Here is a 57,671-nt window from a genome sequence, read left to right as displayed (position 1 = left end):
GGCGGCGGCCGGCGCGACGGTCGCGGAGGCGGTGTCCACCTTCGTGATGTCGGCGCGGGTGGCCTTGGAGACGGAGGTCGTGGCGCCGGCCTTGGTCTCGGCGACGATCAGGTCGCCACCGAGGACGGGAAGGCCCGCGAAGGTGCGCTCGTAGCGCGTGTGGGTCGTGCCGTCGCGGTCCTGCACGACGTCACGGACGACCAGCTTCTCCTGGGCGCCGAGACCGAGCTGCTTCGCCGTGGCGGCGGTGTCCGCCTGGGCGGCGCGGATCAGCGCGGCGCGCTGGGCCGGGGAGAGGTCGGCCGGCAGCTTGCCGGGGTTGGCCTTGGACGCGGCCTGCGCCTGGGGGGCGGCGCCGAACTGGTCGGCGGCGGCGGTGCCGGTCTGGACGCCGACGGCGATCATGGCGGCGGCAGCGATCAGTGCGCCGGTCGCGGTGGCACGGCGGCTGGGCGTGGATCTCACGCAGACTCCTTTTGCGAGGGGGGTACCGGGGGGCTGGGTGAGGCCGCCCGGGCAGAGCAAACAGAGCTGTGGAGCACGTACGGGTGAAGCGGTGAACGTTGTTGCGAAGAGCCGGGGGAGAGATTGGCAGTTGGGAGCCTCGCCTGTCAGGACCGCGTCAACAAGTTGGCCGGAAATCGTTCGTTGCCCGTGCGTCGCTGTTCGTTAAGCGGACGTTTCGGCAATGGCAACGGAGCCGGTGTCGCACCCCGCTGCCGGTGTCACAGCATGGGAGCTCCGGGTGACGTCACGCCGTGCCCTACAAGGGCGTCCGTCCGCACCCTTCCACTCCTTGAGACGCCGGGTGTTCGCCGGGCGGGACCGCCCGCGGTCGGCGGAAGGCCGTGCCCCGGCGACGGACGGGCCTTCCGGAGGGGCGGGCCGGCGCGAGGAGAGGGCCTCCGCCCTCTCCTCCATCTCGACCGGATCACGGCGCTCGGGGTCCGGGTGAGGGGCAGGGGCGGCGGTCGCCGCCCCCGCGGCTCAGCCGACCAGGCTGTCCCGCCAGGCCCGGTGCAGACCGGCGTACCGGCCCTCGCCGCCGACCAGTTCGGCGGGCGAGCCGTCCTCCACCACGCGGCCCGCCTCCATCACCAGCACCCGGTCCGCCACCTCGACGGTGGACAGCCGGTGCGCGATCACCACCGCCGTACGGCCCGCGAGCACCGTGTCCATCGCCCGTTGCACCGCCCGCTCGCCCGGCACGTCCAGCGAGCTGGTCGCCTCGTCCAGGATCAGCACCGCGGGATCGGCCAGCAACGCGCGCGCGAAGGCGACCAGCTGGCGCTGACCGGCCGAGATGCGGCCGCCGCGCTTGCGGACGTCGGTGTCGTAGCCGTCCGGCAGTCCCGCGATGAAGTCGTGCGCGCCGATCGCCTTCGCCGCCTCCTCGATCTCCGCGCGGCTCGCCTCCGGCCGCCCGATCGCGATGTTCTCCGCGACCGTCCCCGAGAACAGGAACGCCTCCTGCGTCACCATCACCACGCCCCGGCGCAGTTCCGGCGTGGCGAGCTCGCGCAGATCGACCCCGTCGAGCAGGACCCGGCCCTCGGTCGGGTCGTAGAACCGGGCCAGCAGCTTCGCGAGCGTCGACTTGCCCGCGCCCGTCGCCCCGACGACGGCGACCGTCTGGCCGGCCGGGATCGTCAGGTCGAGGCGCGGCAGCACCTCGCCGCCCGTCCGGTACGCGAACCGGACCCCGTCGAACACCACCGCGCGCCCCGGCGCGCCGGTCCGCGCGGGCAGCTCCCGCGGCGCCACCGCCTCGGGGACGCCCGGCTCCTGGGCCAGCAGGCCCGCGATCTTGGTGAGTGAGGCGGCCGCCGACTCGTAGGAGTTGAGGAACATGCCCAGCCGGTCGATCGGGTCGTACAGCCGCCGCACGTACAGCACCGCCGCCGCGAGCACACCGAGCTCCAGGGAGCCGTCCGCGACCCGCCACGCGCCCCACAGGCACATGCCGGCCACCGCGGTGTTGGCGACCAGCCGCGAGCCGACCACGTAACGGGCCATCTCCAGGAGCGCGTCCCCGTTGCTGCGCGCGTGGCGCTTGTTGAGCACGGCGAACTCGGCGTCGTTGGCCTCCTCCCGGCGGAAGGCCCGCACCGGGCGGATGCCGTTCATCGTCTCCGCGAACTTCACAATCACCCTGGCGATCGCCGTGGAGCGCGCCGCGAAGACCACGGCCGAACGGCGCCGGTAGAGCCGTACGAGCAGGTACAGCGGCCCGAAGGAGGCCACCGCGACCGCGCCGACGCCCAGGTCGAGCCAGAGCAGCATCGCCGAGATCGACACGAACGAGAGCACGACGACGACCAGCTCCTGGAGCCCCTCGTTGAGCAGCTCCCGCAGTGACTCCACGTCGGTGGTGGACCGGGAGATCAGCCGGCCGGAGGTGTAGCGCTCGTGGAAGTCGACGCTGAGGACCTGCGCGTGCCGGAAGATCCGCCCGCGCAGGTCGAGCAGCACCGCCTGGTTGACCCGGGCCGCGACCCGGATGAAGGCGTACTGCAGCAGCCCGCCGCCCGCCGCGCACGCCAGGTACCCGAGCGCCACCGCGACGAGCGGCCCGTGGTCGCCGTCCCGGAAGGCCGGCACCCCCCGGTCGATCGCGTACGCCACGAGCAGCGGTCCCGCCTGCAGCGCCGCCTGCTGGACGAGCAGCAGCACCGCGGCCACCACGACCCGCGCCCGGTGCGCTGCGAGCAGCGACCGCAGCAGGCGGCCGGTGGCCCCCGGCGGGGCGGGCAGGTCGTCCTGGTCGAAGGGATCGGTGCCGGGCGCCGGGGCGGCCGGGGCGGTGGGCTCCGGCTCGTCCGCCGTCCGGTCGGCCGGCCGGGTCTGCGTCCCCGCGTCGCTCATCGCTCCTCGTTCCTCTCGCCGGACATCAGCCAGGCGTACTCCGCGCTGCTGCCCAGCAGTTCGTGATGGGTCCCCACCGCCGTCACCCGGCCGCCGGACAGCAGGGCGACACGGTCGGCGAGCAGCACGGTCGACGGGCGGTGCGCCACCACCAGGGCCGTCGTGTCGCGCAGCACCTCACGGAGGGCCGCCTCGACCCGGGCCTCGGTGTGCACGTCGAGCGCCGACAGCGGGTCGTCGAGGACCAGGAAGCGCGGGTTGCCGACGACCGCGCGGGCCAGGGCGAGCCGCTGCCGCTGCCCGCCCGACAGGCTCAGGCCCTGCTCGCCGACCTCGGTCGCGGCGCCGTCCGGGAGACGGTCGACGAAGCCGTCGGCCTGGGCGACGGCGAGCGCGCGCCGAAGCTCCGGACCGGCCGCGTCCGGACCCGCCCCCATCAGCACGTTCTCGCCGACGCTCGCCGAGAACAGGGTCGGTTCCTCGAACGCCATCGACACCAGGGTCCGCAGCCGCTCCCGCCCCATGAGCGCGATGTCCTCGCCGTCGAGCAGGATCCGCCCGCCGGTCGCCTCGTGCAGTCGCGGGACGAGCGCGGTGAGCGTGGTCTTGCCGGAACCGGTCGCACCGACCAGTGCCATGGTCTCGCCGGGCCGGATGTGCAGGTCGACGCCGTCGAGCACGGGCGGGGCGTCCGCGGGGGCGTCCGGGTAGCGGAAGGTGACGTTCTCGAACCGCACCCCGTCCGCGACCCGGTCCGCGCGGGGCTCGTCCCCGGTGTCCGCCGACGTCTCCTCGGCCGCGTCCATGACCTCGAAGTACCGCTCCGTCGCCGTCGCCGCCTCCTGGCTCATCGCCAGCAGGAAGCCGATCGACTCCACCGGCCAGCGCAGCGCGAGCGCCGTCGACAGGAACGCCACCAGCGTGCCCGCCGACAGGTCCCCGTCCGCGACCTGCACCGTGCCGATCACCAGTGCGGCGCCCACGGCCACCTCCGGCAGCAGCGTGATGAGCGCCCAGATCCCGGCCAGCAGCCGGGCCTTGCCCAGCTCCGTGCCGCGCAGCCGCTCCGCCAGGATCCGGAACGCCTCCGCCTGGCTGCGGTGCCGGCCGAAGCCCTTGACGATGCGGATGCCGAGCACGCTCTCCTCGACGACCGTCGTCAGATCGCCCACCTGGTCCTGCGCCCGCCGCGCCACGACCGCGTACCGCCGCTCGAAGACCGAACAGAGGACCACCATCGGCGCCACCGGCGTCAGCAGCACCAGGCCGAGCGACCAGTCCTGGGCGAGCAGCACCACGTAACCGGCCAGGATCGTCACGCCGTTGACCAGCAGGAAGGTCAGCGGGAACGCCAGGAACATCCGGACCATCATCAGGTCCGTGGTGCCGCGCGACAGGAGCTGGCCGGACGCCCACCGGTCGTGGAAGGCGATCGGCAGCCGCTGCAGCCGCCGGTACAGGGCGCCGCGCATGGCCGCCTCGACCCCGGCCAGCGGGCGGGCCACCAGCCAGCGCCGGAGGCCGAAGAGCAGCGCCTCCGCGATGCCCAGCAGCAGCAGGTACAGCGCGCCCAGCCAGACCCCGGTGGTGTCGCCGTCCGTGACCGGCCCGTCGACCAGCCACTTCAGGACGAGCGGGATGACCAGCGACAGACAGGACGCGACGGTCGCGACGACGGCCGCGGTGAAGAGGCGTACGCGCACGGGCCGGACGTACGGCCACAGGCGCAGCAGCGCGCGCACGGCCGAGCGTGCGTGCGGGTCCTTGGGGGGTGTGTGTTCTGAAGGCATCAGGTCCGAGCCTAGGGTTCACCCCTGACATCGCTCACGTGGTTTTCCGGCCCACGGGCCGCCGCGCCGCCCTCCGGCCGCCCGTCGCGTAGGATCACCCGCCATCGATCCTGGGGCGGGAATGAGGAACACCACGGTGGGGACCACGCACGACCACACGACCGGGCGCCGGCGCGCCGCGGCGGCCCTGGTACCGCTGCTGCTCACGGCGCTGGCGGCCTGCCAGTCCGGAGGCGGCGGCACCACCGGCGCCACTCCGTCGCCGACCGTGACACCCGTCTTCGACGTACGCCTCGACGACCAGCTCCAGGCGGCCACCAAGGCCACCACGGCGGCCGGCAACGCGGCCTTCACCTCGACGCTCCGCTACGGCTCCGCCCACGGCACCGCCGTGGACCGCGCGACCGGCACGCAGGACTACACCGCGGACGCCGCCCGCGCCGAGCGCGAGCTGAGCGTCCCGCGCCGCTTCCCCGCGGAAGCCGCGGAGGACCTGGGCGCCCGGCCCGGCGCGGCGCCCGTGTCCGAGACGTACGTGATCAAGGGCGGCCAGGTCGACTACCGGACCCGGCAGGGCGGTTGGCTGCGCTACTCCTCGCAGGCGTCCATGGACGTCGTCGACCTCTACGGCGGCATCCTCGACCGGGCCGGCGAGACCGCGCCGTACGGCGGGACCCTCGCCGAGGTGGTACGGACCGCCGACGCGACGCAGCAGCCCGTCAAGGGAGCGGACGGCAGCCGTACGTACGAGCTGACCGTGGCGCCCCAGACCGCCGCGCCGGCGCTGCCGTACTTCCTCCGGGACCCGCTGACGTACGCCAGGGGCGGCGAGCGGGTCGCGCTGACCGTGGTGCTAGACGCGCGGGGCCGGCTCCTGCGCGCGAGCGCCGACTACACGCCCGTCCTGAAGGTCATGCACGCGGAGGGCGTCCTCGAGGGCGTGACCTCCCTCAAGGCGGAGTACTCCCTCAGCGGCCTCGGCAGCACCCGGCTGCCCGGCCCGGAGGCCGGTCGGGAGACGAGGACCGAGGACGCCGAGAAGGCCCTCACCCCGCTGACCGAGGTCCGGCCCGGCTCCTGCGGCTCGACCGACACCGGCCTCGGCGGCAGCCTCGACCTGGTCCGGGTGGTCCCCTGCGGGAAGACCGCGGACCTGCGGGTCTTCGGACAGGTGACGGTGAAGGAGACCGTCCAGGGCAACCCGGACGGCGTCGCCAACCGTAAGGCCGGCGAGCGCTGCGGCACGAAGTTCCGCTCGGCGCCGGCCGCCTGGGTCGCCGACGCCCGTCCGCACGGCACGTACTACTCGTACGGCGCGGGCAGCTCCAGCTCCCCGTACACCGGCCCGGACGCCGACGTCGAGGGCGCCTTCACCTGCTACGTGCTCACCTCCTAGCGGGCGCTCGTCAGCCCCCCACCCTCAGCAGCACCACCGAGCGACCCGCCACCGTGATCGTCCCGCCGCCCCGGTGCACCGTGCCCGGGGCGGCCGACTGCTCCTCCAGGGCGGTGTCCAGGAGGAGTTCGTACGACTCCGCCCAGGGCGGGCCCGGGAGCCGGTAGTCCACCGGACGGTGACCGGCGTGCAGGACGGCGAGGAAGCTGTCGTCGGTGACCTGCTCGCCGCGGGCGTCACGGCCCGGTATGTCGCGGCCCGACAGGTAGAGGCCGAGCGTGGCGGCGGGGGCGTACCAGTCGCCCTCGGTCATCTCGGCGCCCTCGGCGGTGAACCAGGCCAGGTCGCGCAGCCCGTCGGCCTGTGCCCGGCCCGAGAAGAAGGCGCGGCGGCGCAGCACCGGGTGCCGGTGGCGCAGCTCCAGGAGGCGGCGGGTGAGGGCGAGCAGCTGGGCGCGGCCGGGGTCCTCGGGGAGCGTCCAGTCCAGCCAGCCGATCTCGTTGTCCTGGCAGTAGGCGTTGTTGTTGCCGCCCTGGGTGCGGCCCATCTCGTCGCCCGCGACCAGCATGGGCACGCCGGTCGACAGCAGCAGCGTGGTCATCAGATTGCGCAGCTGGCGGCGGCGCAGCGTGTTGACGGCCGGGTCCTCGGTCTCGCCCTCGGCGCCGCAGTTCCAGGAGCGGTTGTCGTGGGTGCCGTCCCGGTTGCCCTCGCCGTTGGCCTCGTTGTGCTTGCGCTCGTACGTGACGAGGTCGCGCAGGGTGAAGCCGTCGTGGGCGGTGACGAAGTTGACGGAGGCGTACGGGCGCCGGCCGCCCCACGCGTACAGGTCGCTGGAGCCGGACAGCCGGTAGCCGAGGTCCCGCACGTCGGGCAGGGCGCCGCGCCAGAAGTCCCGCACGGCGTCGCGGTAGCGGTCGTTCCACTCCGTCCACAGCGGCGGGAAGGAGCCCACCTGGTAGCCGCCGTTGCCGACGTCCCACGGCTCGGCGATGAGCTTGACCCGGCGCAGCACCGGGTCCTGGGCGATGACGGCGAGGAACGGGGAGAGCATGTCGACGTCGTGGAAGGAACGGGCCAGGGCCGCCGCCAGGTCGAAGCGGAAACCGTCCACGCCCATCTCCGTCACCCAGTAGCGCAGCGAGTCGGTGATGAGCCGGAGCACCTGGGGCTGCACCACGTGCAGGGTGTTGCCGCAGCCGGTGTAGTCGGCGTAGCGGCGGGCGTCGGACTGCAGCCGGTAGTAGCCGCGGTTGTCGATGCCCTTCAGGGACAGGGTGGGACCGAGCTCGCCCGCCTCCGCCGTGTGGTTGTAGACCACGTCGAGGATGACCTCGATGCCGGCCGCGTGCAGCGCCCGCACCATCCGCTTGAACTCGCCGACCTGCTGCCCGGCGGTGCCGGACGACGAGTACCCGGCGTGCGGGGCGAAGTAGCCGACCGAGTTGTACCCCCAGTAGTTGCCGAGGCCCCGCCGCAGCAGATGGTCCTCGTGCGCGAACTGGTGCACCGGCAGCAGCTCGACCGCGGTCACCCCGAGCTCCGTGAGGTGCTCGATGGCGGCCGGGTGGGCGAGCCCCGCGTAGGTGCCGCGCAGATGCTCCGGAATGCCGGGGTGGAGCCGCGTGAAGCCCTTCACGTGCAGCTCGTAGATGACCGAGTCGGGCCACGGCGTCTTGGGGCGGCGGTCGTCGGACCAGTCGTCGTCGTCCTGGACGACCACCCCCTTGGGCACGTGCGGGGCGGAGTCCCGCTCGTCGCGCACGGTGTCGGCGACGTGCTGCTGCGGCCAGTCCCGCACGTGCCCGTACACCTCGGGCGGCAGCGAGAACTCCCCGTCGACGGCCCGTGCGTACGGGTCGAGGAGTAGCTTCGCCGGATTCCAGCGGGCCCCGGTCCACGGGTCCCACCGGCCGTGCACCCGGTAGCCGTAGCGCTGCCCGGGGCCGACGCCCGGCACGAAGCCGTGCCAGATCTCGTGCGTGAGCTCGGTCAGCTCCAGGCGGGTCTCGGTGCCGTCGGGGTCGAACAGGCACAGTTCCACCGCCTCCGCCCCGCCCGCCCACAGCGCGAAGTTGGTGCCCGCGACCCCGTCGGGCCCGACCCGGCACCGGGCGCCGAGCGGCGTGGGCGCACCCGGCCACACCACCCGGCCCGGCCGCCCCTCCGGGGCGCGGGCATGCTGACGTACCGCCTCCTGCTCGGCTGCGCTCGACACCGTCCCGGCCTCCCGCGGCTCTCCTACGCGAGGAGGGCCGCGGCGTCCCGGCCGCGGCACCCCGCACGTGGTCCTCCCACCTGTTCTGCCCGCACGGCCGTGCTCCCAACATGCCGGGCGCGCACGTTTCCCCTGGAGGGTGGCCGTCGTTGGGCTGAGCGTGACTCTTGTACTGAAGCGGGCGGGGTACGCGTTCGCCGTCGCGGCCCTCCTCGCGGGCCTCGCGGGCTGCACCGGACCGGACGGCGGCGGGGGAGTCGATCTCACGCTCCCGGGCAAGGCGCGGGCGCCCGGGGACGTGATCCGGGTGAGCCCGGAGGACGGCAGCCGCGGGGTGTCGGCCGACGGCCCCCTGGAGATCGAGGTGGACAGCGGGCGCCTGGAGCGGGTGAGCGTCGTCCAGGTGGAGGACGCGCAGCGGACCCAGGTGGCGGGGGAGATCTCGACGGACGGGCTGCGCTGGCGGCCCCTGGCCGGCACCCGGCTCGCGCTGGCCGCCAAGTACAGCGTGGACGCCGTCGCGCTCGACGCGCACGGGCGGCGCTCGGCCCGGCACACCACCTTCACGACCGTCGTCCCCGAGCACCGTTTCATCGGCTACTTCAAACCGGAGAACCGCTCCACGGTCGGCACCGGCATGATCGTCTCCTTCTCCTTCAACCGGGAGATCGAGAACCGGGCGGAGGTCGAGCGGGCCGTCCGGATCACCTCGGACCCGCCGGTGGAGGTCGTCGGCCACTGGTTCGGCAAGGACCGCCTCGACTTCCGCCCGGCCGCGTACTGGAAGCCGGGCACCAAGGTCACCGTCGAGCTCGCGCTGCGCGACGTCGAGGGCGCCCCGGGCGTGTACGGCATCCAGCGCAAGACGGTCGGCTTCACGGTGGGCCGCTCGCAGGTCTCGCTCGTCGACGCCGAGAAGCACACCATGGAGATCCGCCGGGACGGCGGGGTGCTCACCACCCTGCCGGTGACGGCCGGGGCGCCGAAGACCACCACGTACAACGGCAAGATGGTGGTCACCGAGCTGTACGACGTGACGCGGATGGACGGACGGACCGTCGGCTTCGGCGGCGAGTACGACATCAAGGACGTGCCGCACGCGATGCGGCTCACCGACTCCGGGACCTTCCTGCACGGCAACTACTGGGCGGCGGAGTCGACGTTCGGCTCGGCCAACGTCAGCCACGGCTGTGTCGGGCTCCGTGACGTGAAGGGCGGCGGCTCGGACACCCCGGCCGGCTGGTTCTTCGACCGGACCCTGATCGGGGACGTCGTGGAGGTCGTGAACTCGCGCGACAAGCAGGTCGACCCGGACAACGGGCTGGGCGGCTGGAACCTGGAATGGAGCCGTTGGAAGGCCGGTTCCGCGCTGCGCTGAGCCCCACGGCGGGCCCGGGGCGCCTCCCCGCCCTCCCTATCACGCCAACTGGGACTGAACGGTGACATTCACGAGGAACTTTCGTGTCCTGGGGTGTGATTATCTAACGCCGTGTGCGCGGGAGTATGCGCACGGGGGTGGGGCCCAGGCAGTGCCGGGTCGCGTGAGGGGAGAACACCATAGTGAACGGGCAGCCGATATCCGGGACGACCACCGGACGACGCCGCCGTGGCGCCCGCCTCGGGGCGCTGGCGACGGGGACGCTGCTCCTCGTCCTGACCGCGTGCGGGGGTGGTGGCACCGGCGGCGACGCCAAGGGGGGCCAGGACTCCGGCGGCGCGGGCGGCAAGCAGGAGATCGCGGCCTCCCAGGCCGTGGTGACGGTCGCTCCGAAGGACGGCGCCGACTCGGTCGCCACCAGCGGCGCGCTGAAGGTGACCGCGGAGCAGGGCAAGCTCACCACGGTGACGGTCGCCGACACCGAGGGCAACGCGGTCGAGGGCAAGCTGTCCGCCGACGGCAGCAGCTGGGAGCCGCTCGGCCACCTGGCCGCGAGCACCCAGTACAAGGTGCACGCGATCGCGAAGGACACCGAGGGCCGTGAGTCGGCGAAGGACACCACCTTCTCCACCCTCACCCCGAAGAACACCTTCGTCGGCCACTACAAGCCGGAGAACGGCGAGACCGTCGGCGTCGGCATGCCGGTCTCCATCAACTTCACCCGCGGCATCACCGACCCGGAGGCCGTCGAGCGCGCCATCAAGGTGACGGCGGAGCCGGCCGTGGAGATCGAGGGCCACTGGTTCGGCAACGACCGGCTCGACTTCCGTCCGGAGGACTACTGGGCCGCGGGCACCAAGGTGACCGTGAAGCTCAACCTGGACGGCGTCGAGGGCCGCCCGGGCGTGTACGGCAAGCAGAAGAAGACCTTCTCCTTCACCATCGGGCGCCGCCAGGTCTCCACGGTGGACGCCTCCGCCCACACGATGAAGATCGAGCGTGACGGCGCGGTCGTCAAGACCCTGCCGATCACCGCGGGCGCGCCGTCCACGACCACGTACAACGGTCAGATGGTCATCAGCGAGAAGTACAAGGTGACCCGCATGAACGGTGCCACCGTGGGCTTCGGCGGCGAGTACGACATCAAGGACGTGCCGCACGCCATGCGTCTGTCGAACTCCGGCACCTTCGTGCACGGCAACTACTGGGCCTCGTCCTCGACGTTCGGCTCCTCCAACGTCAGCCACGGCTGCGTCGGTCTGCGCGACTCGCGCGGCGCCGGGGACAGCTCGACGCCGGCGGCCTGGTTCTACGACCACTCGCTGATCGGTGACGTCGTGGTCGTGAAGAACTCGAAGGACAAGCAGATCCAGCCGGACAACGGCCTCAACGGCTGGAACATGTCCTGGTCGGAGTGGAAGGCCTGACACGCCTTCGGACGTGACGCCCCGCGGGGTGTCGCTCTCCTCGACGCGGGCCCCGGTGCTGTGACCAACGGCACCGGGGCCCGCGTCGTTAACGGCGGCTAACCTTCGGACCATGACTGTGAACCTCGAAGTCGCCGAAGGCGTCGGCACGATCCGCCTCGACCGCCCCCCGATGAACGCCCTGGACATCGCCACCCAGGACCGGCTCCGCGAGCTGGCCCAGGAGGCGACCGACCGCGACGACGTGCGGGCCGTGATCCTCTACGGCGGCGAGAAGGTGTTCGCGGCCGGCGCGGACATCAAGGAGATGCAGGTCATGGACCACGCGGCCATGATCAAGCGGTCCCGAGGGCTCCAGGACGCCTTCACCGCGGTCGCCCGCATCCCGAAGCCGGTCGTCGCGGCCGTCACCGGCTACGCCCTCGGCGGCGGCTGCGAGCTCGCGCTGTGCGCCGACTACCGGATCGCCGCGGACAACGCCAAGCTGGGCCAGCCCGAGATCCTGCTCGGCCTCATCCCGGGCGCCGGCGGCACCCAGCGCCTGGCCCGTCTCGTCGGCCCCTCCAAGGCCAAGGACCTCATCTTCACCGGCCGCATGGTGAAGGCGGACGAGGCCCTCACGCTCGGCCTGGTCGACCGGGTCGTCCCGGCCGCCGAGGTCTACGAGCAGGCCCACGCCTGGGCCGCCAAGCTCGCCCAGGGCCCGGCCATCGCGCTGCGCGCGGCCAAGGAGTCGATCGACCAGGGCCTGGAGGCGGACATCGACACGGGCCTCGCCATCGAGCGCAACTGGTTCGCCGGTCTGTTCGCCACCGAGGACCGCGAGCGCGGCATGCGCAGCTTCGTGGAGGAGGGTCCGGGGAAGGCCAAGTTCGTCTGAGATCCCCGCATTTCTGACGAACGGCGCCTGCCTTCGGCACATGCCGGAGGCAGCTCCGTGGAATTGTCGATTCCGGGGGATCGAATCCCCCGGAACGCCCACGCGCCCCGCTCCGTCCGGCCATGATGGGGGCATGGCGGGCCTGGAAGGTATGGATCAACCGCGGCAGCGCGGCGGTGCGACCGCCGCACGGTGGGTGCCGGCCGCCGAGGACGAACAGGCCGCGGAAGCACTGCAGTTGTACGGGAACCCGGCCGAGGAGGACGCCCGGCTGCCGTCCCGGCCCGAGTCCGCCGCGGTGGCCCGCCGGCTCACCCAGTGGGTCGTCCTGCGCCACTGGGGGCTCACCCCCCAGATCGCCGAGCACGCGGTGCTGCTCGTCTCCGAGCTCGTCGGCAACGCCGTCCGCCACACGGGCGCGCGCGTCTTCGCCCTCCGCATGCTCCGCCGTCGCGGCTGGATCCGCATCGAGGTCCGCGATCCCTCGCGCGGGCTGCCCTGCCTGATGCCGGTCGGGGAGCTCGACACGAGCGGGCGCGGCCTCTTCCTCGTCGACAAGCTCTCCGACCGCTGGGGCGTCGACCTGGCCCCCCGCGGCAAGACGACCTGGTTCGAGATGCGGGTCGGCGACCGCTGAGCCGGGTGGTCCCTCCGGATGCACGAAAGCCCCCGTTCGCCCTGGTGGGGCGCTGGGGGGCTTCCGTGTGGTGCGCCGTGGAATAGGGGGGGTGTATCCACGGCCGCTAGGACGACCTGGCCCGGGTCAATGGGGGTCGTGTCTCCGACTATGGCAGACAGGTGGCCTCAGCGCCAAAAGCCCCTACTGGGGCAGAACCGGACAAACGCTGACAGTTTACCGATGAATCGTTGGTGACCTAGAGCACCCACCTTATAAAGCATGAATAAGTATGGCGTTCATCGGGTGTTTCCCTGTGTCGTCCGCATGGTGGACGGTCTGGCGCGACCCGCAAACGTCCTGAATCGGCCCAATCGTTATCTTTCCGGCTTACCCGCCTTTAAATGGTCCCGTGATGCCGACCGACCGCCGCGGTGCCCTCCGGGCCGGCGCGGCCACCGCCCTCGCGGGGGCCCTCACCACCGCCTGCGGCACGGAGCCCTGCCCCGCGCCCCGACCCCAGGGCCCCGCCCCCGCCGCCCCCGTCGCCGCCCCCGCGCCCCGCCACTGGCCCGGCCTCCCCACCGAGATCACCCACGGCCCCCGCGACCGCCCGAGGGTCGCCCTCACCTTCCACGGCCAGGGCGATCCCGCGATCGCCCGCGCCCTCCTCGACCAGGCCGAACGGCACGGCGCCCGGGTCACCGTCCTCGTCGTCGGCGACTGGCTCGACCAGCACCCGGAACTGGCCCGCCGCGTCCTCGACGGCGGCCACGACCTCGGCAACCACACCCAGCGCCACACCGACGTCAACGCCATGAGCGAGGCCGAGGCCTACGCCGAGATCGAGGGCTGCGCCCGCCGGCTGCGCCGCCTCACCGGCTCCATCGGCACCTGGTTCCGGCCCTCCCGCACCCAGCACGCCGCCGAGAGCGTCCGCCGCGCCGCCCACCGCGCCGGATACCCGCACGTGCTCTCGTACGACGTCGACTCCCTCGACTTCACCTCGCCCGGCCCCGCCGCCGTCGCCGCCCACGTCACCGGGAGCATCCGCAACGGCTCGGTCGTCAGCCTCCACTTCGGCTACCCGGACACCGTCGCCGCCCTGCCCCTCCTCCTCGCCGACCTCGACCGCCGCGGCCTCTCCGCGGTGACCACCACGGAGCTGCTGACCTGATGCCGACCTTCGCCCCCCGCCCGAAGACACTGGCCGCCGCCACCCTGCTGCTCGCCCTCGGGCTCGCCGGCTGCGACAGCCCCGGCCCCGCCGACACCGGCGGCGGCACCAAGAAGGCCGCCGCGCTCCCCGCCGTGCCGAAGGCCGCCGCCCCCGCCGGGCTGCCCGGCATGCCGCCGCTGCTCCGGTCCGACGACGTCTACGCCGCCGACCGGCCGAACCGGCTCTCCCCCGTGGTCAAGGACTTCCCCTCCCGGGTCTACGTCCCCAACACCAACTCCAACACGGTCACCGTCATCGACCCCGCCACCTACAAGGTCGTCGAGACCATCCCCGTCGGCGCCCAGCCGCAGCACGTCGTCCCCTCCTGGGACCTCAAGACCCTCTGGGTCAACAACGACCGCGGCCACACGCTCACCCCCATCGACCCGGCCACCGGCGTCGCCGGCAAGCCGGTCGCGGTCCACGACCCGTACAACCTCTACTTCACCCCGAACGGCAAGTACGCGATCGTCATGGCCTCGCTCGACCGCGAGCTCGTCTTCCGCGACCCCCACACCATGGAGCGGAAGAAGACCGTCCCGGTCAGCTGCTACGGCGTCAACCACGCCGACTTCTCCGCCGACGGGCGCTACTTCGTCGTCTCCTGCGAGTTCTCCGGCGAGCTGCTCAAGGTCGACACCGAGAAGATGGAGGTCATCGGCCAGCAGAAGCTGCCCTTCCAGGGCGCCATGCCGCAGGACGTGAAGATCTCGCCGGACGGCACGACCTTCTACATCGCCGACATGATGGCCCACGGCATGTGGGTCCTCGACGGCGAGAAGTTCACCACCCCGCGGCTGCTGCCCACCGGCAAGGGCTGCCACGGCCTCTACGTCTCCCGCGACTCCAGGGAGATGTACGTCTCCAACCGGGGCGAGGGATCCGTCTCCGTCTTCGACTTCACGCAGAACAAGCTCACCAAGAAGTGGCGGCTCCCCGCCGGCGGCTCCCCCGACATGGGCGGGGTCTCCGCCGACGGCAAGGTCCTCTGGCTCTCCGGCCGCTACGACGCCGAGGTCTACGCGATCGACACCACGACCGGGAAGCAGCTGGCCCGCATCCCGGTCGGCAGCGGCCCGCACGGCCTGGCGGTCTATCCGCAGCCCGGCCGCTACTCCCTCGGCCACACGGGCATCTTCCGCTGAGGCCGCTTCTTTCGGATCAGGCCGGCTCACGGCCTGATCCGCACGCCACGACCTCGGCCGTCCCGATCGGCCCCGGGCCACCGGGGCAGCTCGGGACCGTCGTCCTAGCCGGCCACCAGCAGCGCCTCCGCGCCGACCGGGCGGTAACCCGCCGCCTGGAAGGTGCGGACGCTGCGGGCGTTGCCGGGGGTGTTCTGGGCCCACACCACGGCGTCCGGAGTCAGATGCCGGGCCGCCGTCGCGAGCGCCCGGCCCAGGCCCCGGTGCCGTACGCCCTCGTCCACCTCGACGGCGACCTCCATACGGCCCGCCACGCCCCGGCCCATGATCAGCACCCCGCCGTCCGCGGCCCAGACCCGGACCTCGTCGCGGTACTTCAGCGCGCGGGCCACCCGCGGATGCTCCTTGTCCTCGATCTCCCGCAGTGCGATCCCCGGCTCGCCCGGCAGGGCGCCGGCGACCGTCATCAGGTCGACCGCGTTCACGTACCGGCCGGTGCGCGCCATCAGCGCCGCGTGGAACCGCGGGGTCATGCTCGCCACCAGCGGATCCGTCGACGCCGCCGCCAACTCCGCCCGGATCCAGTCCGGATCCTCGTCCAGGAACACCACCGAGTGCGCCGTGAACGACAGCACCCCGGCGTCCCGGCCGTTCGGCTGCGCGATGATCGTCGTCGTGCCGTCCGGCGGGGGGAACTCCCCGCGTGCCGCCGCCCCCAGTATCCGTGCCACGTCGCTGCTCATACCGCCATCATCCGTCACCGGCCCGCCCGCTAATCTGACCCCCGACATCGAAGCACCATGAAGGGGCGGAAGCAGTGGCGGACATCGATTCGGCGCGCACGGCATTCAACAAGTTCGACGTGGACGGGGACGGCTTCATCACGGCCGCCGAGTACAAGCACGTCATGGCCGAGATGGGCGACTTCCACGTGACGGAGACCGTGGCCGAGGCGCTCATCAAGCAGCGCGACGACAACGGCGACGGCAAGCTCTCCTGGGACGAGTTCTGGTCCCACCTCAGCCAGGCCTGAGCCGACCGGGGCGCGGACGGGCGGAGCCGTAGGACCACGCGTACGTACGTGAGCCGCCGTCCGTCCGGCCCCCGGAGACGCGCAGGGGGGGCGACCCCCGCGGGCGTCTGCCGTCGTGACCGGCCCGACCGGACGAGCGACGATGCGTGAGCGGGAGGACAATGAGAGTGACCCCCCACCCCCTCACCCCCCATGTCCACTGCCCTGCGGTTGGTGCGTCGATTGCTGACGGCGGTGCTCCTGAGCGCGGCGATCAGCGTGGGACCGGTCGCCCTCGCACCCCTGACGGTCCTGCTGCCCCGGGCCGCCGCGGCCTCTCTCACCCTTGACCCTGACACCGGGCCGCCCGGTCGGTACGTCACCCTCCACGGGTCCTTCCCGGCCTGCGGGGCGGCGTCGGTCTCCTTCGACGGGGCGGGAGTCGGGGGCGCGGTGTACGACCCGGACACCCAGGAGCTCGACGGTTCCCTCACGGTCCCGCAGGACGCCTCCCCGGGCCCGCACCCGGTCACGGTCACCTGTGCCCCCGAGGGCACGTCCGCGTCGGCGTCCTTCACGGTGACCGGCGGGCCGGACGGCGGCACCACCACCACCGACCCACCGCCCGCCGAGGACCCGGCGCTGACCCTCACCCCGGACCACGGGTCGATCGGCGACGTCATCGCCGTCCAGGGCTCGGGCTTCGCCGTGTGCTCGCCCCGGACCGTCGACCTCTACATCGTCGACGGACCCGGCATCGCCACCGGGCTCCCCGTCTCGGAAAGGGGCCACTTCTCGTACCGCGAGACCGTCCCGCCGAACACCACCCCGGACACCTACACCTTCCGGGCCGCCTGCAGCGGTGACGCGTCCCGCTACGCGGACGCCCCGCTGACGGTCACTCCGACGGGCGGCGGGACGGACACCGGGGGCACGGATACGGGTGGCACGGACACCGGCGGGACCGACACGGGTGGCACGGACACGGGCGGGACGGACACGGGTGGCACGGACACGGGCGGGACGGACACGGGTGGCACGGACACCGGCGGGACCGACACGGGCGGGACGGACACCGGCGGGACCGACACGGGCGGGACGGACACCGGCGGGACGGACACGGGTGGCACGGACACCGGCGGGACGGACACGGGTGGCACGGACACCGGCGGGACCGGCACCGGGGGTGACTCCGGAGGCGGTGGCGGCGGAGGTTCCGCCACCCCGGTCGGGGTGGTCGTCGGATCGACGTCCGGCGCCGCGCTCGCCCTCGCCGCCGCGGCGGCCGCCTACTTCGGGCGGCTGCACCGCGGGCCCCGCTGGGTGCACAAGCACGTACGCGCCGCCCTCCGGCCCGCGACCGGTGCCACGCAGCTGACCGAGGACCGGGCGTCCGGCGAGCCCCCGACCCACACCACCCGGCTCGACCCGCATCCGGACCCCGGCCGCCAGACCCTCCACGAGGAGGAGCGATGACCACGACCGCGCCCCCCACGGCCCCGCCCACGACGTCCGTCCGCTCGTTCCTGCTGGGGCCGGGGGAGGGCCTCGACGGCCCGCTGCGGGCCCACGGCACGACGGGACCGCTGCTCGCCCCGGTGCGCGGCCGCACCACGCCGGCCGCCGACCGGGCCGTCGAGCACGAGCTGGCGACGGTCGTGGACGACTTCCTGGGGCTGGACGTGCTGGATCTCGCGGCGGGCGGCTGGCGCGGCCACTCGGCCCTGCGGGCCGCCGCGCGGCGCACCCGGGACCTGCCGGGCAGCGAGGAGGTCGTGGCGCTCGCACGCCACCGGATCACCTCCACGCACCGGCCCACCGTCGACCTCTACGTGGACGGCGCGAAGCTCGGCACCCTGGCCGTGGAGCTGAATCTGGTCCTCTGGGTCTCAGGGCTGGTGTGCGTGGTCCGCGACGCGTGTCTGACCGGCGTGCGGTCGGGGGACTGCGCGGTGGACGCGAGCCTCGCGGTCCAGGGCGCGACGCTCGCCGAGCGCAAGGGCGGCCGCCTGGACCTGCCCGGCACCTTCGCGTCCCGCGGCCCCGTCCCGCTCCTGCGGGACGAGCCGAGAGCCCGGGAGACCCCGACCGTCCCGGGGGTCGGGACGCGCTGACCCTCCGTGGCGCCGGCGGCGGTGGCGCGCTCCGTCAGCGGGCCCCTCGTGAAGACGTGCCCGGGGAACGCAGGGAGAGCCGGGGACACGAAGGGCCCTGACCGCGCCGTCCGGAGGACGACGTGCCGGTCAGGGCCCAGGGGGCCGGGATCAGCGGCTCAGCACTCGATGATGTTGACCGCGAGGCCGCCGCGCGCCGTCTCCTTGTACTTCACGCTCATGTCCGCGCCGGTCTCCTTCATGGTCTTGATGACCTTGTCGAGGGAGACCAGGTGGCTGCCGTCGCCGCGCATCGACATCTTCGCGGCCGTGACGGCCTTGACCGCCGCCATGCCGTTGCGCTCGATGCACGGGATCTGGACCAGGCCGCCGACCGGGTCGCAGGTCAGGCCCAGGTTGTGCTCCATGCCGATCTCGGCGGCGTTCTCGACCTGCTCCGGGCTGCCGCCCAGGACCTCGGCGAGGGCGCCGGCGGCCATGGAGCAGGCGGAGCCGACCTCGCCCTGGCAGCCGACCTCGGCGCCCGAGATGGAGGCGTTCTCCTTGAAGAGCATGCCGATCGCGCCGGCGGCGAGGAGGAAGCGGACCACGCCGTCCTCCTTCTCCTCCTCCGAGGAGCCGCCGGCGCCGAAGTTCATGTAGTAGTGCAGGACCGCGGGGATGATGCCGGCGGCACCGTTCGTCGGAGCGGTGACCACGCGGCCGCCCGCCGCGTTCTCCTCGTTCACGGCCATCGCGTAGAGCGTGATCCACTCCATCGCGTGCGCGGCCGGGTCGCCCTCGGAGCGCAGCTTCCGGGCCGACGTGGCGGCGCGGCGGCGGACCTTCAGGCCGCCGGGCAGGATGCCCTCGCGGGACATGCCCCGGGAGACGCAGGCCTGCATGACCCGCCAGATCTCCAGGAGGCCGGTGCGGATCTCGTCCTCGGTGCGCCAGGCCTTCTCGTTCTCCAGCATCAGCGAGGAGATCGACAGGCCGGTCTCCTTGGTGAGCCGGAGCAGCTCGTCACCGGTGCGGAAGGGGTACTTCAGGACGGTGTCGTCCGGCACGATCGGGTTCTCGCCCGCGACCGCGTCCTCGTCCACGACGAAGCCGCCGCCGACCGAGTAGTACGTCTTCTCCAGGACGAGCGCGCCCTCGGAGTCGTACGCGAAGACCGTCATGCCGTTGGCGTGGTACGGCAGCGCCTTGCGGCGGTGCAGGATCAGGTCGTCGTCGAACGAGAACGGGATCTCGTGGGCGCCGAGCAGGTTGATCCGCCCGCTCTCCTTGATCCGCTCGAACTCGTCGTCGGCGGTCTCCACATTCACCGTGCGCGGCGAGTGGCCCTCCAGGCCGAGCAGCACCGCCTTCGGGGTGCCGTGGCCGTGGCCGGTCGCACCGAGCGACCCGTACAGCTCCGCCCGTATGGCCGCCGTGTGGGCGAGCAGGCCCTCGTTCTTCAGGCGGCGGGCGAACATGCGGGCCGCGCGCATCGGGCCCACCGTGTGGGAGCTCGACGGGCCGATGCCGATCGAGAACAGGTCGAAGACCGAGATGGCCACGGGGACTCCTTGTGGGGGCTGGACGCCGTTGTCTGCCGGGGTGGTGCAGAACAAGCAGGAAGAGCGGGGCGGACGGCAAAGGGGTGGGGCACCGCGCCCACTGTCCAGTGTGCGCGGTGCCCCGGATTTTTCGTACGAACGAGCGTTGGAACTAAAGCGTACGAAATTACTTCAGGCCGGGGTACAGCGGGTGCTTCTCGGCGAGAGCCGTCACCCGGGCCTTCAGGGCCTCGGCGTCGAAACCGGGCTTCAGCGTCTCGGCGATGACGTCGGCGACCTCGCGGAAGTCCTCGGCCCGGAAGCCGCGGGTGGCGAGGGCCGGCGTGCCGATGCGCAGGCCGGAGGTGACCATCGGCGGGCGCGGGTCGTTCGGAACGGCGTTCCGGTTGACCGTGATGCCCACCTCGTGGAGCCGGTCCTCGGCCTGCTGGCCGTCGAGCTCCGAGTTCCGCAGGTCGACGAGGAGCAGGTGCACGTCGGTGCCGCCGGACAGGACGGAGACGCCGTGCTGCGTGACGTCGTCCTGGACCAGACGCTCGGCGATGATCTTCGCGCCCTCCAGGGTGCGCTCCTGGCGCTCCTTGAACTCCTCCGAGGCCGCGACCTTGAAGGAGACGGCCTTGGCCGCGATCACGTGCTCCAGCGGGCCGCCCTGGAAGCCGGGGAAGACCGAGGAGTTCAGCTTCTTGGCGAACTCCTTCTTCGCCAGGATGATGCCGCCGCGCGGGCCGCCGAGCGTCTTGTGCGTGGTGGAGGTCACCACGTCCGCGTACTCGACCGGGTTCGGGTGCAGACCCGCGGCGACCAGGCCCGCGAAGTGGGCCATGTCGACCCACAGGTAGGCCTCGACCTCGTCGGCGATCCGGCGGAACTCGGCGAAGTCCAGCTGGCGCGGGTAGGCGGACCAGCCCGCGATGATCACCTTCGGGCGGTGCTCCTTGGCGAGGCGCTCGACCTCGGCCATGTCGACCAGACCGGCCTCGTCCACGTGGTACGCGACCACGTTGAACTGCTTGCCGGAGAAGTTCAGGCGCATGCCGTGGGTGAGGTGGCCGCCGTGCGCCAGGTCCAGGCCGAGGATCGTGTCGCCGGGCTGGGCGATCGCGAACAGGGCGGCCTGGTTGGCGGAGGCGCCGGAGTGCGGCTGGACGTTGGCGTACTCGGCGCCGAACAGGTCCTTGATCCGGTCGATCGCGATCTGCTCGGCCACGTCGACGTGCTCGCAGCCGCCGTAGTAGCGACGGCCCGGGTAGCCCTCGGCGTACTTGTTGGTGAGGACCGAGCCCTGGGCCTCCATGACCGCGACCGGAGCGAAGTTCTCCGAGGCGATCATCTCGAGGGTGGACTGCTGACGGCGGAGCTCGGCGTCGACGGCGGCGGCGACGTCCGGGTCCAGCTCGTGGAGAGGGGTGTTCAGAAGCGACATGAATCGATCCCTAGGGGGTCTCGGTTAGCCGGCGGTGAAGGCGGTGTACTCGTCGGCGGAGAGCAGGTCGCCCGGCTCGTCCGTGATGCGCACCTTGAACAGCCAGCCACCCTCGAACGGGGCGGTGTTCACCAGCGCCGGGTCGTCCACGACGTCCTGGTTCGCCGCGACGACCTCACCCGTGACCGGGGAGTACAGCTCGCTGACCGACTTGGTGGACTCCAGCTCGCCGCAGTCCTCGCCCGCGGTCACGGTGGCGCCGACCTCGGGAAGCTGGACGTACACGATGTCGCCGAGGGCGTTGGCCGCGTGCTCGGTGATGCCGACCGTGGCGACGCCGTCCTCGACGGCCGACAGCCACTCGTGCTCCTTGCTGTAACGCAGCTGCTGGGGGTTGCTCATGAGCTGATTCTCCTGGATCGGGGGAGTGCTGATGTACGTGGGTCTTGCGGGGTGAGACGTGTCCTGAGACGAATGCGTCACGTCCGGCGCCGAAGGGGCTTACGCCCCATGATCACTTCTGGCGCTTGTAGAACGGCAGCGCCACGACCTCGTAGGGCTCGTGCGCGCCGCGGATGTCGACGCCGACGCCCTCGGTGCCGGGCGCGGCGAAGGCGGCGTCCACGTAGGCCATGGCGATCGGCTTGCCCAGGGTCGGGGACGGGGCGCCGGAGGTGATCTCGCCGACGACCTCGCCGTTCGCCACGACGGACATGCCGGCGCGCGGCACCCGGCGGCCCTCGGCGACCAGGCCGACCAGCTTGCGCGGCGGGGCGGACTCGGCGCGCTCGGCGGCCTTCTCCAGCGCCTCGCGGCCCACGAACCGGCCCTCGTTCGTGGTCTTCTCGAACTTCACGACCCGGCCCAGGCCCGCGTCGAAGGGGGTGAGCGCCGTGGTCAGCTCGTGGCCGTACAGCGGCATGCCCGCCTCCAGGCGGAGCGTGTCGCGGCAGGACAGGCCGCAGGGGATCAGGCCGACGCCCTGGCCCGCCTCGGTCAGTGCCTGCCACACGCCCTCGGCGTGCTCCGGCTTGAGGAACAGCTCGAAGCCGTCCTCGCCGGTGTAGCCGGTACGGGCGATCAGCGCGGGCACGCCGGCGACGGTGCCGGGGAGGCCCGCGTAGTACTTCAGGCCGTCCAGGTCGGCGTCGGTGACGGACTTCAGGATGCCGGGGGACTCCGGGCCCTGGACGGCGATCAGCGCGTACGCGTCGCGGTCGTCGCGGACCTCGGCGTCGAAGCCGGCCGCGCGCTCGGTGAGGGCGTCGAGGACGACCTGCGCGTTGGAGGCGTTGGCGACGACCATGTACTCCGTCTCGCCGAGGCGGTACACGATCAGGTCGTCGAGGATGCCGCCGTCCTCCCGGCAGATCATCGTGTAGCGGGCGCGGCCGTTGCCCACGGTGGAGATGTTGCCGACGAGGGCGTAGTCCAGGAGGTCCACGGCCTGCGGGCCGGTGACCGTGATCTCGCCCATGTGGGAGAGGTCGAAGAGGCCGGCCCTGGTGCGCACGGCGTTGTGCTCGTCGCGCTCGCTGGCGTAGCGCAGCGGCATGTCCCAGCCGGCGAAGTCGGTCATGGTCGCGCCCAGCGAACGATGCAGCGCATCGAGGGCGGTCAGACGGGGGGCAGTGCTCATGGGGTGGCTCCCGGGTCCCAGGGCGTGCAGGGCACGACGTGCATGACGGTGAGGACGATCCTCCCCATCTGTCATGGAACCTGAGAGGTTCACCGAGGGCATCCTCGGCTTGCACCTTGGGTGGGGACGCGACAGGGCGACCCGCTTTTCAGATCTGCCTCATCCACGCGGTACGGGGCCTGAGAGATTCAAGGGAGGTACTTGCTCCTTCGGCGCCCGGCGCACAGGGTGCCCCGGAACTCTCCCGCGCGGATTCGAGCGGCCGGTATGCGGTTGTGGGCGCTCGTGCGAGCGCCTGGCGCGCTCATCATTGCACGGCGGGTCCGCGCGGCAAATCGCTTGCGTCTCATTACCGTTTCTTTACACTTTGTGGGCAAGGGTCTCCGCAGGCCCGACGGGGGGAGTGAGCGATGACGATCCAGCGCACCGGCGCCTACGCCGCAAGTGCGGGCATACCGGTCCAGCGTGCCGGAGCCCGGGCCCGGGCCCGCAGCCGACGCCGCGCGCGGCTGCTGCGGGACCTCCGTGAGCGCGGCGGACGCAGCCCCCGGGTGCTCAGCTTCGAGGCCGGTGACGTCGTGGTCGTCTCCGGGCTGCCCGGAGCCGGCAAGTCGACCCTCATGGGCCGCGCCGCCGAGGGCCGCGCCATCGACTCGCAGGACACCCGCGAGCGCTGGGAGGCCCGGCTGCCCCGACTGCTGCCGTACGCGGTCTACCGCCCGCTCGCCCGCCTCGCCCACTACGCGGGCCTCCGGCGCGCCCTGCGCTCCGGCGCGGGCGTCGTCGTGCACGACTGCGGCACCCAGTCCTGGGTGCGCGGCTGGCTCGCCCGTGAGGCGCGCCGGCGGGGCGCCGCCCTGCACCTGATCCTGCTCGACGTCGACCCCGAGACCGCCCGGGCCGGCCAGGCGGAGCGCGGCCGCGGCGTCTCCGGCTACGCCTTCGCCCGGCACCGCCGCGCCGTGGGGCGCCTGGTGCGCACCGCCGAGGCCGGCGCCCTGCCGCCCGGCTGCGCCTCGGTCACCCTGCTCGACCGCGACGCCGCCGACACCCTGCGGAGGATCGGCTTCCGCGACGTGTCCTGAACCACTCCCACCCCTTCGCGCGTCCTTTTCGGTCACGGAGGCGTCGAGCCGCCGTTAAGGTGCTGACCGCACCGAGTGCCGGAAGGGGACGAAGAACCGTGAACGTGACGTGGCCGGGCAACGAGCTCGAGGAAGTACTGGCCGCCTCGCTCGGCAACCCCTCCGCCGGCGGACGGCTGGTCGAGGTCCTCGGCCGCAGCCCCGTCTGGGTGCCGCTGCCCAACGGCGGCGGACCGGACAGTGCCGAGCTCGACCTGCCCACACTGGAGATCGACGGCTCGCCCTACGTGCCCGTCTTCAGTTCCGAGCAGCAGTTCCTCGCCATCGCCGGCGAGCACATGTCGTACACCGTCGCCCCCGCCCGCGACTTCGCCCGCGGTCTGCCCCCGCAGCTCGGCATCGCCGTGAACCCCGGAGGCACCGTCGGCGTCCCGCTGCCCCCGCCCGCCGTCGCCGAGCTCTGCCGGTCCGGCCGCACCGCTCTCGACGGGCCCGCCGGCGGCGGCCGCGTCCGCCTCTTCGAGCCCGACTGGCAGGACGACCCGGTCGACTTCCTCGCCGCCGCGTCCGCCGAGTTCGAGGCCACCGGCGTGATCGCCACCGCCCGCCGCACCCTGGCCAGCGTCGAGGGCACCGAACCCGCCCTCTTCGTCGGCGTCCAGCTCACCGGCCCCGACGTCGACCGCAACGTCCCGCTCGACGCCCTCGGCCGTGCCCTCGGCCGGGTCGAGGTCGCCTGGCCGGTCAACCTCATCCTGCTCGACGTGGCGCAGGACCCCGTGGGCGACTGGATGCTGGAGAAGGTGCGCCCCTTCTTCCAGCGCGCCGCCGTGTGACGGCCCCCCTGTTTAAGCTGAACTGATTCAGAAGCTGCGATAGCCCACCTGCGAGCCATCCAGCAAGCCATCCAGACCGCGTGACGAAAAGAGGGGCGGGACCCACGGTGAGCGCGTCAGGCACCGCTGCGGCCGGAAAGGTCGAGCGCACGCTGCGCCAGGTGGCGCCCGGGCGCCACGACGCCTACGAGGAGCTGCTGCACGCCCTCACCGACGGCGAGGTCTGGATGCTCCTGTGGCAGGGCGGTCCCGGATCGCCCGACGCCCAGTACGGGAACATGGAGGTCGACGGCCACGGCTACGCCCCGTGCGTGACCTCCGCCCAGGAGCTCGCCGCCTCCGGCTGGAACCGTGCCCACGAGGTCGTCTCCGGTCTGGACATCGCCCGCGCCCTCTACCCCGACCGCTGGGGCATCTGGCTCAATCCGCACGCCCCCGGCGGCGGCGTCGGCATCCCCTGGGCCGATCTGCGCCGCATCGCGACCGGTCTGGGCCGGATGCCCGCCGGACCCCTGCGGCTGTCCGAGCCCGCCGTCGAGATCCCGCAGTTCTACGCCCTCCTCACGCAGAACGCCCACCGCACCCCGGCCGTCCGCTCGCTGCGGCGCGCCTGGGTGCAGCCCGCGCTCGGCTCCCCGTACCTCGCCATCGGCCTCGACCTGTACGACTCCTCGCCGGCCTCCGTCGAGACGGTCCGGGCGATGATGCACCGCACGGTCACCGCCGTCCCCGACGGCCTGCCCGTCTCCACGGTCGCGATGTCCGACACGTACGACCCGGTCGCGATGTGGCTGCAGGCCCACGCGCGCCCCTTCTACGCCCGTGACGCGCACGCCGCTCCCGCGGCCCCGCCCGCTTCCGGCTACGGCTATCCGCCGGCCGCGCCCCGCGCGTACTGATTCGCCCGGATCCATCACCCCTGTCCCTCTCCTGTCACCCCAATTAACTCCTGCCCGACAGGAGTTGGGTGGGATGTCCGATCTGGTCGAATAGCGGCCGAGATGGTCCGCTCACGCGTTCCTGACGTCCGGATAACGGAAGACAGCGCACCGCATCACGTTTACGCAAACATTCCCCGCGGGGTCTGGCGGGTGATCGCGGGCCCATTGAAGACTCCCCGGAACACCAGGCGTTCGGCCCCGCAGGGCCGGTGCCAGCAGTTGTTCCACCGAGCCGCTACCCGCGGCGGGCAAGGGCCGGCCGACCCGGCGGCCGAGAGGGGTCCTCACCACGATGACGGCACCACTGCACGAGACGAGCGCGGCCGAACACGCCGCCGCCGTCGACGCCGTGCCCGACGCGCCCGCCAAGGCGATCGAGGGCCGTTCCCCCTGGCAGATCGCGTGGGCCAGGCTCAAGCGGGACAAGCTCGCCCTCGCGGGCGCCTTCGTCGTCGTCTTCCTGGTCCTGGTCGCGATCTTCGCCCCGCTCATCGTCGGACTCCTCGGCCACCCGCCGGACGAGTTCCACGAGGACCAGATCGACCCGCTCTTCGGCACCCCGATCGGCTCCTGGGGCGGCGCCAGCTCCGACTTCCTCTTCGGGGTCGAGCCGGTCAACGGCCGCGACGTCTTCAGCCGCATCGTCTACGGCGCCCGCATCTCGCTGCTCGTCGCCTTCCTCGCCGCACTCTTCGCGGTGGCCCTCGGCACCATCCTCGGCATCATCGCCGGCTACTTCGGCGGCTGGATCGACGCGGCGCTCAGCCGGGTCATGGACGTGATGCTCGCCTTCCCGCAGCTGCTGTTCACCATCGCCCTGGTCTCGGTGCTGCCCAACGAGCTGCTCGGTCTCGACGGCTCGGGCGTCCGCATCGCCGCACTGGTCCTCGTGATCGGTTTCTTCGGCTGGCCGTACGTCGGCCGCATCGTCCGCGGCCAGACCCTCAGCCTGCGCAACCGCGAGTACGTGGAGGCCGCGCAGAGCCTCGGCGCCGGCCGGTTCTACATCCTGCGCCGCGAGCTGCTGCCCAACCTGATCGCCCCGATCACCGTCTACGCGACGCTGATGATCCCCACCAACATCCTCACCGAAGCGGCGCTCAGCTTCCTCGGCGCCGGTGTGAAGCCGCCCACGGCCTCGTGGGGACAGATGCTCTCGACGGCCATCACGACCTACGAGTCGGACCCCCTGTTCATGGTGATCCCCGGCCTCGCCATCTTCATCACCGTGCTCGCGTTCAACCTCTTCGGCGACGGCGTGCGTGACGCGCTCGACCCGAAGGGCTCCCGCTGACCGTACGCCGTTCACCGCAAGACCAGCCCCTGCCGCTGTCGACAGGAGGCACATCCCCAACGGCGGACCACCGTGACAACGGCCGCCACTACTTCGGAGGTTGCTCGACCATGACTCTGAACAGCTCCCAGAGGCGCAGAATCGCCGCGGGCGCGCTGCTCGCCGCGGCCACGATGGTCGTCACCACCGCCTGTGGCGGCGGCAACGGCGGCAGCGGTGGCGGCAAGGGCGAGGCCGGCGCGCCCGGCTTCAACGCCGGTGTGAACAAGGTCGCGAACGCCTCCGACAAGAAGGGCGGCGAGCTGAAGTTCATCGGCTCGCAGGAGGCCGACAGCTGGGACCCGCAGCGCGGCTACTACGGCTTCGTCTGGGACTTCCAGCGCTACTACACGCGTCAGCTGGTCACCTTCAAGTCCGAGCCGGGCGCCGCCTCCACCGAGCTGGTCCCCGACCTCGCCACGGACGCCGGCAAGGTCTCGGCCGACGGCCTGACCTACACCTTCACGCTGAAGGACGGGGTCACCTGGGAGGACGGCAAGCCGATCACCTCCAAGGACGTCAAGTACGGCATCGAGCGCATCTGGGCCCAGGACGTCATCTCCGGCGGCCCGATCTACCTGCAGCAGGTCCTGGACCCGAAGAAGACGTACGCGGGCCCGTACAAGGACACCTCCGCGGACAAGCTCGGCCTGAAGGCGATCGAGACCCCGGACGACAAGACGATCGTCTTCAAGCTGCCGGTCGCCAACGGTGACTTCCTGCAGATGCTGGCCATGCCGGCCGCCTCCCCGGTCCGTCAGGACAAGGACACCCGGGCCAAGTACGGCCTGAACGTCTTCTCCTCCGGCCCGTACAAGTGGCAGTCGTACACGCCGAACAAGTCCATGAAGCTCGTCCGCAACGACAAGTGGGACGCGAAGACGGACAACGTCCGCAAGGCGCTTCCGGACACCATCTCCGTCACGTTCACCACGAACGCCGACGACATGGACAACCGCCTGGTCGAGGGCGAGTACGACCTCGACATCAACGCGACCGGTGTCGGTGCCTCCGCCCGCCAGAAGGTGCTCCAGCAGCACAAGGGCAACGTGGACAACCCGCAGACCGGCTTCATCCGCTACGCGGTGTTCCCGCAGACGGTGATCCCGAACATCGAGTGCCGCAAGGCGATCATCTACGCGGCCGACTCCAAGTCCCTCCAGACCGCGCGTGGTGGCCCGCAGGCCGGTGGCGACATCGCCTCCAACATGCTGCCGCCGGCGATCAAGGGTGCCGACCCGAAGGCCGACCCGTACGGCAAGCTCGGTGGCGCCCCGGACATCGCCAAGGCGAAGGAGGCGCTGAAGAAGTGCGGTCAGCCGAACGGCTTCAAGACCACGATCGCCGTCCGTAACAACAAGAAGATCGAGATCGCCACCGCCGAGTCCCTGCAGCAGTCGCTGAAGGCCGTCGGCATCGACGCCCAGATCGACCAGTTCGACGGCGCCCAGACCTCCGGCATCATCGGTTCGCCGAAGGTGGTCAAGGAGAAGGGCTACGGCATCATCATCATGGGCTGGGGCGCCGACTTCCCGACCGGCCAGGGCTTCCTGCAGCCGCTCGTCGACGGACGCTTCATCCTGCAGAGCGGCAACAACAACTTCTCGGAGCTGAACGACCCGGCCGTCAACGGCCTGTTCGACCAGGCGCTGAAGGAGACCGACCCGGACAAGGCCGGCGAGCTCTACAAGCAGATCAACACGAAGGTCTCGGAGGCCGCGGTCTACCTGCCCTTCACCCACGAGAAGAACATCATCTGGCGCGGTTCGCGACTGACGAACGTCTACACGGCCGACGCCTACAACGGCCGCTACGACTACGCGTCGCTCGGCGTCGTCAAGTAAGCCGAGTCAGAAACCAACTCGCTCCAACGGCGCACCCGCCGCTAGGTCCGAAGGGCAGGTGAGGGCCGTGCGCGGCGGCCGGGGGATCCGATCGGGTCCCCCGGCCGCCGACCGGCCGACCGCATGCTTGCATACATAATCCGACGGCTCTTCGCCGTCGTCATGATGCTGCTCGTCGTCACGCTGGTGACGCTCAGCATCTTCTTCCTCATCCCCAAGATGACCGGCAGTGACCCTGCCGCGATGTTCGTCGGCAAGCAGGCGGATCCGGCTTCCATTGAGGGCATCCGTCAGAAGCTGGGCCTGGACGAGCCGATCCTGGTGCAGTTCTGGCACTTCGTCTCCGGAATCTTCGTCGGCCGTGACTACACGGGCGGCGGCGAGACCATCCACTGCGCGGCCCCGTGCCTCGGCTACTCGTTCCGCACCGAGCAGGACGTCTGGTCGATGCTGGTCGACGCGTTCCCGGTCACGCTCTCCATGGTGCTCGGCGCCGCGGTGCTGTGGCTGGTCATGGGCGTCTCCACCGGTGTCCTCTCCGCGCTCAAGCGGGGCACGATCATCGACCGGGCCGCGATGATCACCGCGCTCGCGGGCGTCTCGCTCCCCATCTTCTTCACCGCCATGCTGGCGATGCTCGTCTTCCGCACGCAGCTGGGCTGGCTCAACGCCTCCTACGTGCCGATCAGCGAGTCCTTCGGCGGCTGGTTCGGCGGCCTGCTGCTGCCCTGGGTCACCCTCGCCTTCCTCTACGCGGCGATGTACGCGCGGCTCACCCGCGCCACCATGCTGGAGGTCCTGGGCGAGGACTACATCCGCACCGCGCGGGCCAAGGGCCTGCCGGAGCCGGTGGTGCTCGGCAAGCACGCCATGCGCTCCACCATGACCCCCATCCTGACCATCTTCGGCATGGACCTCGGCGCCCTGATCGGCGGCGCGATCCTGACGGAGACCGCGTTCAGCCTCCACGGCCTCGGCGGCCTCGCCATCAAGGGCGTGAGCGAGCGCGACCTGCCGCTGATCCTGGCGGTCACCCTCGTGACGGCGTCCTGCGTGGTCATCGCGAACCTCGTGGTCGACCTGCTGTACGCCGTGATCGACCCCCGAGTGAGGCTCGCATGACCGACAAGCTGACGAAGACCGGCGCCGCCCTCGGCGAGCCGGTCGCGTCCGGCAAGGACGCCCCGTCGGACGCCTTCCTCGACGTCCGCGACCTCAAGATCCACTTCCCGACCGACGACGGTCTGGTGAAGTCGGTCGACGGCCTCACCTTCCAGCTGGAGAAGGGCAGGACCCTCGGCATCGTGGGCGAGTCCGGCTCCGGCAAGTCGGTCACCTCGCTCGGCATCATGGGCCTGCACACCGTCGGCCAGTACGGCCGGCAGAAGGCCCGCATCTCCGGCGAGATCTGGCTCAACGGGCGGGAGATGCTCACCGCGGACCCCGAAGAGGTGCGCCGCATGCGCGGCCGCGAGATGGCGATGATCTTCCAGGACCCGCTGTCCGCGATGCACCCCTACTACACGGTCGGCCACCAGATCGTGGAGGCCTACCGGGTCCACAACCAGGTCGACAAGAAGACCGCCCGCAAGCGGGCCGTCGAACTCCTCGACCGCGTGGGCATCCCCGAGCCGGCCAAGCGGTTCGACAACTACCCGCACGAGTTCTCCGGCGGCATGCGCCAGCGCGCGATGATCGCGATGGCGCTGGTCAACAACCCCGAGCTGCTCATCGCGGACGAGCCCACCACCGCGCTCGACGTGACCGTCCAGGCCCAGATCCTCGACCTGATCCGGGACCTGCAGAAGGAGTTCGGCTCCGCGGTCATCATCATCACCCACGACCTCGGCGTCGTCGCCGAGATCGCCGACGACATCCTCGTCATGTACGGCGGGCGGTGCGTGGAGCGCGGCTCGGCCGAGGACGTCTTCTACGAGCCCCAGCACCCCTACACCTGGGGACTGCTCGGCTCCATGCCGCGCATCGACCGGGAGCAGACCGACCGGCTCATCCCGGTCAAGGGCAACCCGCCCAGCCTCATCAACATCCCGAGCGGCTGCGCCTTCAACCCGCGCTGCCCGTACGCGGACGTCCCCAAGGGCGGGATCACCCGGACCGTGCGCCCCGAGCTGACCGAGACCGGCAGCCGCCACTTCTCGGCCTGCCACATGGCGCCCGAGGAGCGGACCCGGATCTGGACCGAAGAGATTGCGCCGAAGCTGTGACCGACACCATGGAATCCTCGCCGGAGCCCCTGCTCAAGGTCACCGGCCTGCAGAAGCACTTCCCCATCAGGAAGGGCCTGCTGCAGCGGCAGACCGGCGCCGTGAAGGCGGTCGACGGCATCGACTTCGAGGTCTACCCCGGTGAGACCCTCGGCGTCGTCGGCGAGTCCGGCTGCGGCAAGTCGACGATGGGCCGCCTGATCACCCGCCTGCTGGAACCCACGGGCGGACGGATCGAGTTCGAGGGCACGGACATCTCCCACCTCGGGGTGGCGAAGATGCGCCCGCTGCGCCGCGACATCCAGATGATCTTCCAGGACCCGTACGGCTCGCTGAACCCGCGCCACACGGTCGGCTCGATCGTCTCGGCCCCCTTCAAGCTGCAGGGCGTCGAGCCCGAGGGCGGCGTGAAGAAGGAGGTCCAGCGCCTCCTGGGCCTGGTCGGCCTCAACCCCGAGCACTACAACCGCTACCCGCACGAGTTCTCCGGCGGTCAGCGCCAGCGCATCGGCATCGCCCGCGCCCTGGCCCTGAAGCCGAAGCTGGTCATCGCGGACGAGCCCGTCTCGGCCCTGGACGTCTCCATCCAGGCGCAGGTGGTCAACCTCCTGGACGACCTCCAGGAGGAACTGGGCCTCACGTACGTGATCATCGCCCACGACCTCTCCGTGATCCGCCACGTCTCGGACCGGATCGCGGTGATGTACCTGGGCAAGGTCGTCGAGCTCGCCGACCGCAAGTCCCTGTACGAGGCCCCGATGCACCCGTACACGCGCGCCCTGATGTCCGCGGTCCCGATCCCGGACCCGCGCCGACGTGGTGCGAAGACCGACCGCATCCTGCTGACCGGTGACGTCCCGTCGCCGATCGCCCCGCCCCCGGGCTGCCGCTTCCACACGCGCTGCTGGAAGGCCACGGAGGTCTGCAAGACCCAGGAGCCCCCGCTCCTGGAGCTCCGCCCGGGCCAGCGCGTGGCCTGCCACCACCCGGAGAACGCGGAGGGCCTGACGGTCCCGGCGGCGCGGGAGTCGGTCGAGGTCACGATCACGAAGGCCCCGACGGAGCCGAAGCCGGCGGAGCCTGCGGAGGTCGCGGCGAAGGCCGGGGCCGAGGCGGAGGAGCCCGAGGCCGAGGCCGCCGCGGAGGCGTCGACCGCCGAGGCCGCCGAGCCGGAGGGCGCCCGGCCCGAGGCCGCCGAAGCCGACGAGGTCACCGAGGCGGACGCTCCGGCGAAGACGGAGAAGTCGCCGGAGGCGTGAACGCAGATGAGGCCCCCGCTGCCCGGGCAGCGGGGGCCTCACGCGTTTCGCGGGGCTCCTCGGCCCGGTGGCCCGCCGGGACCAGGGGAGGCGTGGTGCGGGGGATCACGCCGGACCGGGCCCGGCGTGGGGCCGAGCCCTTCCCCGGGACCGGGACAATGGGGCGGTGCTCCACGATCTGTTCAATCCCTCCGTCCAACACGCGCTCGACCTCGTCGGCATCTTCGTCTTCGCGATCTCCGGCGCCCTCCTCGCCGTCCGCAAGAACTTCGACGTCTTCGGCATCGCCGTCCTCGCCGAGGTCACGGCGCTCGGCGGCGGGCTCATCCGGGACCTGATCATCGGAGCCGTCCCGCCCGCCGCCTTCACGGACCTCGGCTACTTCCTGATGCCGCTGGTCGCCACGGTGCTCGTCTTCTTCCTGCACCCGGAGGTCGAGCGCACCCAGAACGCGGTGAACGTCTTCGACGCGGCGGGCCTCGGGCTGTTCTGCGTCACCGGCACGACCAAGGCGTACGACTACGGCCTGGGCCTGACCTTCTCCGCGGCGCTCGGGCTCGCCACGGCGGTCGGCGGCGGCGTGCTGCGCGACGTCCTGGCGAACGAGGTGCCCTCGCTGCTGCGCTGGGACCGTGACCTCTACGCCGTGCCGGCGATCGTGGGCGCGACGATGGTCGTGCTCTGCATCCGCTTCGACGTGCTGAACGCCTACACCAGCGGCACCGCCGTGGCGACGGCGTTCGTCCTGCGCCTCCTCGCGATGCGCTTCCACTGGCGGGCCCCGCGCGCCTGGAACCGGCGCTCATCCGCCCGCGAGGAGACAGAAAAGCTACCGCTCAGTAGCTAAATCCTGTACCGTCGCGGACATGAGCACGAGCAGCATCGACACGGTGAGCGAGTTCGACCGCGACACCGCCGTGACCCTTCGTGAGCCCGGCGTCTACGACGCCGAACTCTCCGCGGGCTGGACGATCATCCACGCCGTCAACGGTGGGTACCTCCTCGCCCTGCTCGGCCGCGCGCTCGGCGACCACCTGCCGCACCCGGACCCCTTCACGATCTCCGCGCACTACCTCACGCCGTCCGTGCCCGGCCCGGCGGTCATCCGCACGGAGACGGTCCGCACCGGCCGCACCCTCTCCACCGGCCAGGCCTCCCTCCTCCAGTTCGCGGAGGACGGCACCGAGGTCGAGCGCATCCGTGTGCTCGCCTCGTACGGTGACCTGGACGCGCTCCCGGACGAGGTCCGCACCACCGCGACCCCGCCCGCGATCGCGCCGATCGACCAGTGCTTCGGCGCCTCGGACGGCCCCGCCCCGGCGATCCCCGGCTCCTCGGCGATCACCGAGCGCCTCGACATCCGCCTCGACCCGGCCACCGTCGGCTGGGCCGTCGGCGCCCCGTCGGGCAGGGGCGAGATGCGCGGCTGGTTCGGCCTGGCCGACGGCCGCGACGCCGACCCGCTGTCCCTGCTTCTCACGGTCGACGCCCTGCCGCCGACCTCCTTCGAGCTGGGCCTCAAGGGCTGGACGCCCACAGTCGAACTCACCACCCACGTCCGCTGCCGCCCGGCCCCCGGCCCGCTGCGCGTCTCCATCACCACCCGCAACCTCGCGGGCGGCTTCCTCGAGGAGGACGCCGAGGTCTGGGACTCCGCCGACCGCCTCGTCGCCCAGTCCCGCCAGCTGGCCCGCGCGCCCCGCGCCTGACGCGCCGGCCGGAGTCGCCCGGGGGCACCTCCCGCGCCGCGCCGCCGCGACGCGGCGCGAGGCCGCCCCGAGGCGCCCGGACGCACGGCCCACCGGGACGCCGAGGCGCGCCTGGCGGCTGGCGGGCGCCGCACTCGCGCCCGGCGCGCCCGCCCGTCTCGCGGTCGGCGGGCACGCCCGTCTCGCGCCCGGCGGGCACGCCCGTCTCGCGGTCGGCGGGCACGCCCGTCTCGCGGTCGGCGTGCCCGCCTGCCTCGCACCCGGCGTGCTCGGCACGCCTCGCGGCCGGCCCGCCTCGCGCCCGACGCGCCCGCCCCCCTCGCAGCCGGCGCGCTCGCCTCGCGCCCGGCGCGCTCGCCTCGCGCCCGGCGTGCCTGCCCCGCCTCGCGGCCGGGAGGGGCGCCGTTCGCGGCGTAAACAGGCCAGAAGGCGGCGGCGCCGAGGGCGCCTCGTAGAATCGTTCGCACCATGGCTTACCTCGACCACGCCGCGACCACGCCCATGCTTCCCGAGGCGATCGAGGCGATGACCGCCCAGCTCGCCGTCACGGGCAACGCCTCCTCGCTGCACGCCGCGGGCCGTCGTGCCCGGCGGACCGTCGAGGAGGCCCGGGAGACCCTCGCGGGGGCGCTCGGAGCCCGGCCCAGCGAGGTGGTTCTCACCTCCGGCGGCACCGAGGCCGACAACCTGGCGGTGAAGGGCCTGTTCTGGGCCCGCCGCGCCGCCGACCCGCGCCGGACCCGCGTCCTCGCCAGCCCCGTCGAGCACCACGCAGTCCTGGACGCCGTCGACTGGCTCGCCACCCACGAGGGCGCGACCGTCGAGTACCTGCCCGTGGACTCCCACGGCCGGGTCCACCCCGACGCCCTGCGCGAGGCCGTCGCCCGCGACCCCGGGTCGGTCGCCCTGGCCACCGTGATGTGGGCCAACAACGAGATCGGCACCGTCATGCCGATCCGCCGACTCGCCGATGTCGCGGCCGAGTTCGACATCCCCCTGCACGCGGACGCGGTCCAGGCCTTCGGTCAGGTTCCGGTCGACTTCGGCGCTTCCGGACTGGCCGCCATGACCGTGTCCGGGCACAAGATCGGCGGCCCCTACGGCATCGGCGCCCTCCTCCTCGGCCGCGAGTACACCCCCGTCCCCGTCCTGCACGGCGGCGGCCAGGAACGGCACGTCCGCTCCGGCACCCTCGACGTGCCCGCCGTCGCCGCCTTCGCCGTGGCCGGCCGGCTCGCGTCGGAGGGCCGAGAGGAGTTCGCCCGCACCGTCGGCGCCCTGCGCGACGAACTCGTGACCGCCGTCCGCGACGCCGTCCCCGACGCGATCCTCGGCGGGGACCCGGTCGACCGGCTCCCCGCCAACGCCCACTTCACCTTCCCCGGCTGCGAGGGAGACTCCCTGCTGCTGCTCCTCGACGCGGCCGGCATCGAGTGCTCCACCGGCTCCGCCTGCACTGCGGGCATCGCCCAGCCCAGCCACGTCCTGCTCGCCACCGGCACCGATCCGGACCTGGCCCGCGGCACCCTGCGCTTCTCCCTCGGCCACACCTCCACCAAGGAGGACGTGGCGGCGGTCGCCGAGGCCATCGGCCCGGCGGTGGAACGGGCACGGGCGGCCGGCCTCAGCTGAGGCCGCGGCGGCGCGGGCGTTTCCCCCGGGCGGTCCCGTGGGCGGTTCCCCCCGGGCGTTCCCCTCCGGGCGTTTCCCCCGGGCAGTCCCGTGGGCGGTCCCCCAGGCGGTCCCGCGGGCGGTCCCGCCCGTGCGGGCCCGTCCCGGCCGTTCCCGCCCGCCCGGGTCAGCCGAGCCGCGTGCGTTCCTGCCGTACCAGGGCGATGTAGCGCTTCCAGTCCCAGTGCGGCCCCGGGTCCGTGTGATCCGTGCCCGGCACCTCCACGTGCCCGATGATGTGCTCCCGGTCCACGGGTATCCCGTAGCGCGCGCATATGTCGGCCGTGAGCCGCGCCGACGCCGCGTACATCGCCGTCGTCAGGTCCTGCGGCCGGTCGACGAACCCCTCGTGCTCGATGCCGATGCTGCGCTCGTTCATGTCCCGGTTCCCGGCGTGGAAGGCCACGTCGAGCTCGCGGATCATCTGCGCGACGTGCCCGTCCTTGCGGACGACGTAGTGGGCGGCGGCGCCGTGCGCCGGGTCCTTGAAGACCTTCAGGGCCGACGCGTAGCTGCCCTGGACGACGTGGATCACGACGCGGTCGATCACGTAGTCGTCCGGACGGTCCGCGCGCCGCCAGTTGGCCCGGGAGGCCGCCGACCACTCGGCCCCCTTGTGGTCGAGCTCGCCCTCGACCCGCTTCTTCTGCATGCCCGGCAGGCGCCAGTAGAGCCGCGCCAGCTCGTCCCGGGCGAAGACGACCGTGCCGGCCACGGCGACGGTGCCGCCGAGCAGCAGCGCCCGCCGCCCCGGCCCCTTCCCGCCCCCGCCCGAGGTCCCGCCCTTACTCCCGGCCCCGCCCTTGCCGCCGGCGCCGGCCTTGCTCTTGCTTCCGCCCCGGGCCGCGCCGCCGCCCTGTCCCTTGCTCCCCATGTGATCGAGAACGCTTACTCGGGCGACCGTGGTTCCCCGTGCCCCGTACCCTGGTAGGGCTATGACTCAGACCTCGCCGCAGCGCCCCGACCCCCGCCCGCTCCGGGTACTCGCCGCCATGTCCGGCGGCGTGGACTCCGCCGTCGCCGCCGCCCGCGCCGCCGAGGCCGGGCACGACGTGACCGGCGTGCACCTGGCCCTCTCCGCGAACCCGCAGTCCTTCCGGACCGGCGCGCGGGGCTGTTGCACCATCGAGGACTCGCGTGACGCCCGGCGGGCCGCCGACGTCATCGGCATCCCGTTCTACGTGTGGGACCTGGCCGAGCGCTTCCGGGAGGACGTCGTCGAGGACTTCGTCGCCGAGTACGAGGCGGGCCGCACGCCCAACCCGTGCCTGCGCTGCAACGAGAAGATCAAGTTCGCGGCGCTCCTCGACAAGGCGCTCGCGCTCGGCTTCGACGCCGTCTGCACCGGCCACTACGCGACCGTCGTGCTCGCGGAGGACGGCACCCGTGAGCTGCACCGCGCCTCCGACATGGCCAAGGACCAGTCGTACGTCCTCGGCGTGCTCGACGAGAAGCAGCTGGCGCACGCCATGTTCCCGCTCGGCGACACCCTCACCACCAAGGACGAGATCCGCGCCGAGGCGGAACGGCGCGGCCTCGCGGTGGCCAAGAAGCCCGACAGCCACGACATCTGCTTCATCGCCGACGGCGACACCCAGGGCTTCCTGGCCGGCCGCCTGGGCACGGCGGAGGGCGACATCGTCGACGAGTCCGGCACGAAGGTGGGCAGCCACGAGGGCGCCTACGGCTTCACCATCGGCCAGCGCAAGGGCCTGCGCATCGGGCACCCGGCGCCGGACGGCAAGCCCCGCTACGTCCTGGACATCTCCCCGGTGAACAACACGGTCACCGTCGGCCCGGCCGAGTCCCTGGACGTCACCGCGCTCACCGCGATCAAGCCCCGCTGGTGCGGCGCCGTCCCCGAGGGCCCGGGCCGCTACACGGCGCAGCTCCGCGCCCACGGCGGCGAGACCGCGGTCACGGCCGCCCTGGAGGCCGGCGAGCTGACGGTCACCTTCGACGAGCCGGTCCGCGGCGTCGCGCCCGGCCAGGCGATCGTGCTGTACGACGGCACGCGCGTGGTCGGCTCGGCGACGATCGCGACGACCGTACGCAGGACGGCGGCGCCGGCCACGGCCGGCGCCTGAGGGGAGCGGGCCCTCACTCCCCGGCCGGGTCCTCGCCGTAGAAATCCGCGAGGACCGGTGCGAGGACATGCGGGGCCACCTCGTGGGTCTGACCGGTGAGGGTGCGGTGCCGGCCCCGGGGGACGGCCGCCGCGATCGTGCGGGCCGCCCGCCGCGTCCGCGCGGGGCTCGCGCCGCCGTCGACCACCAGCACGCGCGCGTGCACCCGGCCGAGCCCGTCGGCCTGCTCGGCGCCGCACGTCGGCTCGTACACCGACACCGGCCCGACCGGCACCCCGGCCGCCGCCGCGGCCAGTGCGAGCGCCCCGCCGGACGCCGTCCCGTGCACGGCCGCGACGCCGCTCGCGCCGCCCACCGCGTTCACGAGCGCCGCCAGGTCGGCGATCTCCCGCTCCACGGAGTCCGCCGCGGCCCGGCGGTCGTACGCGACCACCGAGAAGCGCCGGGCGAGCAGCCCGGCGAGCGCCCGCTCGACGCCGGCCGTGCCCGGAGTCCCGCTCACCAGGATGACCGGCGGCCCCTCGCCGTAGCGCTCGTAGGCGATCCGCGTCCCGTCCTGCGCCCTGACCAGGCCCTTGGCCCGGCACGGCATGGTGTTCACCTCGTCCATGGAAGGGCAGACCGGAGTCGCTCCCGGAACTCATCGCTCGCGGCCGGATACTTTCCCGGGAAAATCCCGCTGTCGGTGCCAGGACCTACCGTGGGCCCATGAACATCTGTGTCTTCCTCTCCGCCGCGGAGCTCGACGACCGCTACACGGTCCCCGCCCGCGACTTCGCCAACCGCCTCGGGAAGGCCGGTCACACGTTGGTCTGGGGCGGTTCGGACACCGGTCTGATGAAGGTCGTCGCGGACGGCGTCGCGGAGACCGGTGGACGCCTGGTCGGCGTCTCGGTCGACTTCCTCGCCGCCAAGGCCCGACCGGAAGCGGACGAGATGGTGATCGCCGGGAACCTCGCCGAGCGCAAGGCCCTGCTGCTCGCGAAGTCCGACGCGATCGTGATCATGGTCGGCGGCACCGGCACCCTGGACGAGGCCACGGAGATCCTGGAGCTGAAGAAGCACGGCAAGCACAACAAGCCCGTCGTCCTCCTCAACACGGCCGGCTTCTACGACGGCCTCAGGACCCAGTTCCGCCGCATGGAGGACGAGGGCTTCCTGCCGCGCCCGCTCGGCGAACTCGTCCACTTCGCGCAGGACGGCGCGGAGGCGCTCGCGTATCTGGAGTCGTCCCTGGGTTGAGTTCGCGAACATGGGGACAGGGTGCGGGAGCTGAGCGCGGGAGCTCTTGCGCCCTGCTCAACGGGCTGCTACGTGATCATCCCTCAATTTGCTCCGGTCCTGCTTCGCGACTGTGTACGCACCGGCCGGCCCCGTTAGCTTTTTGCTGCGCGCACACGCGCGCTGACGAGAACGGGGGGGGACCGTGAACTACTCGGAGCGCTGGCAGGAGATCTTCGGGCCGCCGGCGGGCGGCGCCACGATGACGCTCGCCTCGACGGCACCCGAGTCCGGTGCTTCCGGCTCGGCCGATCTCCAGCACAGTGGCGGCCCGTGGACCAGCGCTTCGGGCACGGCGGGTGAGCTGCGCACCAGCACCGAGACGAGCCGGTCGGCCCTCGGCCCCGGCCACGAGGGAGTCACGACGGGCGGCGCGGGCCTCGGCGCGGTCGCCGCCCTTGCCGGCGTGCGGAAGTCCTGGGAAGACCGCCTCACGGCCGTACGCGACGAGTGCGAGGCCCTCCGAGGCAACCTGCTCACGGTCGCGAAGGAGATGGGCGAGACCGACACCGGGGTCCGGAACTCCTTCGCCGGCGTCGCGCGCAGGCCGGAGGGCGACCGATGACGGCCGGCACCCTCACCTGGCAACAGCTCCGCGACCTCAGGCTCGCCGAGTTCGAGGAGGCGGGTGACTCCTGGCACCAGGTCTCCGGGCGGTCGGACTCCGACCGCGTACGGGTCGACCGCGCCATGGCCGCCAGGCTTCATGAGACGCAGCGGAGCGAGTCGGCGGGGGCGGCTGTCGGCCGGCTCCGGCGCCTGAGCCGCAACTTCCAGTACATCCACAGCGAGTGCGGACTCGTCCGTAGCGCCCTCAATGGCCTTGCCGCAGATCTGGCGGAACCTCAGACCCGCTTGAAGCAGGCCCTCGCGGACGCCGGCACGCTGAACTTCACGGTCCACGAGGACGGTTCGGTCGGCTACCCCGCGGCCGAGGTCGCCGACCTCACCGGGGCGAAGCGGCAGGCCCCCGGCAGCACGGTCCACGGAAGCGCCCGCCTTCCCCTGGAGCCGCCCGGCCTCGGAACGGGCGGACAGTCCCCCCTGTATCCGGGCTCTTCGGGTTTCAAGCCCCTGAACCCGAATGCGGCGAAGGCACAGGACGTGGCCGACCGCATCGCGCGGGCCGTGCGGTCCGCACACGACATCGACGCCCGCTATACGAAGACGCTGAACGGCCTCAAGGCCGAGCAGGGCCTCGACGTCACCGAGGCGACCTTGAAGGATGTCGCCCACGACACCGCCGACGTCCGCGCCACCGCGGGCGGTCACCTTGCCGACGGCGTTCCGTTCGACAAGAGCCCCGCCGAACGCAAGGCGTGGTGGGACGGGCTCCCTGAGGAGCAGCGCCGCGAGTACCTGGACGTGGCCCCGGACATGATCGGTGGTCTGGACGGCATCCCGGCGGCGGTGCGGGACGAAGCGAACCGGACCTACCTTCCCGTGCTGATCGACGAGGTGTCCCGTCGGCACGACGGGGAATCCGAGACGCAGTTGGACGCGCTGCGGATGATCCGGGACAAGCTCGGCAAGCCGAGCGATCCGCCGATGTTCCTGCTGGGCATCGGCGACGAGGGCAACGGGCGCGCGATCGTGGCCTACGGCAACCCGGACACCTCGAAGAACGTGTCCGCCTACGTCCCCGGGCTGGGTACCAAGCTCGACGGCGAGTTCGTCAAGGACACGATGAAGCGTGCCCAGGACACCGCCATCGGCGCCCGGCGCGTGGATCCGTCCAGCGCCGCGATCGTCTGGCTCGGCTACGACGCGCCGAACTTCGCGCAGGTGGGGTCCACGGCCAACGCGGAGAAGGGCGCGCCGGCGTACAACCGGTTCATGGAGGGGCTCCTGGCGACGAACGAGAGCAAGGACCCCCACGTGACCGCCATCGGGCACTCGTACGGTTCCCTCACTGTCGGCACGGCCGCGAGGCAATCCGGCGGGATCCCCGGTGTGGACGATGTCGTCCTTCTCGGCAGCCCCGGCGTGGGCGTCGACAAGGCGCAGGACCTCGGGGTGAGCAAGGACCACGTCTACGTCGGAGCGGCGGACAACGATCCGGTCACCCACCTTCCGTCGAAGGGCGAGGCGGCCGCAGGGTTGCTGATGGGAGGTCCGACGGGAGTCCTGATCGCCCGCGACCTCCTGGACTGGGGCGACGACGACGTGTACTTCGGCAAGGACCCGGCGAGCGAGGCGTTCGGTGCGCGTCGGTTCAAGGTCGCCGACGGGCCCGGAATGGTCACGGACCTGGGGGGCTTCGACGCCCACTCCCAGTACTTCACTCCGGAGCTGGACCCGGAATCGGCGAAGAACATCGCCAGGATCGTCGGCGGGCAGCCCGGAAAGATCACGACGGAGGAGTACCGATGACTCGGCGGACACGGGGCACTCGGGTCGCCCTGAGCGTTCTCCTCGCGGGCGTGGTGCTCGCGGGGTGTGGAGTCATGGGCGGCGGAGGAGCTACGACAGGCATGAACATGCAGGGCGCGGCGGATCGCGCGGACGCGATTCTGGACACGACGCTGAGCGCGGTCGTGCCGGCCGTCCAGTGGGACCACGCCACGACGACATCCGGCAGCTGCACGGTGACGCGGCGCCGGACGGTGACGACCATCGTCTCCGAGCAGCGGCGCGGCAACCTCCTCGGAGTCGTCGAACGGTCCTGGAAGAAGTCCGGGTACGAGATCACCGGAATGAACCGCGACCGGGAGATGCCGGCCGTCTTCGCTCGGACGTCCGACGGCTTCGAGCTGAGTCTGGAGGTCGGCTACAAGGGGCAGGTCTTCTTCGACGTCACCACCCCGTGCGTCGAGGAGTCCGAGGTTGCCGAGCCCACCTCAAGGCCCAACGGTCCCGCCTACCCGCTCGGCAAGATCCCGACCCCCAACGTCCGATCCGACTTCTGGTCCGCCACGACGCCCCTCTCCTGAACTGAGAGCATGGGCCCCATGGCTACTCATGTGATCACCGGAGCCGGTTCCGGCATCGGCGCCGCCGTCGCTCGGCGGCTGCACGCGCGCGGGGACGAGCTCGTGCTGCACGCGCGGGACGCGGGGCGGGCGAAGGAGTTGGCGGCGGAGTTCCCCGGGGCCCGGACGCTCGTCGGCGACCTCGCCGACCCGGACCGGCTCTCCTGGGCGTTCTCGCACCAGAGTCTGCCCGAGCGGGTCGACACCCTGCTGCACATCGCCGGCGTCGTCGACCTCGGCCCGGTCGGCGACCTCACCCCGAAGACCTGGCACCACCAGCTCAACGTCAATCTGGTCGCGCCCGCCGAGCTGACCCGCCACCTCCTGCCCCAACTGCGGGTCTCCAAGGGGCATGTCGTGTTCGTGAACTCGGGCGCCGGGCTCACCGCGCACGCCGAGTGGGGCGCGTACGCCGCCTCCAAGCACGGTCTGAAGGCGCTCGCCGACTCCCTGCGCCACGAAGAGCACGCCCACGGCGTGCGGGTCACGTCTGTCTACCCGGGGCGGACCGCGAGCCCCATGCAGGCGAAGGTGCACCAGCAGGAGGGCAAGGAGTACGACCCGGGGAAGTGGATCGACCCGGAGTCGGTGGCCACCACGATCGTCATGGCGATCGACCTCCCGCGCGACGCCGAGGTCAACGACCTGACCGTGCGACCGGGGCGCTGACGACACGATGACGGGGGCGGAGGCGGGGACCGGCACGGGCGCGGGGCGGAACTCGATCACCGGCGGGACGCAGGGCACCGTCGTCCAGGCCGGGCACATCGAGCACCTTGTCGTCCAGCAGACGCCGCCGCCCGCCGACGAGGTGACCGTCGCCCCGCCCTGGGGCCTGCGCGGCGCCCCGCTGCGCGGCCGCGCCGAGCTGCTCGCCCGGCTCCTCGCCGCCTCCGGCACGCACGTCCTCTACGGCCTCGGGGGCGTCGGCAAGACGAGCCTCGCCCTCGAGGTCGCCGATGCCTTCGCGCGGAACGGCGCCCCCGTGTGGTGGGTCGCCGCCCAGGACGCCGGCCGGCTCTCGGGCGGGCTGCGCGCGATCGCCCGGCGGCTCGGACTGGGCGAGGACGAGCTGGCCGCCGGCCAGACCGCCGACCTGCTGTGGGAGCGGCTGGCCGCGCTGCCCGAACCCTGGCTCCTCGTCCTCGACAACGCCGACGACCTCGCCCTCCTCGACGGGCCCGGGGCGCTCGCCGCCGGTACGGGCCTGGTCCGTGCGCCGTCCGCCGCCGGGCTCGTCCTCGTCACCACCCGCGACGGCGACCCCGCCTCCTGGGGCACCGGGCCGGTCCTGCACCCCCTCGGCGCCCTGCCCGGCCCGGACGGCGCCCGCGTCCTCACCGACCGGGCGGGCGCGGACGCCGGCGCCGACCCGGACGCCGCCGCACTCTCCCGGCGCCTCGGCGGGCTGCCGCTCGCCCTCGACAGCGCCGGGCGCTACCTGGCCTCCGTCGCCGAACGCCCCGCCTTTCTCCGTACGCCCGGCGAACCCGCCACGTACGCCGCCTATCTCGCCGCCCTCGGCGCCGGGGACGTCACCGTCGACGGCGACGGCACCCTCGCCCGCATCTGGGCGATGTCCCTGCGCCTGCTGCGCGACCGCGGCCACACCCACGCGGACGCGCTGCTGCGCCTCCTCGCCGGCTTCGCGGACGCGCCCGTGCCGCTGCGGGTGTTCGCCCCCGGGCGGGTCGACATCCCGCCGGGCGAGCTGTGGGCCTGCCTCCAGGCCCTGGACCGCCTGGGGCTCGTGTCCCTGAGCGGGGACGGGGAGCCGGTGGTGTCGCTGCACCCGCTCGTCCGGGACGCCCACCGCGCCGGGCGGGAGCGGCTGTCGGCCGCGCTGGCGCTGGAGAGCGGGGAGCCGGAGGAACACGGACCGCTGTGGCCGCTGCTCGAACCGCACCTGCTGGACGGGCTGGCCCCCGGCACCCCGGCGGAGGTCTGGGAGGCGGCGGTCCTCGCCGTACGCTCGCTCGCCGCGCGCGGACTGCTGTCGGGCGCGGGCGCTGCGGCGCGCACGGTACGGGCGGGCACCGCCCGCGACCTGACGGCCGATCACCCCGTGGCCCGGCTGGCCCGTCTCCAGGAGGGGCGGACCCTGACGGCGCTCGGCGAGGCGGGGCGTGCCCTCGACGTGCTCACCCCCCTCGCCGGGGAGTGCGCGGGCGCGCTCGGCGCCGAGGACCCGTTCACGCTGGAGGTCCGCCACGAGCGGGCCATCGCGCTGCAGATGGCGGGCGACTACGACGCCTCCCGGGACGAGAACGCCGCGGTGCTCCGGGCCCGCCTCCGGCTCCTGGGCCCGGACCACTGGAAGAGCCTGCACACCCGTCACAACCTCGCCATGGACCTCGCCCTCCTCGGGCGCACGCGCGAGGCCCTGGCCGAGCTGGAGGCCGTCCTCGAGGGGGAGGGCCGCACCCTCGGGCGGGAGCACTACGACACCCTCACGACCCGGGAGAACCGGGCCATCATGCTGCGCGTGCTCGGCGACACGGACGTCGCCCTCGCCGAGCTCACCACCGTCGCCGAGGCCCGGCACCGGCTGCTGGGCCCCGACCATCCGGACACCCTCACCGCCCGGTTCAACGTGGCGACCCTGCTGCCCGCGGACCGGGCCCGCGCCGAGATGGCCGCCGTCCTCGACGCCCGCGTCCGGGTCCTGGGCCCCGACCACCAGGTCACGCGTGCCACGGCGGAGGCCGTGGCACGTACGCTTCCCGAGTGAGCGACGAGAGCGACAACAGTGAGAAGACCGCGTTCCCGTGGGGTCCGGCCACCGGCGTCGGATCCCTGCCCGGCGGGGACGCCCGCGAGGCCGCGAAGACCGTGACCGGATCCTTCGAGGACTTCCCCTTCCTCGCGGAACTGCCCGCCCGGGGGCCCGGCGCGGACATGATCGGGCGGACCGCCGGCATGCTCGTCGAGCTGTACGCGCACGTGGAGCCCAGCGGCTGGCGGATCAGCGACCGGCCGGGGCGGGACACCCGGCGCGCGGTGTCGTGGCTGGGGGAGGACCTGGACGCGCTGGAGGAGTTCACCCAGGGGTACGAGGGACCGCTCAAGGTGCAGGTGGTGGGGCCGTGGACGCTGGCGGCCGCCCTGGAGCTGCGCGGCGGCGAGGCCGCGCTCGGCGACGCGGGGGCCTGCCGGGACCTGACCGGCTCGCTCGCCGAGGGGCTGCGCGGACACCTCGCGGACGTGCGGAGGCGGGTCCCCGGAGCCCGGATCGTGCTCCAGCTGGACGAGCCTTCGCTGACCTCCGTCCTGCTCGGCCGGGTCCGTACCGCCAGCGGCTACCGCACCCACCGCGCCGTCGACCGGCAGGTCGTGGAGAGCGCCCTGCGCGAGCTGACCGAGGTGCACGACGGGCCCGTGATCGTGCACTCCTGCGCGCCCGGCGTGCCGTTCGCGCTGCTGCGCCGGGCCGGCGTGGCCGGTGTGTCGTTCGACTTCTCCCTGCTCACCGAGCGTGACGAGGAGCCGATCGGGGAGGCCGTGGAGGCCGGGACCAAGCTCTTCGCCGGTGTGGTGCCGTCCACGGACCCGGCCTCGGGGGCATTGTCGGACCCGGGAGGTAGCGTCATGGGTGTCAGGACGCTGTGGCGCAGGCTGGGGCTGCATCCGGGGACCCTCGCGGAGTCCGTGGTGGTCACCCCGACCTGTGGCCTCGCGGGTGCTTCGCCGGCGTACGCCCGCAAGGCGCTCGCACACTGCGCCCGGGCGGCGAGATCGCTCGCGGACAACCCAGAGTGACCGGGTTTCAGGCATCGGGAGGACGAGGAACGGTGGCAGTCGAACAGGGGGCCCCCGCCGAGGCGCGGGAGAAGCACGCCGAGCTGGCGGAGCAGGTCGAGGAGCACCGCTTCCGGTACTACGTGAAGGACCAGCCGGTCGTCAGCGACGCGGAGTTCGACACGCTCCTGCGGTCCCTGGAGGCCCTGGAGGAGCAGTATCCGGAGCTGCGCACACCGGACTCGCCGACCCAGAAGGTCGCCGGGACCTACGCGACGGACTTCGCCCCGGTCGAGCACCGCGAGCGCATGATGTCGCTGGACAACGCGTTCGAGGACGAGGAGCTGGGCGCCTGGGCCGAGCGCGTCGCGCGGGACGCCGGCACCTCCGACTACCACTACCTGTGCGAGCTCAAGGTCGACGGCCTCGCGGTCAACCTCACGTACGAGCACGGACGGCTCACCCGCGCCGCGACCCGCGGCGACGGCCGCACCGGCGAGGACATCACGCCGAACGTGCGGACGATCGCCGACATCCCGGAGCGCCTGCGCGGCGAGCGCATCCCGGACCTCGTGGAGATCCGCGGCGAGGTCTACTTCCCGATGGAGGGCTTCGAGGGGCTCAACGCGCGCCTGGTCGAGGCCGGCGACAAGCCCTTCGCCAACCCGCGCAACGCGGCGGCGGGTTCGCTGCGCCAGAAGGACCCGAAGGTGACGGCGAGCCGGCCGCTGCACATGGTGGTGCACGGCATCGGCGCCCGCGAGGGCTTCGACATCACCCGGCTCTCGGAGACGTACGAACTGCTCCACGAGTGGGGTCTGCCCACCGCCCGGCACAACAAGGTCGTCGGGTCCCTCGACGAGGTCCGCGCCTTCATCGCGTACTTCGGTGAGAACCGGCACTCGGTGGAGCACGAGATCGACGGTGTCGTCGTCAAGCTCGACGAGATCGCCCTCCAGGGCCGGCTCGGCTCCACCGCGCGCGCCCCGCGCTGGGCGATCGCCTGGAAGTACGCGCCGGAGGAGGTCAACACCAAGCTCGTCGACATCAAGGTCGGTGTCGGCCGCACCGGGCGCGTCACGCCGTACGCGCAGGTCGAGCCGGTGACGGTGGCCGGGTCCGAGGTCGAGTTCGCCACCCTGCACAACCAGGACGTGGTGAAGGCCAAGGGCGTGCTGATCGGCGACACGGTCGTGCTGCGCAAGGCCGGTGACGTGATCCCGGAGATCCTCGGCCCGGTCGCGGACCTGCGCGACGGGACCGAGCGGGAGTTCGTGATGCCGGCGGCGTGCCCGGAGTGCGGCACGCCGCTGAAGCCGATGAAGGAAGGCGACATCGACCTGCGCTGCCCCAACGCGCGGTCGTGCCCCGCCCAGCTGCGCGAGCGGCTGTTCTTCCTGGCCGGCCGGCAGTGCCTGGACATCGAGAACTTCGGCGTGGTCGCGGCGGCGGCGCTCACCCGCCCCCTGGAGCCCGCCGCGCCGCCGCTGGCCGACGAGGGCGACCTTTTCGACCTGACGATCGAACAGCTGCTGCCGATCAAGGCCTACGTCCGTGACCCGGACAGCGGACTGCCCAAGCGGGACCCGAAGACGGGTGAGGAGAAGGTCGTCACCGTCTTCGCCAACCAGAAGGGCGAGCCGAAGAAGAACGCGCTGGCGATGCTGGCGAACATCGAGGCGGCGAAGACCCGCCCGCTCGCCCGCTTCCTCAACGGCCTGTCCATCCGCCACGTCGGCCCGGTCGCGGCCGAGGCCCTGGCGCGGCAGTTCCGCTCCCTGGAGCGCATCGAGCAGGCCACCGAGGAGGAGCTGGCGGCCGTCGACGGCGTCGGCGGGATCATCGCCGCCGCCGTGAAGCAGTGGTTCGCCGAGGAGTGGCACCGGGAGATCGTGCGCAAGTGGCGGGCGGCCGGGGTGAGCTTCGAGGACGAGGGCGCCGGCGAGGACCAGGGGCCGCGTCCGCTGGACGGCCTGACCGTGGTCGTGACGGGCACCCTGCAGAACTTCACCAGGGATGGCGCAAAAGAGTCGCTGCAAGCCGTCGGTGCGAAGGTCGCCGGTTCCGTTTCGAAGAAGACCGCCTTTGTCGTCGTCGGGGACAACCCGGGCTCCAAGTACGACAAGGCGATGCAGCTGAAGGTTCCGGTTCTGAACGAGGAAGGCTTCGTCATCCTGCTCGAACAAGGACCCGAAGCCGCGTTGGAGGCGGCTCTCCCCGCCGAGGGCTAGGCCGCCACCCGGCCGCGGAGGCTCACCCGTTCGGCGCATACCAGATCGTTAGGGGTGGCCAGGTCGCATTCGGGCAAGAGATGGAGAGCGCTGCCCGTCAGAGCCCTCCGCGGCCTAGTGTGGTGACCGTGCGTCCGCCGCGCACGGCCGCGTGAGGGCCCTGCCGGCGCGAGCAGGAGCAGGACACGCGGTACGGCACGCGGCGGGACGACGGCCCAGTGGCATGTCGACGGCCCGCGATGCGACGCACCGCCGGCTGTGAGAGGGACGGGAATGAAACCGACCGAGAGTGCCGCCCCGGTCGCACGGCCCCAGGGCCGTGCGGCGTTCGTGGGCATCACCTCCGGGCTGCCCGCAGCTTTGACGGGCATCGCCGCCGTCGCGCTCGCCGCCGGTCTCTACCGGGCGCTGAGCAGCGGCGAGGGACTCTTCCCCGGCGGATCCGCCGGCTGGTCCCTCGCCGTCCTCACCGGACTGATCGTCGGCCATCTCGTGGCCCTCGGCCGCGACCGCTGGTGGGGCGGCACCGGATCCGGCGCCGCCCTCACCCTCGCCGTCCTGCTCCTCTACGGCTGGGTCCCGGCCTCCCTGGTCTCGCTCACCGTCGTCGTCCTGGTCGCCGCCGCCCGCCGGCACCGCTGGCGCCAGGGCATGCTGCACGGCGCCGTGGACGTCATCGGCACCGGCATCGCCGCGCTCGTGCTCGCCACCTTCGGGGACGTCCCCACCGTCGCGGAGCCCTGGCGGCCCCTCGACTGGGGGATCGCCGACGTACCGGAAGTGATGCTCGCCGCCGTCGCCTACCTCGTGGCGACCCGGCTCATGCTGTGGTACGCGCTCGCCCCGCAGACCGCCGGACTGCCCACGCCCGCCCGCGCCGCCCTGCTCCGCCAGGGGCTCGTCGCCGTCGCCCTGCTCGGCATCGCCCCCCTCATCTGCGTCGTCGCGGCCGCCGGCCCCGCGGTCCTGCCGCTCTTCGCCGTCCCGCTCATCGCCCTCGACTCCACCTTGTGGATCGCCCGCGCCCGGGCCGAGGAGCAGCTGCGCGACCCGCTCACCGGACTGCCGAACCGGCAGTGGCTCCTGGAACGCACCTGGACCGCCCTGGAGGAGGCCGAGAGCGAGGGGGTCCGCTCCGCACTCGTGCTGATCGACCTCGACCGCTTCCGTTCGGTCAACGACACCCTCGGGCACCTCGCCGGCGACCGGCTGCTCCTCCAGATCGCCGAACGCCTCCGGCTCGCCCTGCCGCGCGGCGCCGAGGCCGCCCGGCTCGGCGGGGACGAGTTCGCCGTCCTGCTGCCCGCCGCCGACTCCACCACCAGCGCCCAGCGGGTCGCCCGGCACCTCGTCGCCGAGCTGTCCTCGCCGCTCGACCTCGACGGGCTCACCCTCGTCCTCGAGGCCAGCGCCGGCGTCGCCGTCTTCCCCGAGCACGCCCTCGACGCCGAGGGCCTGCTGCGCCGCGCCGACGTCGCGATGTACCAGGCCAAGCGGGACCGCACGGGAGTCGAGGTCTACGAGTCCAAGCGCGACTCCAACACCCCCGACCGCCTCGGCCTCCTCGGCGACCTGCGCCGCGCCCTCGACGCCGGCGAGGTCGAGCTGCACTACCAGCCCAAGGTCCGCTTCGACGGGCAGGTCGCCGGCCTGGAGGCGCTGGTCCGCTGGGTGCACCCGGAGCGCGGAAAGGTCCCGCCCGACGAGTTCATCGCCATCGCCGAGTCCTCCGGCCTGATGCCCCACCTCACCGAGTACGTCCTGGAGACCGCGCTCGCCCAGGTGGCCCGCTGGCGTGCCCAGGGCCTCGACGTGCCCGTCGCCGTCAACGTCTCGCCCCGCGACGTCCACACCCCCGGCTTCGCCGGCGCCGTCGCGGCCCGGCTCGCCCGGCACGGTGTGCCGGCCGGCGCGCTCCAGCTGGAGATAACGGAGCACGTGCTCCTGGAGGACCCCCAGCGCGCCGCCGACACCATGGCCGGGCTCACCGGTCACGGCGTCAAGATGTCCCTCGACGACTTCGGCACCGGTTACTCCTCCCTGGTGCACCTGCGCCGGCTGCCGGTGAGCGAACTGAAGATCGACCGCTCCTTCGTCGCCCGGCTCGCCGTCGACACCGAGGACGCCGAGATCGTCCGCTGCACCGTCGACCTCGCGCACTCCCTCGGGCTGCTCGTCGTCGCCGAGGGCGTCGAGGACGACGAGACCTGGGAGCGCCTGCGCGACCTGGGCTGCGACGCCGTCCAGGGCTGGCTGGTGGCCGCCGCGATGCCTCCCGGCGAGGCCACCGCCTGGCTCCTCGCCCGTGGCGAGCACGGCTGGCGCCGCCCCTCCGAGCTGGCCGCGAACGCGGCGATCGCCGAGGTCGGGCCGTCCTCGGACCACGTCGTCCAGTAGCCGCGGGAAGCCCGTCCGGACCGTCCCGAGGACGGCGTACGGGGCACGGGGAGCCCCCGCGGGGGCAAACCGTTTCACGGGTACCGGTGCGGGCCCCATAGGATTGGGCCAACACCATCAGACTCACCCCGTGAGGATCCGCATGCCTGGCATCACGCGCGAGGAGGTCGCCCACCTCGCACGGCTGGCACGTCTGGAGCTCAAGGCCGAAGAACTCGACCACTTCGCCGGACAGCTCGACGACATCATCGGCGCGGTCGCCCGCGTCTCCGAGGTCGCAGACCAAGACGTACCGCCGACCTCCCACCCGCTGCCGCTGACCAATGTCATGCGCGCGGACGAGGTCCGTCCGTCGCTCACCCCCGAGCAGGCGCTCTCCGGCGCCCCGGCCCAGGAGCAGCAGCGTTTCAAGGTGCCGCAGATCCTGGGGGAGGACTAAGAACGTCATGACGGACAACAGCACCATCATCAAGCTCACCGCCGCCGAGATCGCGGCGAGGATCGCCTCCGGCGAGCTCACCGCCGTCGAGGTGACCGAGGCCCACCTGGCCCGCATCGAGGCCGTCGACGAGAAGGTCCACGCCTTCCTGCACGTCGACCGCGAGGGCGCCCTCGCCCAGGCCCGCGCCGTGGACGAGAAGCGCGCCCGCGGCGAGAAGCTCGGCCCGCTGGCCGGCGTCCCGCTGGCACTCAAGGACATCTTCACGACCCAGGGCGTGCCCACGACGGTCGGCTCGAAGATGCTCGAGGGCTGGATCCCGCCGTACGACGCGACCCTGGTCAAGAAGCTCAAGGCCGCCGACGTGGTGATCCTGGGCAAGACCAACATGGACGAGTTCGCGATGGGCTCCTCCACGGAGAACAGCGCCTACGGCCCGACCGGCAACCCCTGGGACCTGACCCGGATCCCCGGCGGCTCCGGCGGTGGCTCCTCGGCCGCGCTCGCCGCGTACCAGGCCCCGCTCGCCATCGGCACGGACACCGGCGGCTCGATCCGCCAGCCCGCCGCCGTCACCGGCACCGTCGGCGTCAAGCCGACCTACGGCGCGGTCTCCCGCTACGGCATGGTGGCCTTCTCCTCCTCGCTCGACCAGGGCGGCCCCTGTGCCCGTACGGTCCTCGACGCGGCCCTGCTGCACGAGGCCATCGCCGGGCACGACCCGCTCGACTCGACCTCGATCGACGCCCCGGTCCCGCCGGTCGTCGAGGCCGCCCGCAACGGCTCGGTCGCCGGCATGCGCGTCGGCATCGTCAAGCAGTTCCGCGGCGAGGGCTACCAGGCCGGTGTCGTGCAGCGCTTCGACGAGTCCGTCGAGCTGCTCAAGTCGCTGGGCGCCGAGATCGTCGAGCTGGACTGCCCGTCCTTCGACCTGGCGCTCTCCGCGTACTACATCGTCGCGCCGTCCGAGTGCTCCTCGAACCTGGCCCGCTTCGACGGTCTGCGCTACGGCCTGCGCACCGGCGACGACGGCACCCGGTCCGCCGAGGACGTCACCGCGCTCACCCGCGAGGCCGGCTTCGGCCCCGAGGTCAAGCGCCGCATCATCCTCGGCACCTACGCGCTGAGCTCCGGCTACTACGACGCGTGGTTCGGCTCGGCCCAGAAGGTCCGCACCCTCATCACCCGCGAGTTCGAGCAGGCCTTCGAGCAGGTCGACGTGATCGTCTCCCCGACGACCCCGACCACCGCCTTCCCGATCGGCGAGCGCGCCGACGACCCGATGGCGATGTACCTCGCGGACCTGTGCACCATCCCGACCAACCTGGCCGGCAACGCCGCCATGTCGCTGCCCTGCGGCCTGGCGCCGGAGGACGGTCTGCCGGTCGGTCTGCAGATCATCGCCCCCGCCCTGAAGGACGACCGCCTGTACAAGGTCGGTGCCGCCGTCGAGGCCGCCTTCGTGGAAAAGTGGGGCCACCCGCTGCTTGAGGAGGCTCCGTCGCTGTGAGTTCCAGTGCACTGCAGAAGGCCAAGGGCTTCAAGAAGTCCAAGACCGGTACGTATCTGTCGATGGCCACCACGGCGTTCGGCGCCGTGACGGTGACCAAGCAGATCAAGAAGGCCCGTAACGAGCACGACACGCTCAAGCTCGTCGACGCCGTCGTGTCCGCCGCCGCCATCGTCACCGGCCTCGCGATCCTGTACCGCGAGCTGAAGCGCCTCGGCGACGACGACGTCCTGCTGGGCTGAGAGGGAAGTTCCACCGTGACTGTCACTGAACTGCTGTCGTACGAGGCGGCACTCGCCGAGTACGACCCCGTCATGGGCCTGGAGGTCCATGTCGAGCTCGGCACCAGGACGAAGATGTTCTGCGGCTGCTCGACCGAGCTCGGCCAGGACGCCAACACGCAGACCTGTCCGACCTGCCTCGGCCTGCCCGGCGCGCTGCCGGTGGTCAACGAGGTCGGCGTCGAGTCCGCCATCAAGATCGGTCTCGCGCTGAACTGCGAGATCGCCGAGTGGTGCCGCTTCGCCCGGAAGAACTACTTCTATCCGGACATGCCGAAGAACTTCCAGACCTCCCAGTACGACGAGCCCATCGCCTTCGACGGCTACCTGGACGTCCAGCTGGAGGACGGCGAGATCTTCCGTGTGGAGATCGAGCGCGCCCACATGGAGGAGGACACCGGCAAGTCCACCCACATCGGTGGCGCGACCGGCCGCATCCACGGCGCCTCGCACTCGCTGCTCGACTACAACCGGGCCGGCATCCCGCTCATCGAGATCGTCACCAAGCCGATCGTCGGCGCGGGCGAGCGGGCTCCCGAGGTCGCCAAGGCGTACGTGGCGGAGCTGCGCGAGCTGATCCGCGCCCTGGGCGTCTCCGAGGCGCGCATGGACAAGGGCCAGATGCGCTGCGACGTCAACCTGTCGCTGATGCCGAAGGGGTCCGACACCTTCGGCACGCGCTCGGAGACGAAGAACGTCAACTCGCTCCGCTCCGTGGAGCGCGCGGCGCGCTTCGAGGTCCAGCGCCACGCGGCGGTCCTCTCCTCCGGCGGCACCGTCATCCAGGAGACCCGCCACTTCCACGAGGACGACGGCACCACCACCTCGGGCCGCATCAAGGACAACGCCGAGGACTACCGCTACTTCCCCGAGCCGGACCTGGTGCCGGTGGCCCCCTCCCGCGAGTGGGTCGAGGAGCTGCGGAAGGGCCTGCCGGAGCTGCCGCGCGTGCGCCGCAACCGGCTGCGCGAGGAGTGGGGGGTGTCCGAGCTGGACATGCAGGCCATCCTCAACGCGGGTGCGGTCGACCCGATCGTCGCCACGACCGAGGCGGGCGCCGACGCTGCGTCGGCCCGTAAGTGGTGGATGGGCGAGCTGGCCCGCAACGCCAACGAGCGGGGCGTCGCCCTGGACGAGCTCCCGATCACCCCGGCGGACGTCGCCCGCGTGTCGGCCCTGGTCGCCTCCGGCGACCTGAACGACAAGCTGGCCCGCCAGGTCATCGAGGGCGTCCTCGCGGGCGAGGGCACCCCGGACGAGGTCGTCGAGAAGCGCGGTCTGAAGGTCGTCTCCGACGACAGCGCGCTCGGCGCGGCGGTCGACGAGGCCATCGCCGGCAACGCGGCCATCGCCGACAAGATCCGCGGCGGCAAGGTCGCCGCGGTCGGCGCCCTGGTCGGCGCGGTCATGAAGGCCACCCGTGGCCAGGCCGACGCGGCGAAGGTCAAGGACCTGATCCTGGAGAGGCTGGGCGTCAGCGAGGGCTGACCCCCGCCGCTCCGCACGGCAGATCCGCTCCGCACGGCAGAAGAGGGCGGCCCCGCACCGGACTTCCGGTGCGGGGCCGCCCTCTCGCGCTGTGCCCCGGGACGCCGCGGCGCCCGGCAAGCTCCGGAAGAGACGGCCTAGCGGCGCAGGATCGGGGCGGCGATCACCCCGCTGCCCGAGTCGGAGCAGGAGGAGGACTCCACCTTCAGCCGCAGCCGGAGCACTCCGGCGATCTTCAGGGTGCGGGAGATCGGCTTGCCGAGGACGACGGTCTCGTTGAACAGGGCCGGCTGGTCGTCCACGGAGATGACGATCCGGGCCTCCTCGATCTTCGACTTGTCGTCGATGCCGGCGGTGAACTCGAAGGTCTGCCACTCGCGGTTGAGGTCGTACTCCACGTAGGCGCCGTTGTAGCAGTCGCCGTGCAGGGCGGCGCCGTACTCCTTGGTGTTGATCTTGGCCGGGCCGACCGTGAAGGAGTCGGGCTCGCTGACCGAGGAGAGCGTGGTCAGGTCCGCCATGGGCACGTCGGGGAGCGAACCGGGGTCGTACGAGGGGCTGGCGGAGGCGTCCGGGTCGGTGGACTCCGTGTCCGTCGGCTCGGGCGAGGGCGACTCCGTGGTGGGCTCCTCGGTCGGCGTGGGCGCGGTGGTGGCCGGGGCGGAGGAGGTCGAGCCGCCGCCCTTCGCGGCGGCGTCCTCCTTCTTGTCCTTGTCGCCGAGCAGCTCGACCCCGAGCACCGCGAGGACGGCGATCACCACGACGGCGGCGACGGCGCCGAGGACGAGGCCGGTGCGCCGCTTGCGCCGCGGCGGCCCGGGCGGTCCCGTGACGGGCTGCTGCGGCGACGGCGAGGGCTCCGCCCGGAGCGGCGGCTGCGGGGTGAGCGGGATCGGGTACGTGGGCTCCCCGAAGCCCTGGGGTGCGCCCGGGGCCACCGTCGGCGGACCGGCCGGTGGCGGTGGCGTCGCCGGGGCGGCGAGCGGGGGCACGACGGGCGGCACGGGGGCGGGGACGGCGTCCTGGACGGCCGGGCGGTTCGTCGTGGTGGTCGACACGACGCCGTGCCGTACGTCCTTCACCCAGGACGACAGGCTGACCGGCCGCCGCTCGGGCTCGGCCGCGGCGATGCTCAGCACCCGGGCGCGCTGCTCCTCGGTCAGGCCGGCGATGTGCGGCAGCCCGGCGAGCGCCGCGGACAGCTGCTCGGGGACGGTCGGCGGGGCCTGTCCGCTGAGCAGGAAGTAGGCGATGGCGCCGAAGGCGTACCGGTCGGAGCCCGGGGTCCGCTTCCCCTCGAAGACCTCGGGGGCCGCGTAGCCGGGGGTGAACCACACCTCCGCCGTCTGGTGGTCGGCGGTCAGCTTGCTGAGGCCGAAGTCGACGAGGGTGGCCTGGCCGTGCTGGTCGACCATGACGTTGCCGGGGGAGAGGTCGCCGTGCACGACGGTACGGCCCGACGGGGTCGCCTTGCCCGAGTGCAACCAGTCGAGGACGTCGGCGAGCTGCTCCAGGGTGCGCATCACCTCGCGGCGCTCGGAGGGGGCGGCGAGGGTGCGTTCGGCCCGCCAGTCGCGCAGGTCGAGCCCGTCGACGTGGTTCATGACCAGGACGAGGGCCCGGCCGCTGAGCGTCTCCGCCTCGCCGGGGCGGTGGATCGGCGGGCCCTGGAAGTGCTCGCGGACGCCCACCACGCCGGGGCGGTGCACGAAGCGGAGTAGTTCGGCCTGTTCGTTCCACTTCTGGCTGACACGCTCGAACAGCTCCGGCGTGATCGTCGTCTTGGAGTCGAGCACCTTGACGACGACGGGTTCCGTTCCGCCCGCCAGCTCGATCTCCGCGAGGTAGAGAACGGCCTCGCCGCCCCGTCCGATGGACCTCAGGAGGCGGTACCGGTCGGGCGCCGTGTCCGGCCCGATGTGATGCGCAGTCCCGCTCAATCTTCCCCCACGTCACGTGAATTGACAGGCGATCAGCTTGCCGCTCACGGCGAGGTGGGGTCAACCGAGCTGATATACGATCACGATTGATCGACTTCTGCTGAATCCGGTCGCATTGTCACGATGCGACTCATGTGTACAGGGGGAATACATGTCCGACGTGAGCAATCGAAGGGGTCGAAGACTCCTGACGCTCCTGGTCGCCGGTGCCGTCTCGGTCATCGGTCTCCAGGCCGGCCCGCTCACCTCCGAGGCGGCCGCGGCCACGCCCGACGGCGGTCGGTTCCAGGGCGTCAACTGGGCCGACCCGCGGGACAACTACGCCGACGACGCCGTGGTGCCGACCGGTCTGTCGACCGAGGACGACTATCTGACGACGTACTACAAGTCGGCCGCCGTGGTCGGGCAGTTCCAGAGCAAGTTCGGGGCCAACACCGTCCGGCTTCCCGTCAACCCGGCCTCGGTGAACGGCCCTTGGTGGGACTCCTACCGCGGTGCGATCGACGCCGCCGTCGGCCGGGGCGTCAAGGTCGTGCTCGGCTACTGGGAGGGCCCGGGCGCCGCCAAGGACGGCCGGATCGACGACAAGGCCGCGTACGACGCCATGTGGCGGACGGTCGTCGACCGGTACGGCGACACCGGCCGGGTCTACTTCGAGCCGATGAACGAGCCGTTCGGCTACTCCGCGACCGAGTGGGCCGACACCGCGGCCGGCTGGCTCTCCGCCTACGGGGCCATCGTCCCGCGCGAGCGCGTCCTCGTCGGCGGCGTCGGCTACAGCGAGGACGTCCGGCCCGTGTGCGCCGACCCGCGCCTGGCCGGCACCCACCTGTCCCTGCACCAGTACGGCTTCTGGCACCAGGACTGGACCGACCCCGCCCGGTGGGCCGCCGACCTGCGCGCCAGGGTGGGGAACTGCGCGTCGCGGACCGTGCTCACCGAGTTCGGGACCGAGCTGACCACCGGCCTCGACTACAACGGTCCGGTCAACGGGCGCTGGGCGGTCGCCACCCTCAAGGGCCAGACCGACACCGTGCGCGAGCTGGGCATCGGCTCGGTCTACTGGCCCGGTCTGCGGGCCGGCGACAGCTACAGCCTCACCGAGCTGCAGGGCACCGGCACGGACCTGACCCTGCGCACCACCAACACCTCGGCCGCCGACCGGCTGGCCTGGGCCTGGTGGGGCACCGGCCGTCCGGCCACCACCTCGGGCGCACTGCGCGGCGTGGGCTCCGGGCACTGCCTGGACGTCCCGGGCGCCTCGCGCGAGCCGGGTACCAAGATGATCATCTGGTACTGCAACGGCAAGGAGAACCAGCAGTGGACGTACACGGCTGAGAAGGAACTCCGGGTCTACGGGAACATGTGCCTGGACGTCGACCACGGCGGCACCGCGGGAGGCACCCCGCTGATCCTGTGGCCCTGCAACGGCGGCACCAACCAGAAGTGGAACATCAACGCCGGCGGCTCGATCACCGCGCAGGACTCCGGCCTGGCGCTCGACGTCGGCGGCGCGTACACGGCCGCGGGCAGCGACGTCGGCCTCTGGTACGGCAACGGCGCCACCAACCAGCAGTGGCAGCGCCTCTGACGGCGTGACCCACGGTTCCCACGCCTGATCCGGTCCGGGGGGGCGCCGGGGCCACCCCCCCGCCCCCCCGCCCGTGAATCGCGCGCCCCCCCCCGGGGTGCACCACGGGCAACCCGCACAAAAACCGCCCCCCCCGACCACCCC

48 protein-coding genes and 1 riboswitch (1 of these 49 only partly in view) are annotated in these 57,671 nt (G+C 72.4%); of the genes, 36 read left to right on the top strand and 12 right to left on the bottom strand.

The annotated features are described in order from the left end of the window. The 3 genes from ACIRQF_RS18075 to ACIRQF_RS18065 form a co-directional block, all read right to left on the bottom strand. Positions 1-465 carry the beginning of a M4 family metallopeptidase gene (locus tag ACIRQF_RS18075; protein WP_404093234.1) on the bottom strand. Its footprint begins 1,560 nt before the window's first position, so the window shows 465 of its 2,025 coding nt (coding positions 1-465); the start codon lies at positions 463-465; the stop codon falls past the left edge of the window. Positions 466-987: 522 nt separating this feature from the next. After that, positions 988-2,865, bottom strand: a complete 1,878-nt coding sequence (locus ACIRQF_RS18070) for an ABC transporter ATP-binding protein (RefSeq protein ID WP_404093231.1) — start codon at positions 2,863-2,865, stop codon at positions 988-990. After that, positions 2,862-4,655 carry an ABC transporter ATP-binding protein gene (locus tag ACIRQF_RS18065; RefSeq protein ID WP_404093228.1) on the bottom strand — a complete coding sequence of 598 codons (1,794 nt, stop codon included), beginning with the start codon at positions 4,653-4,655 and terminating at the stop codon, positions 2,862-2,864. The genes ACIRQF_RS18070 and ACIRQF_RS18065 overlap by 4 nt, the downstream gene beginning before the upstream one ends. A 136-nt stretch (positions 4,656-4,791) precedes the next feature. On the opposite strand from ACIRQF_RS18065, the gene ACIRQF_RS18060 reads away from it, so the two are divergent. After that, the gene (locus ACIRQF_RS18060; protein WP_404093226.1) at positions 4,792-6,051 is read left to right on the top strand and encodes a hypothetical protein; all 1,260 of its coding nucleotides are present in this window, start codon (positions 4,792-4,794) and stop codon (positions 6,049-6,051) included. A 10-nt stretch (positions 6,052-6,061) separates the two neighbouring features. On the opposite strand, the gene glgX is transcribed toward ACIRQF_RS18060, so the two are convergent. Then, positions 6,062-8,269, bottom strand: coding sequence for a glycogen debranching protein GlgX (glgX, locus tag ACIRQF_RS18055; RefSeq protein WP_404093224.1), 2,208 nt, complete (start codon positions 8,267-8,269; stop codon positions 6,062-6,064). A 160-nt stretch (positions 8,270-8,429) separates the two neighbouring features. Here glgX and ACIRQF_RS18050 point away from each other — a divergent pair, with 160 nt between their 5' ends. The 6 genes from ACIRQF_RS18050 (at position 8,430) to ACIRQF_RS18025 (ending at position 14,934) form a co-directional block, all read left to right on the top strand. Further along, complete coding sequence (locus ACIRQF_RS18050; RefSeq protein WP_404093222.1) at positions 8,430-9,647, top strand: Ig-like domain-containing protein; 1,218 nt, start codon at positions 8,430-8,432, stop codon at positions 9,645-9,647. A 182-nt stretch (positions 9,648-9,829) separates the two neighbouring features. Further along, positions 9,830-11,074, top strand: a complete 1,245-nt coding sequence (locus tag ACIRQF_RS18045) for an Ig-like domain-containing protein (protein WP_404093219.1) — start codon at positions 9,830-9,832, stop codon at positions 11,072-11,074. Between the two features lie 112 nt (positions 11,075-11,186). Then, positions 11,187-11,954: an enoyl-CoA hydratase/isomerase family protein gene (locus ACIRQF_RS18040; protein ID WP_376638373.1), complete on the top strand. Its 768-nt coding sequence runs from the start codon at positions 11,187-11,189 to the stop codon at positions 11,952-11,954. A 133-nt stretch (positions 11,955-12,087) separates the two neighbouring features. Then, positions 12,088-12,591: an ATP-binding protein gene (locus ACIRQF_RS18035; protein WP_376638372.1), complete on the top strand. Its 504-nt coding sequence runs from the start codon at positions 12,088-12,090 to the stop codon at positions 12,589-12,591. Between the two features lie 394 nt (positions 12,592-12,985). Then, positions 12,986-13,747: a polysaccharide deacetylase family protein gene (locus ACIRQF_RS18030; RefSeq protein WP_404093216.1), complete on the top strand. Its 762-nt coding sequence runs from the start codon at positions 12,986-12,988 to the stop codon at positions 13,745-13,747. Further along, the gene (locus ACIRQF_RS18025) at positions 13,747-14,934 is read left to right on the top strand and encodes a YncE family protein (RefSeq protein ID WP_404093213.1); all 1,188 of its coding nucleotides are present in this window, start codon (positions 13,747-13,749) and stop codon (positions 14,932-14,934) included. The genes ACIRQF_RS18030 and ACIRQF_RS18025 overlap by 1 nt, the downstream gene beginning before the upstream one ends. Positions 14,935-15,038: 104 nt before the next feature. Here the strand turns inward: ACIRQF_RS18025 and ACIRQF_RS18020 are convergent, their stop codons facing one another. After that, positions 15,039-15,677 (bottom strand): GNAT family N-acetyltransferase, encoded by a 639-nt coding sequence (locus ACIRQF_RS18020; RefSeq protein ID WP_404093211.1) that lies wholly within the window; start codon positions 15,675-15,677, stop codon positions 15,039-15,041. Positions 15,678-15,751: 74 nt separating this feature from the next. On the opposite strand from ACIRQF_RS18020, the gene ACIRQF_RS18015 reads away from it, so the two are divergent. The 3 genes from ACIRQF_RS18015 (at position 15,752) to ACIRQF_RS18005 (ending at position 18,060) form a co-directional block, all read left to right on the top strand. Next, positions 15,752-15,967 carry an EF-hand domain-containing protein gene (locus ACIRQF_RS18015; RefSeq protein ID WP_376638368.1) on the top strand — a complete coding sequence of 72 codons (216 nt, stop codon included), beginning with the start codon at positions 15,752-15,754 and terminating at the stop codon, positions 15,965-15,967. Between the two features lie 192 nt (positions 15,968-16,159). Further along, on the top strand, positions 16,160-17,422 hold the full coding sequence (locus ACIRQF_RS18010) for a hypothetical protein (protein WP_404093209.1): 1,263 nt from the start codon (positions 16,160-16,162) through the stop codon (positions 17,420-17,422). Then, complete coding sequence (locus ACIRQF_RS18005) at positions 17,419-18,060, top strand: hypothetical protein (RefSeq protein ID WP_404093206.1); 642 nt, start codon at positions 17,419-17,421, stop codon at positions 18,058-18,060. The genes ACIRQF_RS18010 and ACIRQF_RS18005 overlap by 4 nt, the downstream gene beginning before the upstream one ends. Before the next feature lie 158 nt (positions 18,061-18,218). Here ACIRQF_RS18005 and ACIRQF_RS18000 read toward each other — a convergent pair whose 3' ends face one another. From ACIRQF_RS18000 to gcvT, 4 genes are all read right to left on the bottom strand, one after another. Beyond that, positions 18,219-19,604 (bottom strand): L-serine ammonia-lyase, encoded by a 1,386-nt coding sequence (locus ACIRQF_RS18000; RefSeq protein WP_376638365.1) that lies wholly within the window; start codon positions 19,602-19,604, stop codon positions 18,219-18,221. A 166-nt stretch (positions 19,605-19,770) separates the two neighbouring features. Then, positions 19,771-21,030: a serine hydroxymethyltransferase gene (glyA, locus tag ACIRQF_RS17995; RefSeq protein WP_365338071.1), complete on the bottom strand. Its 1,260-nt coding sequence runs from the start codon at positions 21,028-21,030 to the stop codon at positions 19,771-19,773. A gap of 24 nt (positions 21,031-21,054) precedes the next feature. Then, on the bottom strand, positions 21,055-21,432 hold the full coding sequence (gene gcvH, locus ACIRQF_RS17990; RefSeq protein WP_376638364.1) for a glycine cleavage system protein GcvH: 378 nt from the start codon (positions 21,430-21,432) through the stop codon (positions 21,055-21,057). 112 nt (positions 21,433-21,544) lie between these two features. Next, complete coding sequence (gene gcvT, locus ACIRQF_RS17985; RefSeq protein ID WP_376638363.1) at positions 21,545-22,669, bottom strand: glycine cleavage system aminomethyltransferase GcvT; 1,125 nt, start codon at positions 22,667-22,669, stop codon at positions 21,545-21,547. A gap of 158 nt (positions 22,670-22,827) precedes the next feature. Further along, positions 22,828-22,926, bottom strand: a riboswitch (glycine riboswitch). 153 nt (positions 22,927-23,079) lie between these two features. On the opposite strand from gcvT, the gene ACIRQF_RS17980 reads away from it, so the two are divergent. From ACIRQF_RS17980 to ACIRQF_RS17930, 11 genes are all read left to right on the top strand, one after another. Beyond that, entirely contained in the window at positions 23,080-23,754 is a 675-nt protein-coding gene (locus tag ACIRQF_RS17980) for an AAA family ATPase (protein WP_403517863.1), read from the top strand. A 98-nt stretch (positions 23,755-23,852) separates the two neighbouring features. Next, positions 23,853-24,590, top strand: coding sequence for an enhanced serine sensitivity protein SseB (locus tag ACIRQF_RS17975; protein ID WP_376638361.1), 738 nt, complete (start codon positions 23,853-23,855; stop codon positions 24,588-24,590). A 107-nt stretch (positions 24,591-24,697) separates the two neighbouring features. Next, a complete protein-coding gene (locus tag ACIRQF_RS17970; RefSeq protein WP_404093202.1) occupies positions 24,698-25,489 on the top strand; it encodes an enhanced serine sensitivity protein SseB C-terminal domain-containing protein in 792 nt (263 codons plus the stop codon). Between the two features lie 334 nt (positions 25,490-25,823). Beyond that, complete coding sequence (locus ACIRQF_RS17965; RefSeq protein ID WP_376638359.1) at positions 25,824-26,825, top strand: ABC transporter permease; 1,002 nt, start codon at positions 25,824-25,826, stop codon at positions 26,823-26,825. A gap of 110 nt (positions 26,826-26,935) precedes the next feature. Further along, positions 26,936-28,708: an ABC transporter substrate-binding protein gene (locus ACIRQF_RS17960; protein ID WP_382484399.1), complete on the top strand. Its 1,773-nt coding sequence runs from the start codon at positions 26,936-26,938 to the stop codon at positions 28,706-28,708. Between the two features lie 123 nt (positions 28,709-28,831). After that, positions 28,832-29,830, top strand: coding sequence for an ABC transporter permease (locus ACIRQF_RS17955; RefSeq protein ID WP_376638357.1), 999 nt, complete (start codon positions 28,832-28,834; stop codon positions 29,828-29,830). Next, entirely contained in the window at positions 29,827-30,933 is a 1,107-nt protein-coding gene (locus tag ACIRQF_RS17950) for an ABC transporter ATP-binding protein (protein WP_382484395.1), read from the top strand. Before ACIRQF_RS17955 ends, ACIRQF_RS17950 begins: the two co-directional genes overlap by 4 nt. 8 nt (positions 30,934-30,941) lie before the next feature. Next, positions 30,942-32,192 carry an ABC transporter ATP-binding protein gene (locus ACIRQF_RS17945; protein WP_404093199.1) on the top strand — a complete coding sequence of 417 codons (1,251 nt, stop codon included), beginning with the start codon at positions 30,942-30,944 and terminating at the stop codon, positions 32,190-32,192. Between the two features lie 166 nt (positions 32,193-32,358). After that, on the top strand, positions 32,359-33,039 hold the full coding sequence (locus ACIRQF_RS17940) for a trimeric intracellular cation channel family protein (protein ID WP_376638355.1): 681 nt from the start codon (positions 32,359-32,361) through the stop codon (positions 33,037-33,039). 19 nt (positions 33,040-33,058) lie between these two features. Continuing rightward, positions 33,059-33,901, top strand: coding sequence for a thioesterase family protein (locus ACIRQF_RS17935; RefSeq protein ID WP_382484393.1), 843 nt, complete (start codon positions 33,059-33,061; stop codon positions 33,899-33,901). A 468-nt stretch (positions 33,902-34,369) separates the two neighbouring features. Next, the gene (locus tag ACIRQF_RS17930; protein ID WP_404093195.1) at positions 34,370-35,533 is read left to right on the top strand and encodes a cysteine desulfurase family protein; all 1,164 of its coding nucleotides are present in this window, start codon (positions 34,370-34,372) and stop codon (positions 35,531-35,533) included. 166 nt (positions 35,534-35,699) lie between these two features. Here the strand turns inward: ACIRQF_RS17930 and ACIRQF_RS17925 are convergent, their stop codons facing one another. Next, positions 35,700-36,446 (bottom strand): N-acetylmuramoyl-L-alanine amidase, encoded by a 747-nt coding sequence (locus ACIRQF_RS17925; RefSeq protein WP_404093192.1) that lies wholly within the window; start codon positions 36,444-36,446, stop codon positions 35,700-35,702. A gap of 61 nt (positions 36,447-36,507) precedes the next feature. On the opposite strand from ACIRQF_RS17925, the gene mnmA reads away from it, so the two are divergent. Continuing rightward, a complete protein-coding gene (gene mnmA / locus ACIRQF_RS17920) occupies positions 36,508-37,659 on the top strand; it encodes a tRNA 2-thiouridine(34) synthase MnmA (protein WP_403517880.1) in 1,152 nt (383 codons plus the stop codon). Between the two features lie 13 nt (positions 37,660-37,672). Here the strand turns inward: mnmA and ACIRQF_RS17915 are convergent, their stop codons facing one another. After that, positions 37,673-38,269, bottom strand: a complete 597-nt coding sequence (locus tag ACIRQF_RS17915; protein ID WP_376636692.1) for an alpha/beta fold hydrolase — start codon at positions 38,267-38,269, stop codon at positions 37,673-37,675. 98 nt (positions 38,270-38,367) lie between these two features. On the opposite strand from ACIRQF_RS17915, the gene ACIRQF_RS17910 reads away from it, so the two are divergent. The 13 genes from ACIRQF_RS17910 to gatB all read left to right on the top strand — a co-directional run bounded on the left by ACIRQF_RS17910 (position 38,368) and on the right by gatB (position 53,996). Continuing rightward, complete coding sequence (locus tag ACIRQF_RS17910) at positions 38,368-38,901, top strand: TIGR00730 family Rossman fold protein (protein ID WP_404093188.1); 534 nt, start codon at positions 38,368-38,370, stop codon at positions 38,899-38,901. A gap of 184 nt (positions 38,902-39,085) precedes the next feature. Next, on the top strand, positions 39,086-39,505 hold the full coding sequence (locus ACIRQF_RS17905; RefSeq protein ID WP_389756768.1) for a hypothetical protein: 420 nt from the start codon (positions 39,086-39,088) through the stop codon (positions 39,503-39,505). Next, entirely contained in the window at positions 39,502-41,313 is a 1,812-nt protein-coding gene (locus ACIRQF_RS17900) for an alpha/beta hydrolase (protein WP_404093185.1), read from the top strand. Before ACIRQF_RS17905 ends, ACIRQF_RS17900 begins: the two co-directional genes overlap by 4 nt. Positions 41,314-41,414: 101 nt before the next feature. Next, complete coding sequence (locus ACIRQF_RS17895; protein ID WP_404093183.1) at positions 41,415-41,873, top strand: hypothetical protein; 459 nt, start codon at positions 41,415-41,417, stop codon at positions 41,871-41,873. Positions 41,874-41,882: 9 nt separating this feature from the next. Then, a complete protein-coding gene (locus ACIRQF_RS17890) occupies positions 41,883-42,581 on the top strand; it encodes an SDR family oxidoreductase (protein ID WP_376636690.1) in 699 nt (232 codons plus the stop codon). A 7-nt stretch (positions 42,582-42,588) separates the two neighbouring features. After that, on the top strand, positions 42,589-44,643 hold the full coding sequence (locus tag ACIRQF_RS17885) for a tetratricopeptide repeat protein (protein WP_404093180.1): 2,055 nt from the start codon (positions 42,589-42,591) through the stop codon (positions 44,641-44,643). Next, the gene (locus tag ACIRQF_RS17880) at positions 44,640-45,671 is read left to right on the top strand and encodes a methionine synthase (protein ID WP_376636688.1); all 1,032 of its coding nucleotides are present in this window, start codon (positions 44,640-44,642) and stop codon (positions 45,669-45,671) included. The genes ACIRQF_RS17885 and ACIRQF_RS17880 overlap by 4 nt, the downstream gene beginning before the upstream one ends. Positions 45,672-45,703: 32 nt before the next feature. Next, positions 45,704-47,881 carry an NAD-dependent DNA ligase LigA gene (ligA, locus tag ACIRQF_RS17875; protein ID WP_404093177.1) on the top strand — a complete coding sequence of 726 codons (2,178 nt, stop codon included), beginning with the start codon at positions 45,704-45,706 and terminating at the stop codon, positions 47,879-47,881. A gap of 273 nt (positions 47,882-48,154) precedes the next feature. Next, the gene (locus tag ACIRQF_RS17870; protein WP_389756755.1) at positions 48,155-50,278 is read left to right on the top strand and encodes a putative bifunctional diguanylate cyclase/phosphodiesterase; all 2,124 of its coding nucleotides are present in this window, start codon (positions 48,155-48,157) and stop codon (positions 50,276-50,278) included. Positions 50,279-50,420: 142 nt separating this feature from the next. Continuing rightward, positions 50,421-50,717, top strand: a complete 297-nt coding sequence (gatC, locus tag ACIRQF_RS17865; protein ID WP_010984178.1) for an Asp-tRNA(Asn)/Glu-tRNA(Gln) amidotransferase subunit GatC — start codon at positions 50,421-50,423, stop codon at positions 50,715-50,717. Between the two features lie 7 nt (positions 50,718-50,724). Beyond that, positions 50,725-52,227, top strand: coding sequence for an Asp-tRNA(Asn)/Glu-tRNA(Gln) amidotransferase subunit GatA (gene gatA, locus ACIRQF_RS17860; RefSeq protein ID WP_376636685.1), 1,503 nt, complete (start codon positions 50,725-50,727; stop codon positions 52,225-52,227). Between the two features lie 62 nt (positions 52,228-52,289). Further along, positions 52,290-52,469 (top strand): hypothetical protein, encoded by a 180-nt coding sequence (locus tag ACIRQF_RS17855; RefSeq protein ID WP_376636704.1) that lies wholly within the window; start codon positions 52,290-52,292, stop codon positions 52,467-52,469. 15 nt (positions 52,470-52,484) lie between these two features. After that, the gene (gatB, locus tag ACIRQF_RS17850) at positions 52,485-53,996 is read left to right on the top strand and encodes an Asp-tRNA(Asn)/Glu-tRNA(Gln) amidotransferase subunit GatB (RefSeq protein WP_376636684.1); all 1,512 of its coding nucleotides are present in this window, start codon (positions 52,485-52,487) and stop codon (positions 53,994-53,996) included. Between the two features lie 137 nt (positions 53,997-54,133). Here the strand turns inward: gatB and ACIRQF_RS17845 are convergent, their stop codons facing one another. Then, the gene (locus ACIRQF_RS17845) at positions 54,134-55,936 is read right to left on the bottom strand and encodes a protein kinase (RefSeq protein WP_404093173.1); all 1,803 of its coding nucleotides are present in this window, start codon (positions 55,934-55,936) and stop codon (positions 54,134-54,136) included. Positions 55,937-56,096: 160 nt separating this feature from the next. Between ACIRQF_RS17845 and ACIRQF_RS17840 the strand changes: the two genes are divergently transcribed. After that, positions 56,097-57,527 (top strand): ricin-type beta-trefoil lectin domain protein, encoded by a 1,431-nt coding sequence (locus tag ACIRQF_RS17840; RefSeq protein ID WP_404093170.1) that lies wholly within the window; start codon positions 56,097-56,099, stop codon positions 57,525-57,527. The last annotated feature ends 144 nt before the right edge of the window (positions 57,528-57,671 follow it).

The sequence above is a fragment of the Streptomyces sp. NPDC101191 genome, from assembly GCF_044767915.1.
In the GTDB taxonomy this organism is placed as follows: domain Bacteria; phylum Actinomycetota; class Actinomycetes; order Streptomycetales; family Streptomycetaceae; genus Streptomyces.
This window is presented reverse-complemented; position numbering and strand designations above follow the sequence as displayed.

Excerpts from the sequence above, each read along its gene's own strand:
- ACIRQF_RS18070 (WP_404093231.1), bottom strand. The coding sequence starts at position 2,865 with ATGAGCGACGCGGGGACGCAGACCCGGCCGGCCGACCGGACGGCGGAC.
- ACIRQF_RS18065 (WP_404093228.1), bottom strand. The coding sequence starts at position 4,655 with ATGCCTTCAGAACACACACCCCCCAAGGACCCGCACGCACGCTCGGCC.
- ACIRQF_RS18040 (WP_376638373.1), top strand. The coding sequence starts at position 11,187 with ATGACTGTGAACCTCGAAGTCGCCGAAGGCGTCGGCACGATCCGCCTC.
- ACIRQF_RS18035 (WP_376638372.1), top strand. The coding sequence starts at position 12,088 with ATGGCGGGCCTGGAAGGTATGGATCAACCGCGGCAGCGCGGCGGTGCG.
- ACIRQF_RS18030 (WP_404093216.1), top strand. The coding sequence starts at position 12,986 with ATGCCGACCGACCGCCGCGGTGCCCTCCGGGCCGGCGCGGCCACCGCC.
- ACIRQF_RS18025 (WP_404093213.1), top strand. The coding sequence starts at position 13,747 with ATGCCGACCTTCGCCCCCCGCCCGAAGACACTGGCCGCCGCCACCCTG.
- ACIRQF_RS18020 (WP_404093211.1), bottom strand. The coding sequence starts at position 15,677 with ATGAGCAGCGACGTGGCACGGATACTGGGGGCGGCGGCACGCGGGGAG.
- ACIRQF_RS18010 (WP_404093209.1), top strand. The coding sequence starts at position 16,160 with ATGTCCACTGCCCTGCGGTTGGTGCGTCGATTGCTGACGGCGGTGCTC.
- ACIRQF_RS18005 (WP_404093206.1), top strand. The coding sequence starts at position 17,419 with ATGACCACGACCGCGCCCCCCACGGCCCCGCCCACGACGTCCGTCCGC.
- glyA (WP_365338071.1), bottom strand. The coding sequence starts at position 21,030 with ATGTCGCTTCTGAACACCCCTCTCCACGAGCTGGACCCGGACGTCGCC.
- gcvH (WP_376638364.1), bottom strand. The coding sequence starts at position 21,432 with ATGAGCAACCCCCAGCAGCTGCGTTACAGCAAGGAGCACGAGTGGCTG.
- gcvT (WP_376638363.1), bottom strand. The coding sequence starts at position 22,669 with ATGAGCACTGCCCCCCGTCTGACCGCCCTCGATGCGCTGCATCGTTCG.
- ACIRQF_RS17980 (WP_403517863.1), top strand. The coding sequence starts at position 23,080 with ATGACGATCCAGCGCACCGGCGCCTACGCCGCAAGTGCGGGCATACCG.
- ACIRQF_RS17965 (WP_376638359.1), top strand. The coding sequence starts at position 25,824 with ATGACGGCACCACTGCACGAGACGAGCGCGGCCGAACACGCCGCCGCC.
- ACIRQF_RS17960 (WP_382484399.1), top strand. The coding sequence starts at position 26,936 with ATGACTCTGAACAGCTCCCAGAGGCGCAGAATCGCCGCGGGCGCGCTG.
- ACIRQF_RS17955 (WP_376638357.1), top strand. The coding sequence starts at position 28,832 with ATGCTTGCATACATAATCCGACGGCTCTTCGCCGTCGTCATGATGCTG.
- ACIRQF_RS17950 (WP_382484395.1), top strand. The coding sequence starts at position 29,827 with ATGACCGACAAGCTGACGAAGACCGGCGCCGCCCTCGGCGAGCCGGTC.
- ACIRQF_RS17945 (WP_404093199.1), top strand. The coding sequence starts at position 30,942 with ATGGAATCCTCGCCGGAGCCCCTGCTCAAGGTCACCGGCCTGCAGAAG.
- ACIRQF_RS17935 (WP_382484393.1), top strand. The coding sequence starts at position 33,059 with ATGAGCACGAGCAGCATCGACACGGTGAGCGAGTTCGACCGCGACACC.
- ACIRQF_RS17930 (WP_404093195.1), top strand. The coding sequence starts at position 34,370 with ATGGCTTACCTCGACCACGCCGCGACCACGCCCATGCTTCCCGAGGCG.
- ACIRQF_RS17925 (WP_404093192.1), bottom strand. The coding sequence starts at position 36,446 with ATGGGGAGCAAGGGACAGGGCGGCGGCGCGGCCCGGGGCGGAAGCAAG.
- mnmA (WP_403517880.1), top strand. The coding sequence starts at position 36,508 with ATGACTCAGACCTCGCCGCAGCGCCCCGACCCCCGCCCGCTCCGGGTA.
- ACIRQF_RS17915 (WP_376636692.1), bottom strand. The coding sequence starts at position 38,269 with ATGGACGAGGTGAACACCATGCCGTGCCGGGCCAAGGGCCTGGTCAGG.
- ACIRQF_RS17910 (WP_404093188.1), top strand. The coding sequence starts at position 38,368 with ATGAACATCTGTGTCTTCCTCTCCGCCGCGGAGCTCGACGACCGCTAC.
- ACIRQF_RS17900 (WP_404093185.1), top strand. The coding sequence starts at position 39,502 with ATGACGGCCGGCACCCTCACCTGGCAACAGCTCCGCGACCTCAGGCTC.
- ACIRQF_RS17895 (WP_404093183.1), top strand. The coding sequence starts at position 41,415 with ATGAACATGCAGGGCGCGGCGGATCGCGCGGACGCGATTCTGGACACG.
- ACIRQF_RS17890 (WP_376636690.1), top strand. The coding sequence starts at position 41,883 with ATGGGCCCCATGGCTACTCATGTGATCACCGGAGCCGGTTCCGGCATC.
- ACIRQF_RS17885 (WP_404093180.1), top strand. The coding sequence starts at position 42,589 with ATGACGGGGGCGGAGGCGGGGACCGGCACGGGCGCGGGGCGGAACTCG.
- ACIRQF_RS17870 (WP_389756755.1), top strand. The coding sequence starts at position 48,155 with ATGAAACCGACCGAGAGTGCCGCCCCGGTCGCACGGCCCCAGGGCCGT.
- gatC (WP_010984178.1), top strand. The coding sequence starts at position 50,421 with ATGCCTGGCATCACGCGCGAGGAGGTCGCCCACCTCGCACGGCTGGCA.
- gatA (WP_376636685.1), top strand. The coding sequence starts at position 50,725 with ATGACGGACAACAGCACCATCATCAAGCTCACCGCCGCCGAGATCGCG.
- ACIRQF_RS17855 (WP_376636704.1), top strand. The coding sequence starts at position 52,290 with ATGGCCACCACGGCGTTCGGCGCCGTGACGGTGACCAAGCAGATCAAG.